The organism is Phyllobacterium lublinensis, from assembly GCF_020164435.1.
GTDB lineage: Bacteria > Pseudomonadota > Alphaproteobacteria > Rhizobiales > Rhizobiaceae > Phyllobacterium > Phyllobacterium lublinensis.
Window position 1 is genome coordinate 1 of the sequence record NZ_JAIUDQ010000022.1, and the last position, 57671, is coordinate 57671.

Below are 57671 nucleotides of genomic sequence, written 5' to 3' on the forward strand. Positions count from 1 at the left end.
TAGGGCGCATTCAGCAACCGCCAGCGGCGCCCCGCCCTCGTTGTGTCGGTATATAGACCCCACCAAACAAACCTGTCAACGACCAATTCCAACTTTTTCAAAACTTTTTCATTTCAACTCAAACCCCTGGGGATAAGTCTTTCGGATTAGCCCGTTTTGCTGACATTTGCGCTGCCGGCAAACAATCTGCAGGCAAAACAGCGGACCCCGATCTAGATCCGGGACCCGAAGCCGGTGAGAAATGAAGTGAGGTTGTCGCCGAGTTCATCGCAGAGATAGCCCCCCTCCTGCACGATCACCGACGGCAGGCGCAAGGCAGCGATCGCGCCGGCAATACGCGCAAAGCCGGCGGTCGAGACCGAAAGCCCGCCAAAGGGATCGCCTTCGAAAGCATCGAGGCCAAGTGCCACGACCAGCGCCTCGGGCGCGAACCCCTCGATTCGCCGGCATGCAGCGCCCAGCGCGTCAAGAAACACCGCATCGCCCGACTTGCGCCCGAGTGGCAAGTTGAAGTTGTAGCCATGCCCGGGCCCCTCGCCGCGCTCATCCGCATAACCCCAGAAAAACGGATAGAAGCGCACCGGATCGGCGTGGATGGAAACGGTCAGCACGTCGGGCCGCGCATAGAAAATGCCCTGCGTGCCATTGCCGTGATGCAGATCCACGTCGAGGATCGCGACGCGGGCCGCGCTCCTGCGCAACCGCTGCGCCGCAACGGCGGAATTGTTAATGAAGCAAAAGCCGCCGGCGACATCGGCAAAGGCATGATGGCCAGGCGGGCGGCACAGGGCATAGGCAGAAGCTTCGCCGGACAGGACCGCTTCGGCGGCTGCGACGGCGCTGAACGCACTCCAGCGGGCACTGTCGAAGGTTTCCGCCGATATCGGGCAAGCCGTATCGGCCATATGGTAACCCGCCTGCCCCACGGCAGACGCCGGATAGCTGCCGGTCCGGCTGAGCGGATGGATGTTCGGGACTACCTCTGGCGAAGCGCCCGGAATCAACTGCCAGCGCCGATAGATATTCTGCAGGAACTCCAGATATTCCGGCGTATGCACCGCAGCGATCGGGCCAAGCCCATAATCTTGCGGGCGATGGATCGAGCAGCCCGCCATGCGTGCACCGGCAAGCAGTCGCTCCACGCGTGCCGGCTGTTCCGGATTGGGTTGCGGTGCACCGCTGGACAGGAAGCCTTTCGGATCGTGACTTCTCTGTTCCTCAGCAAAGTATGTTTTCATCAGCGTTCCTGCTCATTTAACCGTGCGGCAAGCGCGGTAAAGGCGTCCCCGTAAATGCCGTGGATCCTTTCCGACTGCGACCATTCGATACCGAGATGTGTATAAAAGCCCTGCGCACTGGGATTGTCCGCCTCAACAGAGAGGCGAAGATAGGCGGCTCCCAGCCCAACGCCTCGCTGCGCCGTCGCCTGCAGGAGACGCTCGCCGATCCTCTCGCCGCGAAACCGTTCCTCGACAAAAATATCCTGCACATAAATGCCGGGTTTGCCGCGCCATGTGGAGAAGCTCGGAAAATATAGACACATGCCGGCGAAGAAACCATCAGCCTCGGCAATCAGCGCCTCGAATGCCGGCCTGTCTCCAAAGCCATGCCGGCGCAGATCGTCCGGCGTGCTCCTTATCCTCTCCATAGCACCCATGTGCCGTGCAAGCTTCACGATCGCCGCGTGCAACAACGCTGTGTCCTCGATCGTGGCTTGCCTGATCGCGATGGACATCAGAATGCAACCGCATCGCTGCCCTTGAGGGCAAGCATGGCGCGGGCATCGGCCGGCGTCGCAATCTCAAGCGACAGAGCCTCGAGCACCGTGCGGATGCGCCGGACCTGATCGGCATTGGATTTTGCCAGCTCGCCGCGGCCGAGCATCAGGCTGTCTTCCAGTCCGACACGGACATTCCCGCCCATGGCGGCCGCCATGGTGGTCATCTGCATTTGCTGCCGGCCGGCTGCCAGCACCGAAAACCTGTAGCTGTCGCCAAACAGCTTGTCGGCGATCCGCTTCATGTGGGTAAGGTTTTCCGGATCGGCGCCAATCCCACCGAGGACGCCGAAGACGAACTGGATGAACAGGGGGCCCGAAACAAGGCCGCGGTCACGAAAATGCGCCAGCGTGTAGAGATGGCCGACATCGTAACATTCAAACTCGAAACGGGTGCCACAGCCCTGACCGAGCTGCACCAGGATGGCTTCGATATCGGCAAAGGTATTCCTGAAGATGGAACTGCGGGTCGCTTCCAGGAGTTGCGGCTCCCATGCATGATTCCACTCCGAGTAACGGTCGAGCGCCGGATAGAGCCCGAAATTCATTGAGCCCATATTGAGCGAGCACATTTCCGGTTCGGCCCGAACCGCAGCGGCAAGCCGGTCGTCGAGCGCCATCAGCGAACTGCCGCCGGTCGAAATGTTGATGACGGCGTCGCTGGCCTGCTTGATTCGCGGCAGAAACTGCATGAACACATCCGGATCGGCCGAGGGCCGGCCGTTCTCGGGATCGCGCGCATGCAGATGGAGGATGGACGCCCCGGCCTCTGCGGCTGCGATCGCCTCTGCCGCAATCTGGTCCGGAGTGACCGGCAGATACGGGCTCATCGTGGGCGTGTGGACGGAACCGGTGACCGCGCACGTGATGATGACTTTCTGGCGCGCCATGACGACCCCTTACCCGTTCACCGGCAGATCGAGTTCATTGGCGAGATCCTGCAACGTGTCCGCGAGGATCGCAATGATTTCTCCGACCTGCTCCTGCGTGACGATCATTGGCGGGCAGACGAGGAAATGGTCGCCTTCGATGCCGCCGCGCGTGCGGCGCGAGTAAATGATCAGGCCCTTGTCATAGGCAATGTCAACGACCCGCTGGAAGGCGTTCTTCTCCTGTGGCAGCGGCGTCATCGTCGCGGCTTCCCCGACAAACTCCGCTGCCAGCAGCAGCCCCTTGCCGCGGACATCACCGATAAAGGGGAAGCGCTTCGACAGTGCGCCGAGCTCCTGCCGAAGAACGTCGCCCATCCTAGTTGCATTGCCCATCAAATCCAGCCGTTCGATCTCATCAAGCACGGCGCCGCCGGCAGCGCAGGCCAGCGGGTTGCCCGCATAGGTATAGCCGTGCTGGAAACCGCCCGCATCGAGAACCGGCTGGACCATGCGTGACGGCGCGACCATCGCGCCGAGCGGACTGTACCCGGCCCCGAAACCCTTCGACAAAGCAACCAGATCCGGCCGGCAATTCCAGTGATCTCCACCGAGAAATTTCCCCGTCCGGCCGACGCCACTCATGACCTCATCATGGATGAGAAGGACGCCATAGCGATTGCAGATCTCGCGGATACGGCCGTAATAGCTGTCCGGGGCGACCAGTGCGCCGGTCGAGGCGCCCCCGATCGGTTCCATGATGAATGCCAGGACCTGCTCCGCACCCTCGGCGAGAATGGCCTGCTCAAGCCTGTCGGCATGGCGCAGCCCACGCTCCTCCATCGAGAAGTTATCCCGGTCAAGATAGGCCGTCGGTGCCGGGATCTGCGGCATTGCCTGCATCATCGGCTTGAAGGGTTCGGTCAGTGCCGCATAACCCGTGACCGCAAGCGCGCCGAGCGTGCCGCCATGGTAGGACGGAAAACGCGAGATGACCTTCCAGCGCTGCTTCTGGCCAATCGCCACGGCATATTGCCGGGCAAGCTTGAGGCAGGATTCGACGGCCTCCGAGCCGCCGGACACGAAGAAGACTTTGTCCATGCCGTCGGGCATGTAACCCGCAATGCGGCGGGCAAGGTCCTCGGCCGACTCATTCTCGAAATGCAGCCGGTAGGCAAACGTCACCTTGTCCAGCTGCCTTTTCATCGTATCGATGACATGGGGGTTGCCGTGGCCGATATTGACCACCATCGCGCCGCTCGACCCATCGATGTACCGGTTGCCGTCCACGTCCCAGAGATGGATGCCTTCGGCGCGGTCAACCAGGGGACGGCGCAGGCGCGACTGATAAAACAGATGCGACGGTGGGCGCGTGCTTGCGGTCGGCTTGTACGGGAAAGACATAAATGGGCATCCTGCTTCGTGGTTGCGAGCATTCATGCATTACGCCGACGGAGAGTCAAAATGGATTTCGAGAAACAATTTGGCCCCGCCTTTGCAAGGCAGGGCAAAATCGACATCACCGGAAAAGGGCGATTATGCCTTGTTCTTGTTGTAAACGTCGAAGATGACGGCTGCGAGGAGCACGAGGCCCTTGATCACCTGCTGCCAGTCAATGTTCACGCCCATGATCGACATGCCGTTGTTCATCACACCCATGATGAAGGCACCGATGACCGCGCCCATCACCTGGCCAACACCGCCCATGGCCGATGCGCCGCCGATGAAAACCGCCGCAATCACGTCGAGTTCGAATCCGAGGCCAGCCTTGGGCGTCGCCGTATTCAGGCGGGCCGCGAAGATCAACCCGGCCAGCGCAGCAAGAACACCCATGTTGACGAAGGTCAGGAAGGTCAGGCGTTCCGTCTTGATGCCAGACAATTTGGCCGCCTTTTCATTGCCGCCCATGGCGTAGATGCGCCGGCCAACCGTCATGCGTTTGGTTACGAAGACAAACAGCGCAATCAGGAGCGACATGACGATCAGGACGTTCGGCAACCCCTTGTAGGATGAAAGCAGGTAGGTGAGGAACAGGACGATGCCGGCAATGATGACGTTCTTGGCCACAAACAGCGCAAAGGGTTCGCCTTCATAGCCATGCTTCTCGCGCTTGGCCCGGCCACGCACGCTGAAATAGATCATCAGCGCAACAAGGATGATGCCGATAAGCATCGATGTGACGTTAAATCCGGGGTAGCCAAAGAAGTCGGGGATGAAGCCGGAGCTGAGCAACTGGAACTGCGGCGGGAACGGCCCCACGGACTGGCCGCCGAGCAGCCACAACGCCAGTCCCCGGAACACCAGCATTCCGGCAAGAGTGACGATGAAGGAAGGTATCTTGTGGTAGGCAATCCAATAGCCCTGCGCTGCGCCGATCGCGCCGCCCATGGCAAGGCACAGGATGGTTGCCGGTATGTAGTGAATTTGCCAGCGGACCATCATCACCGCGGCAAGCCCGCCGATAAAGCCTGATACCGAACCCACCGAAAGGTCGATGTGACCCGCCACGATGACCAGCAGCATGCCGAGCGCCATGATGATGATGTAGCTGTTCTGCAGGACAAGGTTGGTCAGATTGACCGGCCTGAACAGGACGCCGCTCGTCGTGAACTGGAAGAAGACCATGATAAGGATCAGCGCCAGCACCAGACCATATTCGCGGTAGTTGCCTTTCAGCGCGGAGCCGTCCGCCTTGAAGTCTTTTTTACCTTGGGTTGCTGCGGTTTCGACTGTCATGATGCTTTCCCTTCAGCACGAATGATGGCGCGCATGATTTTTTCCTGGCTGGCTTCACTGGCCGGCATTTCACCGACGAGCCTGCCCTGGTTCATCACGTAGATCCGGTCGCAAACGCCGAGCAGCTCTGGCATTTCCGACGAGATCATCAGCACGCTTTTGCCTTCGCTTACCAATTGATTGATGATCGTATAGATTTCGTATTTCGCGCCGACATCGATCCCCCGCGTCGGCTCATCGAGAATCAGCAGGTCCGGATCGGCGAACAGCCACTTTGACAGCACCACCTTCTGCTGGTTCCCGCCGGAAAGATTGCCGGTCTTCTGATAGATGCTCGACGAGCGGATGTTGGTCTTGCGCCGGTACTCATTGGCAACCTTGAGCTCGGCCATGTCGTCGATCACGCCACTTTCCGACACGCCCTTGAGGTTGACGATCGTCGTATTGTGCTTGATGTGGTCGATGAGGTTGAGGCCATAGGTCTTGCGGTCCTCGGTGACATAGGCAATGCCGTTGTCGATGGCCTTGCCGATGGTGGAAACATCAACTTGTTTGCCCTTGATGAAAACGTCGCCGCTGATCTTGCGACCATAGGCCTTGCCGAAGACGCTCATGGCAAATTCCGTACGCCCGGCGCCCATAAGCCCGGCGATCCCGACCACCTCGCCCTTGCGAACGTTCAGGTTGATGCCGTTGATCACCGTCCGGTCGCTGTGGATGTGATGGTGGACCACCCAGTCCTTCACCTCGAACACCACCTCGCCAATATTGGGCTCGCGCTGCGGAAAGCGATCGGCCAGCTGGCGTCCGACCATGGAGGTGACGATCCGATCCTCGGAGATCTCGTTCTTGTCCAGCGTCTCGATCGTGGCGCCGTCGCGCAGTACTGTGATACGGTCGGCAACCTTGCCGACTTCGTTGAGCTTGTGAGAAATCAGGATCGAGGAAATCCCGTGCGCCTTGAACTCAAGCAGCAGGGCGAGGAGCGCATCGCTGTCCTTCTCGTTGAGGCTGGCGGTCGGCTCGTCGAGAATGAGGAGCTCGACCTCCTTCGACAGGGCTTTGGCGATCTCCACCAGCTGCTGCTTGCCGACACCCAGATTGGTGATCAATGTCAGCGGGTCTTCCTTCAGGCCGACTTTCGCCAGAAGTTCGCGGGTGCGGTTTTCCGCGGCGTGCCAATCGATGACACCGAATTTGGCCGGTTCATTGCCAAGGAAGATATTTTCGGCAATCGACAGCAGCGGGACCAGGGCAAGCTCCTGGTGAATGATGATGATGCCCTGCCTTTCACTGTCGCCAATATCGCGAAAGTGCTGCTCCTGGCCCTTGTAGATAATCTCGCCCTCGTAGCTGCCATGCGGATAAACGCCGCTCAGCACTTTCATCAGGGTCGATTTACCGGCGCCGTTCTCGCCCACCAGGGCATGAATTTCGCCTTTGCGTACATCGAGATTGACATTGTTCAGCGCCTTCACACCAGGAAAAGTCTTGGTGATGCTGCGCATTTCGAGGATGGTTTCCATCGAGATCCTCATCGATACCGCGGCGGCAATATGGCTTGCGCGGGTATCGTTTCCTTCTGCAATTTATATTGGGCTCCGGGCCCTTGCGCTACCGAAAACATTGTCCGGACAATGACAACGAACCCTGCGCGGGTGAGCGCAGGGTTCGGACTTGATCGAAAGACTACTTGATCTGATCTTCCGTGTAGTAGCCGCCACCAATCAGGATTTCTTTCCAGTTGGTCTTGTCCACTTCAACCGGCTTCAACAGGTAGGAAGGAACGACCTTCACACCATTGTTGTAGGTCTTGGTGTCGTTGATTTCCGGCTCTTCACCCTTGAGAACCTTGTCAATGAGGTTGGCCGTAACCTTGGCCAGTTCACGGGTGTCCTTGTAGATCGTCGAGTACTGCTCGCCGGCAATGATCGACTTGACCGACGGCACTTCGGCGTCCTGTCCGGAAACGAACGGGAATGGCTGGTCGGCAGTACCGTATCCTACACCGCGCAGTGACGAGAGAATGCCGATCGACAAACCGTCATAGGGCGAAAGAACGGCATTGACCTTCTTGTCGGTGTAATAGGCCGAAAGCAGGTTATCCATACGCGCCTGGGCAACAGCACCATCCCAACGGAGCGTGCCGACCTTGTCCATGCCGGTCTGGCCCGACTGAACGACGAGCTTGCCGCTGTCAATCAGAGGCTGCAGGACGGACATGGCGCCGTCATAGAAGAAGAAGGCGTTGTTGTCGTCGGGAGAACCGCCAAAGAGTTCGATATTGAACGGACCCTTTGCGTCCGGAAGACCGAGAGCCTTTACCAGCGATCCCGCCTGCAGAACGCCGACCTGGAAGTTGTCGAAGGTCGTGTAGTAGTCGACATTGCCCGAATCACGAATCAGGCGATCATAAGAAATGACCTTGATACCTGCATCATGCGCCTGCTGCAGTACGTTCGACAGCGTCGTGCCGTCGATGGCCGCAATCACGAGAACTTTGACGCCCTTGGTGACCATGTTCTCGATCTGGGCGAGTTGGTTTGGAATATCGTCTTCCGCATATTGCAGATCGGTCTCGTAGCCGCGTTCCTTCAGCGCCTTGACCATGTTGTCGCCGTCGGCAATCCAGCGAGCTGAGGACTTGGTCGGCATCGATATGCCGACAGTGCCCTTTTCCTGAGCAAAGGCCTGCGCACCCATCACACCAAGTGCGATCAGTCCCGCGGCAAATAGTTTGAGCATTTTCACGTCACTTCCTCCCAGTTTTCAATCCTGTTGACTGCAATTGTACCGGCATCCAACCGGCCATCTTGCCATCTAACCATTTCTCCCAGAGCGGGTCGCTCCAACATCTATCCGAAAAGTATGACTTTTGGAATAGGGCTTTCGCCCTCCGAAAAAATTGTCTCGCTCCCGCTTGGCACGGCCCTGCGAGCCTTCGCCGCCGGCGCCGTTTACATCGATATAATACTATTATAATATTTTTTGAAAAGAGTGGTTCGCGTGCTAATGCCGTAAACTCTTATATCAAACATCCGGGAGGAAAGCCGTGAATCTGGTTCAATTGATAAATGCCAATGGAAAGCGGCAGGTGGCAACACGCGTGGGCGATGAATTCCGTCAGGTGAAGCGCACGCGTTCCGTGCTGGAGCTGGCCCATGCCGCGATCGACGCGAATACCAGCATCGCGGGCATTGTCGAAAGCCGTGGTCTTGGCAAGAAGCTGGACGTGGCAGCTGCCTATGCAGAGGGCCGCCTGCTTCCACCGGTCGACGCGCACGACCCGGCGCACATCCATCTGACGGGCACGGGCCTCACGCATCTTGGCTCGGCGGCAGCGCGCGATGCGATGCACCGCAAGATCGGTGACGCCAAGGACGATACCCTGACTGATTCGATGAAGATGTTTCGCATGGGACTGGAAAACGGCAAGCCCAAGAAGGGAGAGACCGGCGTACAGCCCGAATGGTTCTACAAGGGCAATGGCTCGGTTCTGACTGCACCCGGACAGCCCCTGCTCTCCCCGGCCTTTGCCGATGACGCCGGCGAGGAGCCGGAAATCGCGGGCATCTATGTAATCGGCCCGGACGGTACGCCATTCCGGATCGGCTTCGCGCTGGCCAACGAATTTTCCGACCACGTGATGGAACGCGTCAACTATCTCTATCTCGCCCATTCCAAGCTGCGGCCATGCTCGGTCGGCCCGGAGTTGATCACCGGCGATCTGCCTGCCGATATCAGGGGAACGTCTCGCATCCTGCGCAAGAACAAGACCGTCTGGGAAAAGCCGTTCCTGTCAGGTGAGGACAACATGTCCCATACCATCGCGAATCTGGAACATCACCACTTCAAATATGGCGTGTTCCGCCAGCCAGGCGACATCCACGTGCACATGTTCGGCACTGCGACGCTTTCCTTTGCCGATGGCATCAAGGTGGAAAATGGCGATGTGTTCGAGATCGAAGCGCCTGCTTTTGGCTTGCCCCTGCGCAATCCCCTGAAGACTGAAAAACCGTCGAAAGTGAAGATGACCGTGCTTTAAGGCGGTCTGCGGAGCAGCGTGTCGCCACGTGATATCAACGCGACACGCCGACCACCCTTGGGTGTGCGGTGCTGTAATCAGACGTCGCCCGCATGGGCGGAAGTCACGACGCGTTCCGCGCCCTCGCGGATGACGACGCGCATAGCTTCCTTGGCTGCCTCGGCATCGCCTGCCCTGATGGCATCGGCGATCGCCGCGTGCCTTGCGACCGAACGAATGTGGCTTTCGGAATTCGGTATCGGCGAACTGATCGTGAAGGTGGTAACGAGCGCCACTTCGATCAGAGCGCTGATGGATCGCATGAACGGATTTCCCGACGCATCGGCGATCGCGATGTGAAACTGCAAGTCGCTATAGACGAATTCCTGCGCGGATTCCCGGGCGCTGCCCATTCGTCCAACCCAGTGGTACAGCTTCTCAAGCTGCGCCTCGGTCCGGCGAAGCGCCGCGAGACCCGCAGCTTCCGGCTCCAGGGCCAAACGCATTTCGACAATACTCGACAGAAAATGCGCGCTTGCTCCCGCCTCGAAATGCCAGACAAGAATATCCGGATCGAACAGATTCCAGTGCGAACGTTCGAGCACGCGTGTTCCGATTTTTGCCTTGGGCTGGATCAGCCCCTTGGCTGCAAGCGTTTTCAAGGCTTCGCGCAGAACAGTCCTCGACACGCCGAACCGTTCGAGCAACTCGGCATCGCCGGGCAGGATGGAGTTTTCCGGATAGGCGCCGCTGATGATCTTGAGCCCGAGATCGCGCATGACATGCCCATGATGCGTGCGCGATTGGCCCGCCGTGCGAAAATCATAATTGATGAGCTCGTTGCCTGACAAATCCTGGCCTGCTATCCGCTTGCATGTGGGGACTCGGCCAACAAATTGCCGTTGCTATGCGCGAACGGTTCTGCCTCCCTGCCGGTTCTCCCTTCCTCTCCAATCTATTTATAATATTATAATATCAATCACAATGCGCAAAGCGATCCGGGACTAAGATTAAGCCGATCACTTGCCCCGGTTTGGCGAAGCCAATGCCTGTAATTCGGAAGAAGCCGGCCGCGACGGATCCGGGCCAAATTCGCCCCGCTCTCGAGTTTCTGGCTGGCGGACATCCACTTTGTCAGCTAGCTTCGCACGATGAACCACATTCGGCTCGTCATCTTCCGCGTGGACTGTCTCGCCATCCGGAAAACCGGACCGCGCCAGTATTGTCGCCCGAAGCTCTAAGTCGCCCCATGGCATTCACACTCCGTCAGTTGCAATATTTCGTCGCCGTTGCCGAACAGGGTTCGATCACGCGGGCAGCCCAGGGTCTTTCGATTTCGCAATCCTCGATCACCGAAGCAGTGAAGGAACTGGAAAGCGATCTCGGCGTCGAACTGTTCGAACGACACCCGAGGGGCTTGGACATCACCTACAACGGTCATCAGTTTCTGCGCCATGCGACAAAGATCCTGGCCGACGTCTCGGACGCGCGAAGGTCTTTTTCAGCGGAGGCGCCGAAACAGGCGGGAAAGTTGCACCTTGGTGTCACCTCGCTCGTCGCCGGATATGTGCTTTCCGATCTCCTCGCCCGTTTTCGCAGAGCCAGCCCCGGTGTCGAGGTAAGCGCCATCGAGGATAATGGATCCTATCTCGAGCATCTGCTGGTTGGCGGAGAGCTCGACGTCGCCGTCATGGTGATCTCAAACCTGCGCGACCGGATGGCCTTGCAGGCGGAGATCATCGAGACATCCCCCTACAGGCTGTGGCTGCCGCTGGGCCATCCGCTGGTCAGTGCCGACATTATTTCCGTCAACGATATCACCCGTGAACCGCTGATCATGCTGACCGTCGATGAAATTGAAGAGAATACGGGCAAGCTGCTGACCGCTTTGGGCGCACGCCCGCATGTCGCGTTCCGCACGCGTTCGGTGGAGGCGGTCCGCAGCCTCGTAGCGACAGGCGCCGGCATTGCGCTCTTGCCGGACCTTGTATACCGGCCCTGGTCACTCGAAGGCGATCGAATCGAAAGCCGGGACGTCTCGGGTGCACTGCCTGTCGTACAGGTGGGCATGGTCTGGCGCAAAGGTTCCAGCCTGCCCCAGGCGGCACGCGATTTCGTAGGAATCGCGGAAGCGCTGCGCAGCGGTCGCGGGCGATGAGCAGTTGAGATATCGGAAATTCCGATATCGCCCTTCTCATAAATGAATTTGCGAATACGGTAAAATCTGGGCACTCTGCATCCTGGGAACACAGGCCGAAAATGCGGCCCAACGGGAGAATTGAGATGAAGCAGATTCTGAAATCCTGCACCGCGCTGACACTTTCCCTCGCCTTCACGACACAGGTACTCGCGCAGGAAGCGTTGAAGGAACTCGGCAAGGGCGAAGGCGAACTCTCCATCGTTGCCTGGCCCGGCTATATTGAACGCGGGGAGACCGACAAGAGCTATGACTGGGTGACGGCGTTCGAGAAAGAAAGCGGATGCAAGGTCAATGTGAAGACCGCTGCAACCTCAGACGAAATGGTCGCGCTGATGAATGAGGGTGACTTCGACCTTGTTACCGCATCGGGTGACGCTTCGCTGCGTCTCGTTGCAGGCAAGCGTGTTCAGCCGATCAATACGGACCTCATTCCAAGCTGGAAAACCATCGACGAGCATCTGCAGGATGCACCCTGGCACACGGTGAAGGGGGTCCACTACGGCACACCCTATGTCTGGGGTCCCAATGTCCTGATGTACAATACGGAGGCTTTCAAGGACAAGCCGCCGGCAAGCTGGAATGTTGTGTTCGAAGAAATGACGCTCCCCGATGGCAAGTCGAACAAGGGGCGCATCCAGGCCTATGATGGTCCGATCCACATTGCCGACGCAGCCAATTACCTGATGGCTCACAAGCCGGACCTCGGCATAAAGAGTCCCTATGAACTGAATGAAGACCAGTACAAGGCAGCGCTGGATCTTTTGCGCGTGCAGCGGACGCTTGCTGGGCGCTATTGGCACGATGCGATGATCCAGATCGATGATTTCAAGAATGAAGGCGTTGTCGCGTCCGGGTCTTGGCCGTTCCAGGTCAACCTGCTGAAGGCCGAGAATAAGCCGATTGCATCGGTTGTCCCTGAGGAAGGCGCGACAGGATGGTCGGACACGACCATGCTGCATGTCGACAGTGCGCATCCGAACTGCGCATACATGTGGATGGAACATTCGCTCTCGCCCAAGGTACAGGGTGATGTCTCGGCCTGGTTCGGCGCAAACCCGTCGGTCGGCGCTGCCTGCAAGGGCAACGAACTTCTGACGGACGAGGGTTGCGCTACCAACGGCTATAACGACTTCGACAAGATCAAGTTCTGGAGAACACCGGTCTCGAAGTGCGAAAGCCAGAGCGAGTGCGTGCCGTATCATCGCTGGGTTTCCGATTATATCGGCGTGATCGGCGGGCGCTGAGTTCTACGAATTGCAATGACGTAGTGCGTGGTTCGACGGGCTCACCATGAGGGGAGTTGTCTGATTGCAGGACTATGCCCACCCAGGTAGGTCGAATGTCGATAACGTTCTTGGCTCCTGCAAGGCACCACCTCCCTCATGGTGAGCCCCGTCGAACCACGCACCGCCAACCTGCAACAAGACGTCAACCCCGGAGCAAGCCAATGACAGCCGCTGTCCTATTCGAAAATGTGTCGCGTCATTTCGGTGCGGTGCGGGCCGTCGACGCGGTCAACCTGGCCATCGCCGAAGGCGAATTCTTTGCGATGCTCGGACCGTCCGGCTCTGGAAAGACGACGTGCCTGCGCCTGATGGCAGGCTTCGAGCAGCCGACGAGCGGGCATATCGAAATATTCGGGGAAACTGCCGAGGGCGTTCCACCCTATCGGCGCAGCGTCAATACGGTGTTTCAGGACTATGCTCTCTTCCCGCATCTCAGCATTCTGGAAAATGTCGCCTATGGGCTCATGGTCAAGGGTATCGGCAAGCAAGAGCGCCTCAAGGCAGCCGAAGACGCGCTCGCCATGGTCAAGTTGCCAGGATATGGCGCCCGTCGCCCGGGCCAGCTTTCCGGAGGCCAACGGCAACGCGTGGCACTCGCCCGCGCACTGGTCAACAAACCAAAGGTTTTGCTTCTGGATGAACCGCTCGGCGCCCTCGACCTCAAGCTTCGCGAGCAGATGCAGGAGGAACTCAAGTCCCTGCAGAAGACCTTGGGCATCACCTTCGTCTTCGTGACGCATGACCAGGGCGAGGCATTGTCCATGGCGGACCGCATCGCCGTCTTCAACGACGGCCGCATTCAGCAGCTCGGCACGCCGGAAGAGGTCTACAAGCAGCCAAAGACCCGTTTCGTCGCCGATTTCGTCGGCTCCTCCAATGTCCTGCCGCCCGAATTCGTAAAGCACTTGGGCGCAGCAAACCAATATGCAAGCCTGCGGCCCGAAGCGATCACGCTCGGCGGCAGTGGCGACGGCAGGCTTACCCTTGATGGAACTGTTTTATCACGCAGTTTCCTCGGCGCGGCCAATCGTGTGCTGGTCAGCGTCAATGGCACGAAGATCAATGTCATGAGTCCCGCAGCGGCATCGATCCCGGCCGAAGGTGAGCCGGTAAGACTGTGCTTCGACCGTGCAGATCTTCATCTTATGGACGCGGCGTCATGAGCGCCATCGCGCATCAGCAACCCATTGTTCCCGAGCGCAGCACACTGACGAGCCGCGTCTCGGACTTCCTGTGGAAGCATCCCCATGTGCTGCTTGCGATACTGCTGGCGCCGCCGCTGCTCTGGCTCGGCATCATCTATCTCGGCTCGCTTATCGCACTGCTGCTGCAAAGCTTCTTCTCCATCGACGACTATTCCGGCCTGATCAACTACGAGTTCACGCTCGCAACCTACCGCCAGCTCCTGAACGAGGCCAATTTCGACATCATCGTGCGGACGGTGCTGATGGCTGCGATCGTGACGCTGGTTTCGGCAGTCATCGCCTTTCCCATCGCCTATTATGCGGCGCGCTACGCCAGGGGAAAGTGGAAGGTGTTCTTCTATCTCGGCGTGATGCTGCCGCTCTGGTCAAGCTATCTCGTCAAGATCTATGCCTGGAAACTCATCCTTGCCAAGGAAGGCATCCTGACCTGGTTTCTGACAAAGCTGAACCTGCTCTGGGTCCTCGACACGTGGCTCTCGCTTCCGGTCATCGGCGGCAATTCGCTTTCGGTGAGTTACACGGGAACGTTCATAGTCTTCGTCTATGTCTGGATGCCGTTCATGATCCTTCCAATCCAGGCGGCACTGGAGCGCGTACCAGCCAACCTGATCGAAGCTTCGTCCGATCTCGGCGGCACGCCGCAACAGACATTCCGGCATGTGCTGTTTCCGCTGGCATTGCCCGGCATCGTCGCCGGGTCGATCTTCACGTTTTCGCTGACTCTTGGCGATTACATCATTCCCCAGATCATCGGTTCATCGCGCCTGTTCATCGGACAGGCGGTCTATGCCCAGCAAGGGACGGCTGGCAACATTCCGCTTGCCGCGGCATTCACGGTGGTTCCCATCGTTATCATGGGGTTCTATCTGTGGATGGCCCGGCGCATGGGAGCATTCGATGCGCTCTGACCGTTCTAAGAAAGCGCCACTCGGCCTGAAAATCGCCGCCGCCGCCGGTCTGCTCTTCCTGCACTTGCCGCTGCTCCTGATCTTCCTTTATGCTTTCACCACCGAGGACAAGAGCTATCAGTTTCCGCCGCCCGGCCTCACCCTGAAATGGTTTGCCGTGACTTGGGAGCGGCCTGACGTGTGGCAGGCTCTCTGGCTCTCCGTGCGGGTTGCAGCAATTTCGACCCTTATTGCGCTGGTCCTTGGAACCCTGTGTGCCGCGGCAGTCAGCCAGACGCGCTTCTTTGGCCGCGAGACGATCTCTCTTCTGGTGATCCTGCCGATCGCCCTTCCGGGGATCATCACCGGCATTGCGCTGCGCTCGGCCTTCAGCCTGGCGGACATCCCGTTCTCGTTCTGGACGATCGTGCTTGGTCACGCCACGTTTTGTATCGTCGTGGTCTACAACAATGCGGTGGCGCGCTTCCGCCGGGTGTCCGGCTCTTTGATGGAGGCCTCGATGGATCTTGGCGCCAACGGCTTCCAGACCTTCCGCTACATCATCCTGCCCAATATCGGCACGGCCCTGCTGGCGGGCGGCATGCTGGCCTTTGCCTTATCGTTCGACGAGGTCATCGTGACGACGTTCACCGGTGGCCAGCAGTCGACCCTGCCGATCTGGATGCTGCAGGAACTCATCCGGCCGCGCCAGAGACCCGTGACCAATGTCGTGGCCATGGTCGTTGTGATCGTAACGTTCCTGCCAATCCTCGCTGCCTATTACCTCACCCGCGACGGCGACCAGATCGCCGGTTCCGGCAAATAAGTTTGAATATGGGAGAACACATCATGGATACGAAACTGCTGATCGGGTCAAAGTTCGAAGCCGGAACAGAAGTGGAGGAACACATTCTCAACCCGAAGACCGGCGCAAAGATCATCGACCTTGCCGAAGCCTCCCACAGCCAGATTGATGCCGCCGTCGAGGCGGCAGAACGTGCATTCGGCAGCTGGTCGCGCACCACGCCCGCCGAACGCTCCGGCTACCTCCTGAAGATCGCCGATGCCATCGAGAACCAGGCGGACGATTTCGCCGCGCTCGAAGCACTCAATTGCGGCAAGCCGATCAATGCGGTGCGCAATGACGAATTGCCCGCGATCATCGATTGCTGGCGCTTCTTTGCCGGTGCCGTACGGACGCTCACCTCTCCAGTCTCCGGGGAATACCTTGCGGGCCATACATCCATGATACGCCGCGATGCCATCGGTATTGTCGGGTCGATAGCGCCCTGGAACTATCCGCTGATGATGATGGCGTGGAAGCTGGCGCCTGCTATCGCCGGCGGCAACACGGTGGTATTCAAGCCGTCAGAGCAGACACCGCTGACCGCACTGAAAATGGCGCGGCTGCTGGCCGGCATTCTTCCCGAAGGTGTCGTCAACATCATTCTCGGGCGCGGCGAAACCGTCGGCAATACGCTGATCAACCATCCGAAGATTGCGATGGTCTCGATCACCGGAGATATCGCCACAGGCAAGAAAGTACTGCAGGCTGCAGCAAAGACCGTTAAACGCACCCATCTCGAACTGGGCGGAAAAGCTCCCGTACTTGTCTATAATGACGCCGATCTCGGGGCCGTGGTCAGCGGCATCCGCACATTCGGTTATTACAATGCCGGCCAGGATTGCACTGCCGCCTGCCGGATCTACGCCCAGGACGCGATCTATGAGAAGCTGGTCGCGGATCTCACATCTGCTGTTGCCACCATCCGCTACAATGAGAAGGACGATACCGTCAACGAAATCGGGCCGCTGATTTCGGGACGGCAGCGGGACCGGGTCGCGAGCTTTGTCGAACGGGCGACCGAGCAGAAACATATCGAGATCACCACCGGCGGCAGTGCTGGCAGCAAGGACGGCTTCTTTTTCCAGCCAACCGTCGTCGCCGGAGCGACGCAGGAAGACGAGATCGTGCGGCGCGAAGTCTTCGGCCCGGTCGTCTCGGTGACACGCTTCAAGGACGATGACCAGGCGGTTACCTGGGCCAATGACAGCGACTACGGTCTCGCCTCGTCCGTGTGGACCCGGGACATTTCCAAGGCGATGAATGCTGCCTCGCGCCTGCAATATGGCTGCACATGGATCAACACGCACTTCATGTTGACCAACGAGATGCCGCACGGGGGCGTCAAGCAATCCGGCTATGGCAAGGACATGTCGGTGTATGCGCTCGAGGATTATACCGCGATACGCCACATCATGATCAACCACGGGTAGCGTGCAATCACCCTTGGCGAGAACACCCGCCTGTGGTTGTATAGGTCCAGGAGTGCTCTAGCCATGACGACACGCGGTTTTACCGGCCGGCGGCAGCCGCCGGAAGTGAATGATCGTATACCTCCCGGCCAGTCGCTGACGGACGACTTTCCGGTTCTGTCCGCTGGTCCGACGCCGCGCATTCGGCTCGAGGATTGGACCTTCACATTGAAGGTCGGCCCAAAGCCCATTGTCAAATGGAGTTGGGCCGAGTTCAACGCGCTGCCGCAAACGAAGATGACGCGCGATATCCATTGTGTGACAGCCTGGTCTAAGCTCAATACCCCGTGGCAGGGCGTGCTGGTCGATGATGTCCTAGCGGAAGCTGGCATGGAGCCGCCAACTGAGTTCACGCTGGCACATTCCTATGACGGCTATTCCACGAACGTGCCTGCAAAGGACCTTCTCGATGGCAAGGCGATGATCGCGACGCATTATGCAGGCAAGCCACTGACGCCGGATCACGGCGGACCGGCCCGGCTGTTCGTCCCGCATCTCTACTTCTGGAAGTCCGCAAAGTGGATCAACGGCCTGCAGTTCACGACGCGCGATGAACCCGGCTTCTGGGAACTTCGCGGCTATCACATCTATGGCGACCCGTGGCGCGAGCAGCGCTATACCGGCGATTGAGGATGCGGGAGCAGATAGTCGCCACGCAGGCGAAATGGCAAAAGGCTACCATTACCGGGAGCGTAAGGCGGACGCCGCGCGTTATCAGCTTCTTCTTCAAGCCTGCGTTTCCCTTCGCCTACCTGCCGGGCCAGCACGTCGACGTTCGCCTGACCGCGCCGGACGGCTATCAAGTGCAGCGCAGTTATTCGATTGCCTCGGCACCGGATTCCGGCGACATCATTGAGCTTGCCATCGAGCGCCTGGACGAAGGCGAGGTCTCCACATATTTTCACGATGTCGCAACGCCCGGTGATGAGATCGAGCTGCGGGGGCCTGTCGGCGGGCATTTCATCTGGACCATCGCTGACGGCGGACCGATCCTGTTGATCGGCGGCGGCTCGGGTGTTGCACCGCTCGTTTCGATGCTGCGCCACCGCACGGCACAGGGCGCTTCCACCCCGACGCTGCTGCTTTATTCCGCCCGAACCTGGGATGAGCTGATTTTCCGCGACGAATTGCTCGACCTCAAGCGGAAGAGCAACGGCTTCGATCTGGCGCTGACCCTCACCCGGGAGCACCAGAGCCATGACGCCGATTATAACCGGCGTATTGATCCCGCGATGGTCGCGGAACTTCTGCCCCGCATGCCTGCATCAGCCAAAACGGCCTATGTCTGCGGCTCAAACGCGTTTGTTTCGGCAGCGGCGGACGCATTGATCGCGGTGGGTATCGCCGCCGCCATCATCCGTACGGAACGCTATGGGGTATAACCACTGTCGGCTTCGTCCACCCCATCGCGCTGTGCGTGGTTCGACAAGCTCATGGTAAGTTGTCGAACCACGCATAGCACCAATTGCAGCCAATATCAGCGCTGTCCCGACAGTTAGGCCGCTCTCGCACCCGTCTGTGTATCGAAAAGGTGACTGACATGGGCATCAATGCCGACGCGGATAGTCTCACCTGGTCGGATCGAAAGCCGCTCACGGAAAAGGCAGGAAATCTCCTGACCACCGATCTTGCCAACCACCATGATCTCCGAACCGGTCGGCTCGACCACGTCGACCTTTACCGGAATTCCCTGATCGGCGATCCTGATATGCTCAGGGCGAATCCCGTAGGTGGCCTCGGCCGTTGATCCCAAGGCTGCCGACAACGGCAGCTTTATGCCATCCGGCGTCACGAACGCGCCATTGTCGACCTTTCCCTTGATGAAATTCATCGCAGGCGAGCCGATGAAGCCGGCAACGAACAAGTTGGCCGGATAGTCATAAAGGTCGAGCGGCGTCCCGATCTGTTCAACAAGGCCGTCCTTCATGACCACGATCTTGTCCGCCATGGTCATGGCTTCAATCTGGTCGTGGGTGACATAGACGATCGTCGTGCCCAGCCGCTGGTGCAGCCCCTTGATCTCGCTGCGCATCTGCACGCGCAGCTTAGCATCAAGATTGGACAGTGGTTCGTCGAACAGGAACACTTGCGGATCGCGCACAATGGCACGGCCCATGGCGACGCGCTGGCGCTGGCCGCCGGAAAGCTGGCGCGGAAACCGGTCGAGGAGTTTTTCCAGACCGAGGATCTCCGCAGCGCGTCCGACCCGGCTCGCCTTCTCCTGCTTGGATGCATTCTTCAGCATGAGTGCGAAACCCATGTTGTCTGCCACCGTCATATGCGGGTAGAGGGCGTAGTTCTGGAACACCATGGCGATGTCGCGTTCCTTCGCCGGTAGGTCGTTGACCACGCGGCTGCCGATGGCGATCTCACCGCCGGTGATTTCTTCCAGACCCGCGATCATGCGCAACAGAGTCGATTTTCCGCATCCGGAAGGTCCGACCAGAATGACGAACTCGCCGTCTTCGATATCGACCGAAACGCCATGCATGACGTTGACATTGCCGTAAGTCTTGGTGACGTCCCTGATTGAGACCGAGGCCATATGACCCTCCCTATAGCTGAATTAGCCGCCCTTGACGGCACCGGCCGTGAGCCCGGCAATGATTTGGCGTTGTGCGAAAACGGTGAGGAGCAGGACAGGCAGCGTTACCACGAAAGCGGCAGCGGCGAGAGGTCCCCAGCTGACCTGTTCGAATGACAGCATGTTATAGACCGCGACCGGCAATGTCCGCGTCTCCCGGCTGGCAAGTACAATGCCGAAAACGAAATTGTTCCAGGAGAAGATGACCGCCAGGATCAACGACACAACGATGCCGGGCTTGGCGATCGGCAGGGCGACCATGCGGAATACCTGCCAGGACGTCGCGCCATCGATCATCGCGGCTTCCTCAAGTTCCATCGGCGTGGTCTCGAAATAGCCGATCATGATCCAGATGACGATTGGCACCGTCACCACGAGATGAATGATGATCTGCGGCCAGAGCGTGCCCAGGAGGCCAAGTGTCTGGAACAGCAGGAACAGCGGAATGAGATAGGAAAGGCCCGGCGTCATGCGTGCGATCATGATGACGATCGCCGACTTGTCTGCACGCAAACGCGCAATTCCATAGCCCGCGGGAACGCCGACGAGCAAGGCAAGCAATGTTGCCGTTCCTGTCACCAGCAGACTGTTCCAGAAATAGTGCAGGAAGTCGTTGGTGGCAAAGATCTCGGTATAGTTCGACCAGGCGAAATTCTCAGGTATGAAGATCGGCGGATAGGCACCATTGTCGATCTCGTATTTCAGCGAGAGTGACAGCATCCACAGGAAGAAGAATATTGCCGGCGAGACGATGACGAATACGACCAGGGCCGTGCCAAGCGATTTCAATAATTTGCGACGGGTCATCTTTCTTCCCCTCAACTGTTCCACTTGGTCCGCTGGCGCAGGTAAAGCAGCGCGAGCGACATGGTGATGATGACGATGAAGAAAACGACGGCGAGTGCCGAGCCATAGCCGATGTCGTAATAGGCGAAGGCTACGTTGTAGAGATAAATGTTGATCGTCTCGGACGCGGTGCCTGGCCCGCCCTGGGTCATCGCGAAGATAATGTCGAAGCTCTTGAGGGCGTCGATGGAGCGTATGATGACGGCGACCATCATGAAGGGGAGGATCATCGGCAAGGTGATGTAGCGGAACTTCTGCCAGCCATTGGCGCCATCAATCTCAGCGCTCTCGAAAGGATCGCGCGGCATCGCCGCCAATCCTCCGAGCACGATCAGCATGACGAGTGGCGTCCATTGCCAGGTCTCGACCAGCACCAGCGAGGGAATTACAGTGTTCTGGTTGAATATCCATTCCTGCGGGCCAATTCCAATGAACGACAGCAGGTAGTTGAGCACCCCAAGCTGCGGGTGGAACATCATTGTCCAGACAAGCGCAATAGCCACGGGCGTTGCCATCATTGGCATGACGAAGATCCCTCGCAGCAAACCGCGCATCGGCAGTTTGCTGTCAAAGACAAGGGCCGCAATCGTGCCGAACAACAGGGGAGCGACAACGGAAAGGACCGTATAGAGGATCGTGTGGCTCATCGATTCCCAGAACCGCTGGTCGCCGGCCAGCCTGGTGAAATTCGCGAGGCCGACAAAGCTCTTCTCACCGCCGAGATGCCATTCGTTCACGCTCATCCACAGCGTGAACGCCCACGGGAAAATGATCACCGCCCCAACGATGACCAGAGCCGGAATGACGAATGGCCAATAGCTTGGCTTCAAGCGGCTCTTGCCCGCTTTCATTCCGGCATTCCGTTGTTCACTGGTCATGGTGGTCGGGGCGGTGATTGTCATCGGATTACACTCGATCCTCAGCTCTCGCTTTTGGCCAGGACGGGACGGAATTCTTCCGTCGCCCGCTTCATTTCCGTCGCCGGATCAGCTCCACCAAGGAGATTGGTCAATCCAACACCCATCACGTCACGGAATTCGGTGACGGGGACAATGACCGGCAGGCAAAGCTGACTGATCGGCGCCGATTCGGACAGCACCTTGGCCCATTCGACTGGCATCGTCACGCCCTTGAGCACTTCGGGATCGTTGAGGATCGAATTGCGGAACGGAACGCCGGAACCTGACTGCAGAAGCCGAGCGCCCATCTCCTTCGAGATCGCCCATTGGCAATAGAGATAAGCTGCCTCCTTCTTCGACGAGCCCTCGGTCACGCCGATGCCGTCGCCGAATGTCGGAGCTGCCTGTGCGGCCGGGCCTTTCGGCATGACTCCGTAGCCGACCTTGCCGACAACGCGGGACTTCTGCGGATTCTCCAGTGGCGGGGCGAACCCGATACCATCAAGCCACATCGCCACCTTGCCCTGCAGGAAGCTCGACTGGCATTCGGCCCAGTTGAAGCCGGTGACACCAGGAGGTGCCGATTTCGTCATCAGGCGCTGGTAGAGAGTTGCCGCCTCAATGGCTTCGGGCGTATCCGTCTGCAGCTTGCCATCCTCGACGGTGCTCTTGCCGTAGCCCAGCATCAGGCTCGCCCATACGGGCGTATTGGCATTCTTCATGCCGCGGGCGACGAAGCCATAGACGCCGTTGTCCTTGTCGGTCAGTTTTTCCGCTGCCGCGACCAGTTCTTCGAAGGTCTTCGGATATTCGACACCCTTGGCGGCAAAGAGTTCCTTGTTCCAGTAGACGATCCAGTAGTCCACCGAGAAGGGAAGCCCGCCGAAACGGCCGTTCTTGTCCTTCGCGAATGCAAGGCCAGCCTCGGCGAAATCGCTCTCAGTGAGCGAGGAATCAGTCAGGCTGGGGTCTTTGAGGAACGGCGTCAGGTCAGCCAGCCAGCCGCCTTTTTCAAACTGCCGCTTCTGCACATGGTAGCTGATGTGAATGACGTCGAAGCTCGGCTTGCCCGATGTCAACTCGATCACGGCCTTCTGCCGCTGCTGCTGTTCGGGGGTCTGTTCCGAATTGACCGTTATACCGGTGAGCTCCTCAAACTCCTTCTGGTATTTCTGCAGGATGTCGCCACGCGGGCTCTTGATCAGATTGACCTCGAGTGTCGTGCCCGCATATTTCTTCCAGTCGACATTTGCAAACGCCGGCTTCATTCCCGTGATGCTTGCGGCACCCAGTGCCGCCGACCCGGCCAGGAACTGGCGGCGTGTCGGTTTGATGAAGTTCATGCTCATTGTTTCCTCCTCGTGTGACTGATCCGGAATGGCAGCTCCCACTGCCGGTTGCGGGCCATTTAAAGCTTCAGTGCCAAATTCCTTGCATTGTTGATATGCACGGCGATGGCATCCATTGCCGACTGCGGGTCGCGGGTTTCGATGGCAGCAAGCACCGCGAGGTGCTCGCGCATGACCGGGACCACGCGGCCAGTGATGCGGAACCGCTCCTGGTTGATCAGGCGCATCTTGATCGCATTGATCCGGTAAGCCCTGGCAATGATCTCGTTCCCGAGGGAATCGATGATCGTTTCATGCAGGTTCCAATCAATGGTCTGCGCGCGCTGCTCGAGTTCGGGTGTTTCCTTGCCCTGCAGTGCTTCCTCAAGCGCTTCCTCATGCTCACTGCGCAATTTCGCCAGCATTTCATCGGAGGCGGATTGGCAGAAAAGAGCGATTGCCTCCTTTTCCATGAACAGGCGGAACTGAAACGCCTCACGGATCAGGTTCAGATCGATATGAGCGATCTGTATGCCGCGTTGCGGGATGGTCTTCACCAGCCCCTCCGCCTCGAGACGGGGAACCAGCTCACGAATGGCCCCGAGCGGCATGCCGGTCATTGCGACGAGCTGGCGCTGCGAAACGAACTGCCCCGGACTGATGTCACGGGCCAGAAGGTGTTCCGTGAAGCTTGCATAGGCCTTCTCTCGCAGTCTTACAGGCTCGTTGCCATCATCCATGCCAGATCTCCCTGACGCGTTGTTTCGCCTCTCCTTCACTAGGCGGCGGCCGCCACGAACAAACGGTCGAAGATACTCGTTACGCGGCTGAAATCGCTGTCCGGCAACGCCTGTAGCGGAGCGCGCGTGCGGCGCCAGCCTTCGTCGCCGGTATGGTGTGCAACCAGAGCCTTCACGGCGGGCACGACCGGAAACTTCAGAAGTTCCCTGACCGCCTCAACCATGGCCGGGTCATCACGACCCTCATTGATCATTGGCAACAGGCGGTTCGCATAGAGATTGGCCATGCCCGAAATCGCACCCTGGCCACCGCGCCTCACACCGGCAGCAAGGTCACGCTCGTCACCAATCAGAATCGCCAGATCCTTGTGTTCGGCCAACAGTCTTTCGGTATAGGCCCAATTGCCGGACGAGTCCTTGACCCCCGAAACCACCCACGGGAAGGCTTCACGCAGGCGGCTTACAAGCTCCACCGATATCTCGACGGCCGTTACTGACGGTATGTTATAGACGATGATATCCCTTGCTGATGCACCGATCTGCGCGAATACCGCAGAGAACCATGCGAACAGTCCACCGTCACTGACATTCTTGAAATAGGAAGGCGGTGCAAGCAGCACAGCGCGGCAGCCCACCTCCAGTGCTGCGCTGGCCTGCGCCGCCGCTTCCAGATAGGAGTTGGCCATCACGCCCACGACGATTTGCTGGGGCTCTATCCCCGCATCGAGAAATCCCTTGAGGACGGCCTCACGCTCATTATCCCCGATTGAGGATCCCTCACCCGTCGTTCCGAACAGAGTGACACTGCTGCACCCACTATTGAGGCAATGCCGGGCATGAGAGATAGCCTTTGGTACGTCGACACCCATCTCGGCATCGAAAGGCGTGGTTAGCGCAGCGGAAAGTCCAAACCGATCCCGAGACAATTGCTTCTCCCTCTCATTTACGACTAAATGCATACTAACATGTTAGTCGAAAGTCAATGCGTCATCACTGACTTTTCAGCGGAATGAGCATAATCGTGAATGCACTATCGGGTCAGGAATGCATCGACTTCGGCTTTTGTCGGCGCCCCGCGTCTTCCGCCGAAGCGGGAGCACTTGATGGCGGCCGCAGCGCTGGCAAAGCGCATGATCTGATAGATTGGATACCCGCGAGCGAGACCCCAGGCGAAGGTTCCATGGAAGACATCCCCAGCCGCGAGCGTATCTACAGCATCCACCACGAAAGCCGGCATGTGGCGCACGTCGCCTTCCAGTCCGTCATACCAGAAACATCCCCGCTCACCGCCCGTAACGGCGATGAAAGCACCATCGCGGCCGTAGAGCGCCGCAAGGGCGACGGTTGCCCGTTCCGGATCGCTCTCGCCGGTAACACGCTCGGCTGCCGGTTCGGACGCGACGATATGCGAAGCGAGAGGCAGAAGCATCTCGAGCGTTTCGAGCGATGCTGTGTCGGCATCAAGCACCCCGTCTACATTGGCGTCTCGCGCCGCCTTGAGGGCCACGGCGGCAGCAAGGGGCCAGCGCACATCGGTCATGACAACGTCGAACTGACCATCGGCAATGGGCGGCATAAGCTGTGGGGCCGACAGCAATGCGGGTTCATAAAACGGTACGATCATTCGCTCTCCCGCGGCATCAACAAGGATGGAGGAGAAAGCAGACCTCGCACCCTCGATGCGGCGGACATGCGTGCAATCCACCCCTTCGGCAGTCAATTCGGCGACGACCCTTCGTCCGATGTCGTCATCGCCAACCGACGCCCAGAGCGCAACATCACCGCCCAGACGCGCAATGGTGGCAGCCGCGCTGGAAGCCATGCCGGCGGCTATCTCGACAGCCTCGATGGGGATGAATTTCCCGGGACCGGCGGGCAAGCGGTCCAACCGGAAAATCGTATCCATCGTCAGCGCACCGACGCATAGGATTCGCTGTTTTTTTTCGCTGGGCATGATTCGAGCTTCCATTGGCTGCGGAGGATCACGGGCGGGCAGGCTCCAGTTAGCGTCGCCAACCGACCCTTTGCAAGTGCGGTCCGATGCAATTTTCGTAATGATTTCGCATCGATTGACATCACGGACGAAATCCGGAGAGAGTGACGCTCAGTTTCAGTCGGGGACGCACAAATGATAGAAGCCGCCATAAGGCCGGACGTTCATGCTTTTTTCGACAAGCGGACAAGCTCCGTGCAATATGTGGTTTCCGATCCGGGGACCAGACACTGTGCCGTCATTGATCCGGTCCTGGATTTCGACGAAAAATCCGGCGCCACGGCGACATGGAATGCAGACCAGATTCTGGAGCACATCGGCGCAAATGGCCTCACTCTGAAGTGGATTCTCGACACTCATCCGCACGCCGATCACTTTTCCGCCGCGCATTACCTCCAGTCGAAGACAGGCGCTCCCACCGCGATCGGCAGCCACATCGTCGAGGTCCAGGCGCTTTGGAAAAAACTCTACAACTGGCCGGATTTCAGAGCCGACGGTTCGCAATGGGACAGGCTTTTCAAACCCGGTGACCGCTTCAGCATCGGCGATCTCGATGCGACCGTGATGTTTTCACCCGGACACACCCTCGCGTCGATAACCTATATCATTGGAGATGCAGCTTTCGTCCACGACACGATGTTCATGCCGGACGGTGGCACGGCGCGCACTGATTTTCCGGGTGGAAGTGCGCAGCGGCTGTGGCAGTCAATGGAAGCCATCCTCGCCTTGCCGGACGAGACGCGAATATTTGTCGGCCATGACTATCAGCCCGGAGGTCGCGAGCCGAGGTGGGAAAGCACGGTCGGCGAACAGAAATCAAGCAATATTCATTTGTCGCAATGCACCACCGAAACGGAGTTCGTCGCCCTGAGGCAGGCCCGGGACAAGACGTTGCCGATGCCGATGCTGATACTGGCCGCACTGCAGGTCAACATCAATGGCGGGCGCTTGCCGGAGAAGGAAAGCAACGGACAGCGTTATCTGAAGATTCCGCTCAACGCCCTCGGCACTCCGAAATGGGATTGACCGTCCAGTCCATGGCAGAAGGGTTGCCGGCATTGGCAACCCCTCCGTCCGATTGAACGCTCAGGCCACTTCGTGGTTGGCAATGCGCTCGAGTGCGCGCACCAGGCCGGAGTGATCGAGACCACTGTCACCATTGGCCGCACAGCTGTTGAACAGTTCCTGTGTCGAGGCGGTGTTCGGCAGCGAAACGCCCAATGTTTTTGCGCTCTGGAGCGCGAGGTTCAGATCTTTCTGATGCAGCGATATGCGGAAGCCCGGCTCGAATGTCCGCTTGATCATGCGGTCACCGTGCAGCTCAAGGATGCGCGACGACGCGAATCCACCCATCAGGGCTTCCCGCACACGCGCGGGGTTTGCACCCGCCTTTGAAGCAAGGACGAGGGCCTCCGAGATCGCTTCGATCGTCAGGGCAACGATGATCTGGTTAGCAACCTTCGTCACCTGGCCATCGCCGCAATCACCGACCAGCGTAATGTTTTTGCCCATCAGTTTGAACAGGGGCAGCGCGCGGTCGAAAGCGCTCTGTGTGCCACCTGCCATGATGCTGAGGGACGCATTCTTGGCACCAACCTCACCACCCGAGACGGGTGCATCAATATATTCGCTACCGGTTTCGCGGACCTTCTTGGCAAATTCCTTGGTATCGATTGGCGAGATCGAGCTCATGTCGATGACGAGCTTCCCCGGCTTAAGCCCGAACACGACGCCGTTCTCGCCAAAAAGCACATCTTTCACTTCCGGCGTGTCTGGTAGCATCAGGATGATGATGTCGGTCTTTTCCGCCAGGGCTTTCGGGCTTTCGACGATCTTCAGACCGTTGTCGATAAGCTCCTGCTTGGGTGCGATGAAGAATTTCGACGTGTACACGTCGTGCCCCGCATCCTGCAGGTGACGCGCCATGGGCGTGCCCATGATCCCCAGCCCAATGAAACCAATATCCGCCATGTTCTATCTCCTGATCCTGATAATGTCCGCATGCTTTTGCGTTGTCGAAGCTTCATTCAGCCATCCAAGCCCGCTTTGCGTTTCTGCTTTTGGTTTGTATTCGCAGCCGATCCAGCCTTCGTAACCAGCACGGTCCAGCGCGGCGAAGACAAACGGATAGTTGATCTCGCCCGTACCGGGCTCGTGCCGCCCCGGATTGTCGGCTAGCTGGATATGGGCGATGCGTTGCCGGTGCCGCTCGAACGTGGCGATGAGCTCGCCGCCTGTACGCTGCTGATGGTAAAGATCGTACTGGATGTACAGGTTGTCGCTGCCGACCTCGTCTATGATCGAGGCTGCCTGTTCGACCGAGTTCAGATAGAACCCTGGAATGTCGTGATTGTTGATGGGTTCGATCAGCAGGCGGATGCCGTACTTGGCCAGTTCCTGCGCCGCAAGCTTCAGATTGTGGACGAAGGTCGTGCGCAGAATGTCCGCCGACAGTCCCTTCGGAGCGATGCCTGCAAGGCAATTGATCTGCGTGCATCCGAGTGCGGTCGCATAGTCGATTGCCTTGGCAACACCGCGCCGGAACTCGTCGATGCGATCCGGCAAAATGGCAATGCCGCGCTCGCCCGCGCCCCAATTGCCGGCGGGGAGATTGTGGAGCACCTGAACAAGGTTGTTCTCGCTGAGCTCCCGCTTCAATTCGTCGGGGTTGTAATCATATGGAAAGAGATATTCGACCGCTTCAAACCCTGCTTCGCTTGCAAGAGCAAAACGCTCAAGGAACTGAACTTCGTTGAAAAGCATCGTCAAATTGGCGGCAAATCTGGGCATGCGTGACTCCCGGAATGGGTTGAGTATTTGTTCTGAGGCGCTCCAGGAAAACATTTCACGGTTTTCCTGGAGTTGCTCTGGATTTCAGTCGAGGAAAGCAGCGACGGCGGTCGGCGCATCTTCGTTGCGTTCGGCCAGGTCCTCGAATTCCACCACCGCATTGATGTCTGCACCCATGGCGACATTCGTGACGCGCTCCAGGATGAACTCGACAACGACCGGTACCTTGTGTTCCTCCATCAGAACCTTTGCCTGCGCAAATGCGTCGGCGAACTGGTTTGGGCTACGTACGCGGATCGCCTTGCAGCCAAGTCCTTCGGCAACCGCAACGTGGTCGACGCCATAACCCTTCTCCGCATCTCCCGATGCATTGATGTTGTCGAAGGCCAGACTTACTTCGAAATCCATCTCGAAACCGCGCTGCGCCTGCCTGATCAAACCGAGATAGGAATTGTTCACCACGACGTGCAGGTAGGGCAACTTGTGCTGGGCACCAACGGCGAGTTCTTCAATCATGAACTGGAAGTCGTAGTCCCCTGAAAGGGCAACGATTGGCCGGTCCGGATCGGCGGCGCGAACACCCAGTGCCGCCGGCAAGGTCCAGCCAAGTGGCCCGGCCTGGCCGCAATTGATCCAGTTGCGGGGCTTGTAGACATGCAGGAACTGTGCACCGGCAATCTGGCTCAGGCCAATCGTCGTCACGTAGCAGGTTTCACGACCGAAAACCTTGTTCATCTCTTCGTAGACGCGCTGGGGCTTCAACGGTGTCTGGTCAAAGTGTGTCTTGCGCAACATTGTCCGTTTGCGTTCGCGGCATTCCTCCGCCCAGTTGGACCAGTCGCGCAGTTTGCCAGCTGTCTTCCACTCGGTCGCGACATCGAGGAAAAGCTTCAAGGCCTTCCCGGCGTCCGACACGATGCCGAAATCCGGCGCAAAGACACGGCCTATCTGGGTTGGTTCGATATCGACGTGAACGAACTTCCGGCCTTCGGTATAGGTTGCGACATTGCCGGTGTGGCGGTTGGCCCAGCGATTACCAATGCCAAGAACAAAGTCGGAGGCCAGGAGGGTCGCATTGCCATAGCGATGCGATGTCTGCAGGCCGCACATCCCGGCCATCAGACGATGGTCGTCGGGGATCGTCCCCCAGCCCATCAATGTGGGGATAACCGGCACGCCGGTGATCTCGGCAAATTCAACCAGAAGGTCGGAGGCGTCGGCATTGATGATGCCGCCGCCGGCAACGATCAGCGGCCGCTCCGCCTGGTTGAGCATTGTCAACGCCTTTTCAACCTGAGCCCGCGTGGCAGCCGGCTTGTAGGCTTCGAGCGGTTCATAGGTGTCCGGATCGAACTCGATCTCCGCCAGCTGCACGTCAAGCGGCAGGTCGATCAGCACTGGACCCGGGCGGCCCGAACGCATGATGTGAAAGGCCTTCTGGAAAACAAAGGGTACGAGACCGGGCTCCATGACGGTAAGCGCCCATTTGGTTACCGGCTTGGCAATCGATGCAATGTCGACCGCCTGAAAGTCTTCCTTGTCGAGACGTGCCCGCGGTGCCTGGCCGGTGATGCACAGGATCGGGATGGAATCGGCGGACGCGGAATAGAGCCCGGTGATCATATCCGTGCCGGCCGGCCCAGACGTTCCGATGCAGACACCGATGTTGCCGTGATTGGCGCGGGTATAGCCTTCGGCCATGTGCGAGGCCCCCTCGACGTGACGCGCGAGGATATGACGGACTGAGCCTCGGGCCTTCAGGGCCGAGTAAAACGGATTGATGGCAGCACCGGGTACGCCAAAAGCACAATCAATCCCTTCCTTCTCCAGGATACGGACTGCAGCATCAACGGCACGCATTTTGGTCATGAACATTCCTCCAGATTTAATGAGAGCATAATCCATCGGCCCAACTTCACAACAATAAAATGGAAATCATTCCCATTATATGGAAATAAAGATTTTCAACAAAACTGGTAAAATCAACGCGACGCCGCTATGCCATTGAGAGGCAGATCAACAGGATAAACTAATCATGGTTTCCGAATCGGCATCACTGAAAGGGAAACGGGGACGCAAGGCCAGCGAGAACGCTGCGCCGTCCTCGGTGCAGGTTCTCGATCGCAGCCTCAATCTGCTCAGCATCATTGCGGACAATGACGGGTCGACCCTGACGGACCTCGCCGACCATACCGGCATGGCGCCGTCGACGGTCCACCGGCTCCTGAACTCGCTCGCCAACCATGGAATGCTGATGCACGATACGGAGTCCGGAGAATGGACAATCGGCGTGCGCGCCTTCGAAATCGGCAATGCCTTCTTGCGCTATCGCAAGCTCGGAACGATCAGCCGTCCCTTCCTCAAACGGCTGATGGACGAATGTGGCGAGACGGCGAATGTGGCCATTGAGGATGAAGGCGATGTGGTCTTCATCTCGCAGATCGAAAGCCATGCACCGATGCGGGCGTTCTTCCGTCCGGGGCGGCGTGGCCCGATCCACGCATCGGGCATTGGCAAGGCCATCCTCTCGACCTGGTCCGATACGGCGATCGGCCAGACGCTCGGCGGCCGCACATTGACCCATTTCACCGATCATACCCTCGACACGCTGCCGGCATTGCTGAACGACATCCAGAAGATCCGCACACGCGGCTGGTCGATCGATGATGAGGAGCATACGCTGGGCATGCGCTGCATCGCTGCCCCGCTCTTCAACGAGCATGGCGAAGCGATTGCCGGAATATCGGTCTCCGGTCCTGCTGTCCGCCTGCCAAAGGAAAAGCTGGGGGTTTTGGGACCCGTCATCCGTCGCACTGCTGACGAGCTGACCGCGGCGATGGGAGGCCGGCGGCCTGACGAACTCTAATGAAAAAGGGGAGCGAATGCTCCCCTTTCCACTCCTAGGCGGTCTGCAATTCCGCGATTGACCGTGACCGCGGGGATTCTGCCTGTGGGCGGTCGAGCCCGCGCTTCATCGGCTTGCCGGCGACGTAGACTTCCGCCACGGACCGGTCGTCACCCATGGTCTGGAGAATAAACAATTCTTCGGCCAGCGTCGTTGCCGTGCGCATGCGCAGCTCCATCGCCGGCTTGGCGCGGCTATCGAGGATGGTTATGTCGGCATCTGCGCCCGCATGCAACGAGCCGATACGGTCCTCCAGACCGAGGGCGCGGGCATTGCCGAGCGTCATCATGTAGTAGGATGCGAATGGCGACAGCCGCTGCCCCTGCACATGCAGCACCTTATAGGCCTCGCTCATTGTCTCTAGCATGGAGAAGCTTGTCCCGCCGCCCACATCGGTCGCGACGGCCGTGCGTGCACCCAACCTGTTGAAGCGGTCACGATCGAAGAGCCCGCTGCCGAGAAACAGGTTTGAGGTCGGACAGAAGACGGCGACTGAACCTGTCTCCGCCAAAGCAGAGATTTCCCGGTCTGAAAGAAAGATGCAGTGGCCAAGGAGCGTCCTGGAACCGAGCAGCCCATAGCCGGCATAAATGTCGGTATAGTCCTTCGCCGAGGGATAGAGTGAAGTCGCAAAGGCGATTTCATCCTTGTTCTCCGACAGATGCGTCTGCACGTAGCATTCCGGATGTTCACTCACGAGCGCCCGGCTCAGTTCCATCTGTTCCGGCGTGGATGTGATGGCAAAGCGTGGGCTGATCGCGTAATGAGCGCGGCCACGGCCGTGCCATTTGGCGATCAACGCCTTGGTATCGTCATAGCCGGACTGCGGCGTGTCGCGCAGCGCATCCGGAGCATTGCGATCCATCATGACCTTGCCGCCGATCATCAGCATGTTGCGTTTTTCAGCGGCGGCAAAATAGGCGTCGACGCTGGTCCGATGAACGGCACAATACGCAACAGCCGACGTCGTGCCGTTGCGCAGCAGTTCATCCATAAAGCGGCCGGCGATGAAATCGGCATGGGCCGAGGACGAGAATTTCTGCTCTTCCACGAAAATATAAGTGTTCAGCCACTCCATGAGCTGAGCGCCGTAGGAGGCGATCGCCTGCGTCTGAGGGAAATGCAGGTGCGTGTCGATGAAGCCCGGCAGGATCAGGTGCGGACGATGGTCCACCACCTCGGCCTGTGGAATGCCGGAAAGCGCCGCATATTCCCCGGCTTCGACGACCTTGCCGTTCTCAACCAGTACTGCACCGTCCTCGAAATAGCTGTAGGCCGACTGATCGTCGATGCTTTTCGGCTCATCCACGAAAGTCAGCACGCGTCCGCGCAGAAGCAATTTGCTCATTGGACTGTTCCTCCCTGAACTGTAGTTTCATACCAGCTGGCAAGCAGGCGCCGCTCCTCGTCGGTGATGCCGCTGACATTGGCCGGCGGCATTGCATGTGAGCGTCCGGCCTGCAGGTAGATCTCGCGGGCATGCGCGGCGATCTCCCGGTCGGTCTCGAGCACGACACCCTTGGGCGGCGCGATGATGCCCTCCCATCCAGGCTCCTTGGCGTGGCACATCGAACAGCGTCCGAGGATGGTGTCCTTCACCTTGGGAAAGGCCTCTGCGGAAACGAATGGCTGCTGGACCGCGGAGACCTTCTCCTCCGCCCCGTCACCCGAAAGGATCTTCGGTACTGTCGAGAGCCACATGATGATGATGAAGAGGATTGCCGTCACCAGCCATGTCCAGGTCGGATCGCCCTTGCGGGCATGACGGGTATTGAACCAATGGCGAATCGTGACACCCATCAGGAACACCAGCGAGGCGATGATCCAGTTGTACTTCGTGCCGAATGCCAGCGGATAATGGTTCGACAGCATAAGGAACAGAACAGGCAGGGTCAGGTAGTTGTTGTGCGTGGAGCGCTGCTTGGCCTGCTTGCCGAGTGCGGGATCCGGCACCTTGCCCGCAATCAGGGCGGCAACGACCTTCTTCTGGTTGGGGATGATGATCATGAACACGTTGGCAGACATGATCGTCGCGGTGAACGCGCCAAGATGAAGGAATGCTGCCCGCCCGGTGAAGAGCTGCGTATAGCCCCAGGCCATGCCTACCAGGACGAAATAAAGCAGCACCATCAGCTGGGTGTCATTTCTTCCGAGGGGTGATTTGCAGATGGTGTCGTAGATGATCCAGCCGCCGAATATCGAGGCGAGCGAGATCACTATAGCCACTGGCCGCGACACGTCGAGCACATGCGGATCGATCAAATAGAGATCTGCGCCCGCATAATAGACGATGCAGAGCATGGCAAAGCCCGAGAGCCAGGTGGCATAGGATTCCCACTTGAACCAGGTCAGGTGTTCCGGCATCTGCTCGGGAGCCACGAGATACTTCTGGATATGATAGAAACCGCCGCCGTGGACCTGCCACTCCTCGCCATAGGCTCCCACGGGGAGGCCCGGGCGCTGGCGCAGACCCAGATCGAGCGCGACGAAGTAGAAGGACGACCCGATCCAGGCAATACCGGTGATGACATGCAACCAGCGGACGGCAAAACTCATCCAGTCCCAGGCTATGGCAAATTCGTACATGCGGCTCTCCCTTTTATTACAGAGAGTATGTGCCAAAGCCTATGCAAAGGGGAAACAGGCTAATCCTCCCATCTCTTTCAAAAAAAACTTTAAAATGCTAGATCATTAGACAGTGTAAGCGGTTAAGCGAAACCATGTCATACCTTGATAATCTTCGTGTTTTCGTTCGTGTCGTCGAACTTGGAAACCTTTCCGCAGCCGGACGCGATCAGCGCGCCTCTCCGGCCGTTGCGAGCAATCGCATCAAGGAACTGGAACGCCATCTGGGCGTACGGCTTTTCAACAGGACAACGCGCAAGCTGACACCGACGGAACATGGACGCGTCTTCTATGAGGGCGCCGTCAAGATCATCGAGGCAATCAACGAGGCCGAGGCCGCGATTGCCGATCTAGCCAAGAAGCCAAAGGGGGCGATCCGCATCACCGCGCCGCTCGGCATCGGCCGGCGGCTGATCGCATCCGGTATCCCGGAATTCCACGACAAGTACCCGGATATCGAGGTCCGCCTGCGATTGTCCGATCACAATATCGACATCATGAGCGAGGGCGTCGATGTCGCCTTCAAACTGGGTATTCTCGAGGATTCAAATCTGCGCATGCGCGGAATCATGAATTGCCAGCGGGTTATATGCGCCTCCCCGGACTATCTGGAACGACGCGGAACGCCCGCCACGCCGGACGAACTGATCTCCGAACACCATGACTGCCTGCTTCTGCGTTACCCGGGTTCCAAGGAGTATTTCTGGACATTGCAGATGCCGGACGGTCCGCGGAAACTGGAAGTCAGCGGACCTTACGATTCAGACGACGGGGATGTGCTGACACAGTGGGCACTGGAGGGCCGCGGCATCATCAACAAGCCGTTGTTCGAAGTCAAAAGCTATCTGAACGAGGGAACGCTGCGCGCAATCCTTGAGGACACGCCGCCGGCGAGCATCCAGCTTGCGGCAATCTACCCGCACAAGCGGTTCCAGGACCCGAAGGTGCGTTTGATGATCGACTTCATGACCGAGCGCTGCCAACGCCTTGTCAGCGCGATGTTGGCGTAGGAAACCCCAGGAACTGCAACAATCTAATCCAGTTGCTCAAGCCGGAACGCCCTTGCGCTGCTTACAGGCAGCAACCGGCCTGTGCCGATAATTTAGCGACGCGGTCATGATTTCAGCGGCGGCGAGTGCCGCGATCACGCAAGGGCGCTTGTCCTTGACGGCAGTTCCGCCGACCGGGCACACCAGCCTGTCAAAGATTTCCGGCCGCCCGACTTCGCGCGTCAACCAATTGCGGAAAGTTGCCCGCTTCGTCTTGGAACCGATCATGCCGACATAGGACGCATCATCCCTCGCGAGCGCTTCCGCGGTTATCAGGAAATCAAGGGCGTGGTCATGGGTCAGGACCACAAAGGCGCTACCCGACGGCGCGTCGCGGACAACCGCTTCCGGCATGGCGGTAAGGCAGGTCTCGATGCCCGGCACCTGGGTCGCGGAAAGCTCCTGTTCGCGGGTATCGACGAGGATGATGCGCAGCGGTACCAGCGACAGCGACATGGCGAGGGCATCACCAACATGCCCCGCTCCGAAGATGTAGACGTGCGGGCGCCGGGCGATTTCAAGGTCCACCTTCTCGATCAATGTCATGGCAACACCCCGATCAACGCGTTTGAACACCAGCGCAACCCGCCCCCCGCAACACTGTCCGATTTCCGGACCGAGCGGGATGGTCATCTCCCCTGCATCGGTCCTGTTCTGCAGGGACCTGCGCGCATGATCGATCGCCATGTACTCGAGTTGGCCGCCACCGATAGTGCCGAAGATGCAGTCCTCGGCCACAAGCATCCATGCGCCGGCATCGCGCGGCGTGGAGCCGTCGGCCGCCTTGACGTCGACCACCACGACCTGCTTGCGCCGGTTCAGAAAATCCCTGATGTCGTCGCGGTTGGTTGGCATGTCAGGTTCACTCCCCCGACGCGGTCGATCTCAGCCGCTCGATTGCCATCAACACGCGTTCAGGTGTCGCTGGCGCGTCGACACGGGGCGAAATGCGGTATTCGGCGACGCTGGCAACCGCCATCGAGATCGCTTCAAGCACGGAAATCGCCAGCATGAATGGCGGTTCGCCCACTGCCTTGGAGCGGCGGATCGTTTCCTCACGGTTGACCGACCAGCTGGCGAGATTGACGTTGAACGTGCGCGGACGATCCGACGCCAGCGGAATCTTGTAGGTGGACGGCGCATGCGTGCGCAACCGGCCCTTGGCGTCCCACCACAATTCTTCCGTCGTCAGCCAGCCCATGCCCTGCACGAAGGCACCTTCGACCTGACCAAGGTCCAGGGCTGGATTGAGCGACCGGCCAACGTCGTGGAGTACATCCGTCCGGTCGACCTGATACTCGCCGGTCAGCGTATCGATGCTGACCTCCGATACGGAAGCACCATAGGCGAAGTAGTAGAATGGGCGACCCCGGCCCTCGGCACGACTCCAGTGGATCTTGGGTGTCTTGTAGAAACCCGCCGCCGAGAGCTGTATGCGCGCGCCGTAGGCGATTTTGATGAACTCGGGAAACGGGATGAGCCGGTCACCGACCCGCACCATGTTGGGTTCAAAGACAACCTGTTCCCTGGCCACGCCGTAGTGCTCGACGGCGAATTCAACAAGCCGCGCCTTGATCTGCTGAGCCGCATTGGCAGCGGCCATGCCGTTCAGATCGGAACCCGACGAAGCCGCGGTCGCGGATGTATTCGGAACCTTCGCCGTCGTTGTTGCAGTAACCTTGATCCGTTCGAGATCGACCTGGAACTCATCGGCAACCACTTGGGCCACTTTCGTGTAGAGACCTTGGCCCATCTCGGTTCCGCCATGGTTCAGATGGATCGAACCGTCCGTATAGACGTGAACCAGAGCACCAGCCTGATTATATTCGGTTTTCGTGAAGGAAATGCCGAACTTGACCGGCGTCAGCGCTATGCCGCGCTTGATGATCCGGCTGTGGCGATTGAAATTGAGGATTGCCCCGCGCCGCGCCGCATAATCGGACGTTTCCTCTAGCTCCGCAATGATCTGCGGGATGATATTGTCTTCGACAGTCTGGTGATATGGCGTCAGATTGCGGCCTTCACCCCCGTAGAAATTGGCTTTGCGGATTTCCAGTGGATCCTTGCCGAGCGCATAGGCGATCTCTTCGATCATACGCTCGCCGCCCACCATGCCTTGGGGTCCGCCGAAGCCGCGGAAGGCGGTGTTGGAAACCGTATTGGTTTTCAACGGCCGCGACCGAAGCCGGACATTGGGATAGAAGTAGCAATTGTCGGCGTGGAAGAGCGCACGGTCCGTCACTGGGCCGGAGAGGTCAGCCGAGAATCCGCAGCGCGCCGAGAACGTCGCATCGACGGCCTCTATGCGCCCCTGTTCGTCGAACCCGAGCTCGTAGGCAACGTGGAAATCGTGACGCTTGCCCGTTGCGACCATGTCGTCGTCGCGATCCGGCCTGATCTTTACTGCCCTGCGATACTTCTTGGCTGCGACGGCCGCTACCGCCGCAAAGAGATTGGCCTGCGTTTCCTTGCCGCCGAAAGCGCCACCCATCCGCCGGACATTGACGGTCACGGCATTGGACGGAATGCCCAGAACATGGCCGACCATGTGCTGCGTTTCGCTGGGATGCTGTGTGGAAGAAAAGACTGTCACCTCGTCATCCTCACCGGGGATGGCAAAGGCGATATGGCCTTCGAGGTAGAAGTGGTCCTGTCCGCCGATACGCATCTCACCGCTCAGGCGGTTCTTCGCCTTGGCAAGACCTTGAGCAATATCGCCGCGCTCAAGCTTCAAGGGATCGATGACCAGCGGGTAGTTGGCCTCTTGGGCTTCCAGTACATCGGTGACATGATCAAGTTCGCGGTATTCGATCTTGACCTTGGCGGCGGCCTGGCGCGCTTCCTGGCGCGATTCCGCGATCACGGCGAAGATCGGCTGCCCGTGGAATTCGACCTTGCCTGTTGCGAAGACCGGATCGTCATGTTTACCTGCGGGGCTCACGTCATTGTGGCCCGGAATGTCGTCGACAGTCAGGACCCCGATAACACCGGTACTCGCCTTCACAGCCTCAAAATCAATGGACAGGATTTCAGCGTGTGCGCGCTGCGACAAGCCGAGATAGGCATGCAGCGTATCGTCAGGCTCTGGCATGTCGTCAATATATTCGGCGGTTCCGGAAACATGTTTGTGACCCGAGTCGTGCGGCTGTTTTTCATGAACGCCGCCGCGAATGCGGGTAATCGGTTGAATGGAATTCATCGCACGCTCCTCACCCAAATACCGTTTCATAGCGGTTCAGCCGCACAGGCTTCTCTCCGCCCGTCTCAAGGTAGAAGCGCCGCAACAGGTTCTTCGCGACCAGCATGCGATAGTCCGCCGAGGCCCGCCAATCGGTCAGTGGCGTATAATCATTGGAAAACGCCGCCACAGCCTTTTCAATCGCCCCCTCGTCCCAAACCGCGCCCGTCAGTGCCTGTTCGACCGCGCTGGCGCGCTTGGGCGTTCCGGCCATCCCGCCAAAGGCGACAACGGCGTGCTTGACCCTGCCTCGCTCATCGAGAACGACGCGGAATGCGCCGCAGACAGATGAAATGTCTTCATCAAGCCGCTTGGATATCTTGTAGACTCCGTAAAGGTCATCGACATTGAGATAAGGGATATGGATCGCCTCGACGAATTCACCCGGTGCGCGATCCTGCCTTCCGTACGCGATGAAGTAGTTCTCGAGGCGCACCGATCGCCGGCTTTTGCCTTTGCGCAATATGACAACCGCACCAAGGCCGATCAAAGCGGGGGGTGTGTCGCCGATCGGCGAACCATTGGCGATATTGCCGCCGACGGTACCCATGTTGCGAACCTGCTCACCGCCAATGCGATTCCACAGTTCGGTCAACTGCGGAAAATGGCGAATGATGACCGGGTAAGCCTCCGTGTAGCTTACGCCTGCACCGAGTGTCAGGCCATCATCGCCTTCGGATATCAGCCGCAATTCATCCAGGTGCGACAGGAACACAACCGGCCCGATTTCGCGCATGAACTTCGTCACCCAAAGCCCGACATCGGTCGAGCCTGCGACGATCGTCGCACCCGGATCGCTTTCCAGGACCTCGGCGAAATCATCCACATCGGCGGGAAGCACGAGGCGCTGCCTGCCCTCGCCGATGACGACGCGCTTTCCATCCTTCAGCGCCTGCAATTGCGCGATAACCCGGGCTCGCTCCGATACAAGCGGATCCTTCTTCAGGTCGCCGATAGAAGACACGCTTTCCGCCGCCCTGATGATGGCAGCATAGCCTGTGCAACGGCAAAGGTTGCCCTGGAGAGCTTTTTCGATTTGTTGGGTATCCGGCTGCGGATTCTGCATCCACAGACCATAGAGCGACATGACGAAGCCCGGCGTGCAAAACCCGCACTGCGAGGCATGGGTATCGACCATCGCCTGCTGAACGGGGTGCAGCGTTCCATCAGTTCCGGCCAGCGCTTCGACGGTAACGACGTGACACCCGTCGAGCGAGCCGACAAAGCGGATGCAGGCATTGACCGATTCATACTTGAGACTACCGTCGAGCAAGCGTCCGACGAGCACGGTGCAGGCACCACAATCGCCCTCGGCACATCCCTCCTTGGTGCCGCGCAGTTTGCGGCTCAGCCGCAGAAAATCGAGAAGCGTTTCCGTCGGGGAAACATCCGTACGCTCGACAACCTTGTCGTTGAGCAGAAAACGGATGCTGTTGCGTATTAGGGGTTCCATATCGGTTCAGCTCCCGCGATAGGTAGAATAGCCAAAGGGAGCGACGAGCAGCGGCACATGATAGTGCGTGTTTCCGTCGTCGATGCCAAAGCGGATCGGCACCACGTCGAGAAACGGTGCCTGGCCCTTGGACGGCTGATTGCCAAAGTAGTCACCCACGTGAAAGCGCAGCTCATAGGCGCCGGGGCGCATGTCGGCTCCCGTCAACAGCGGATCGTTGCAACGCCCGTCATCATTGGTGCGCGTGCTGTGCAAGGGCATGAGGCGATCGCCTTCGACGCGAAACAAGTCGACCCGCAACCGGGCGGCGGGTCTGCCGCTGGCCGTGTCGAGCACGTGGGTCGTCAGGCGGCCGGCTGTTTCATCGTGAGAACTCATGAGTGTTCCTCCCTCCCGCGGAGTACTTTTCCATTTTTCAGCGTTCAATTTGCCTGTTGGACCGCTCCGGGGGTAGGCCGCGACTGATTGCAGGACTTTCAAAATTTTCTGGGGGAATGCATCGCCCATTTATTGATTATTCAAGGGGATGACTGAGCACCCCGTCTAAGGAGGGACGGCATTCATGAAATATCCCCGCGACATGCATGGTTATGGACCAACCCCGCCGCAAGCCAACTGGCCGGACGCTGCACGCATCGCCGTCCAGTTCGTCGTCAACTATGAGGAGGGCGGCGAGAACTCGATCCTGCACGGCGACGCAGCCTCCGAAGCGTTCCTCTCGGAAATCGTCGGGGCCCAGGCCTGGCCGGGTCAACGGCATTGGAACATGGAGTCTATCTACGAGTATGGCGCGCGTGCCGGTTTCTGGCGGCTGCATCGCCTTCTCACGGCGAAGTCGGTGCCCGTCACGGTGTACGGCGTTGCAACGGCGCTGCAGCGTTCACCGGCGCAGGTGCGTGCCATGCTCGACGCCGACTGGGAGATTGCCTCTCACGGTCTGAAATGGATCGACTACAAGGACTACACTGCCGAAGCCGAACGCGAGCACATGCTCGAAGCCATCCGCATCCACACCGCCGTTACCGGTGAACGTCCGCGCGGCTGGTATACCGGCCGTTGCTCGGTACATACGGTGGATCTCGTCACGCAGGAAGGCGGCTTCGATTACGTCTCCGATTCCTATGCCGACGATCTCCCCTACTGGCATGAGTGCGGCGGCAGGCAGCAGCTCGTTGTGCCCTATACGCTCGATGCCAACGATATGCGTTTCGCCACACCGCAAGGATTCAATGCTGGCGAACAGTTCTTTTCCTACCTGAAGGACAGTTTCGACACGCTCTATGCGGAGGGCAAGGCTGGCCTGCCAAGAATGATGAGCATCGGTCTGCATTGCCGCCTCGTCGGACGGCCTGGCCGCGTTGCGGCCCTCGCCCGCTTCATCGATTACGTGCAAAGCCACGAAAAGGTTTGGCTTGCCCGTCGCATCGATATCGCCCGCCACTGGGCAGCAAACCATCCTCATGTCGCGCCTGCGCTCCGACCGTCGGCTCTCGACGAAGCGGCCTTCATCGAGCATTTTGGCGGTGTCTTCGAACATTCCGACTGGATCCCCCGGCGTGCTCTCCGCTCGGAGCTTTCTGTTGCGAATGACACCGCGACCGGACTTCATGCTGCGTTGGCAAATGTGTTTCGCAGCGCGTCGGAAGAGGAACGCCTGGGTGTCTTGACTGCCCACCCGGATCTCGCCGGCAAGCTCGCCCGGGCGAAGCGCCTGACGGAAAGCTCGACCCTGGAACAGGCGTCGGCCGGCCTCGATGCGTTGACCGACAGCGAACGCGCAGAATTCACGGCGCTCAATGCGCAATACGTCGAAACGTTCGGATTTCCGTTCATCATCGCAGTCAAGGGCCGCAGCAAGGAGGAAATCCTTGCGGCCTTCAAGACCCGTATCGCCAATGACCGACCGACCGAATTCAACACAGCGTGCCAGCAGGTGGAGCGGATTGCGCTGCTCCGGCTTCAGGCGATGCTGCCAAACTGAGGAGACAAAATGTCGATACCCGTAGAAGAGCTGCCTGCATTCGCAAGGAACTCGATCAATCTCGCCTCGGCCGGACTGGGCGCCAGGCCGCTGTTTGCGACCGATGAATTCTTTGCGCCGCTGGAGCGGATGCTGAATGATGAGCCCGCCATTTTCTACCCCGAGAAATTCGATGATCACGGCAAGTGGATGGACGGCTGGGAAACGCGCCGCCGCCGCAGCAATGGTCATGACTTTGCGATCATCCAACTCGCTGCACCCGGGACCATTGCCGGTTTCGATGTCGACACGGCTCATTTCACCGGCAACTATCCGCCGGCCTGCCGCATCGAAGCATGCAATTCCACGCGGAAACCGGACGAAGCGACCGAATGGACTGAAGTCCTCGGCCTGAGCCAGCTGGGACCAAGCGCTCATCATTACTTCGCCTGTGCGTCGGGCGCCGTCTGGACACATGTCCGTTTGCACATTCACCCGGATGGCGGTGTTGCGCGCCTGCGCGTTTTCGGCCAGCCTTCGCTCGACACCGGCAGCATCAACGGTTCCGCCATCGATCTCGCCTCATCGCTGCTTGGTGGCCGCATCGTCGCAATGTCTAACGCTCACTATGGCCATCAGCGCCTGTTGGCACCAGGCCGCGGCGTGAACATGGGCGACGGATGGGAAACCCGCCGCCGCCGCGAACCCGGCAATGACTGGATCATCATCAAGCTTGCCGCACGGGGCACGATCGAAAGCGCGATCGTCGATACAGCGCATTTCAAGGGCAATTACCCGTACGCTTGCTCGATCCAGGTTGCCGATCTCGGCAATGCGGGTGAAAGCCTGGATGAACTGGTGGTGGCTTCGTCAATGTTCTGGGAAGAGATCCTCCCGCAGCAGAAGCTTGCCGCCGATACCATCCATGAATACGGCCCCAACCAGATCAGGCAGAATGGTGCCATCACGCACGCCCGCTTCAACATCTACCCCGATGGCGGTGTCAGCCGGCTGCGTCTGCTCGGCAAGCTTGCGCGCGGTTAAGGCATGCGAGAGATCATCATTCAACCCTTGACCCGGGAGGCCTTCCGGCCTTTCGGGGACGTCATCGAGACGGACGGCGCACAGAGCTTCCCGATCAACCAGGGCATGTGCATGCGCTATCACGACCTGGCAAAGGTCGAGACAACCGGCGACAACGCCCGTACTCTCATCAGCCTGCTGCGCGGCAAGCCCTACGAATTGCCGCTTAGACTTGAAATGGTCGAACGTCATCCCTTTGGCAGTCAGGCCTTCGTGCCCCTGTCACAAAATCCGTTTCTCGTGGTTGCCGCGCTCGACCAGCCGGACGGTCCTGGCGACCCTGTCGCTTTCTTGACCAAACCCGGCCAGGGTGTCAACATTCATCGCAATGTCTGGCACGGGATTCTGACGCCGCTCAACGGTGTATCCGACTTCGTGGTCATTGATCGCAGTGGCGATGGTGTCAACTTGCAAGAGCATTTCTATCGCGAGGCGTTTCTCATACGCTGACGTGCAAAAGCAAAGGCCGCCCTCTTCCGGAGGGCGGCCTCCTTCATGGCGTTACTCATTCAATTGAGGGGAATTGAATTCCTGTCCTTGCCGGCCTGATATTGTTCCGACAGTTCAGCATATTTCGCACTGATCGCATCAACGCGCTTTTCCAGCCGTTCCCGATCCTGTTGCGGGAGATCCCCAATCAGCTTGCGGATGGAATAGCTCTTCCAGAACGCGTTCTCGCGATTGTAGCCGCCCGGTTCGAGCGTAAAGACTTCCTTGAGTATTTTCAGATCGTGCGGGATGGCAAATGCGTCGCGCGAATCCTCATGGCTGAAAAAGTAGTAGAAGTTGTCGAAGCCTGCCCAGGTAATCGCGGACAGGCACATCGAGCAGGGCTCGTGCGTCGACAGGAAGATCAGTTCGCGCGGATCCGGACGCTTGCCTTCGTCAACCTCGTAGAACCGCTTCAATGTATGCACTTCGCCGTGCCAGAGCGGGTTTTCAGTCTCATTGTTGGTTTCTGCGAGTACCACCGACAGATCGGATTTGCGCAGTACGGCCGCGCCAAAGATCTTGTTGCCGTGCGCAACGCCTTTTTCCGTCATCGGAATAATCTGATGTTCCATGGCATCGAGCAGCGCATTAAGAACGACAGCAGGAGAGGATTGGTTAGTCATGTCATTGGCCTACTTTCTACGGACAAGTCCCTTGGGAAGATTGACGGATGCGGCTCACATGCCGCATCCGTCCTGATGGTTTCCCTTAATGCGGAAACAAGGCAAACCGGAGGACGAAGAGGATCGCAACCAGCCACGTCGCGGGATGGATGCCACTAATCCGGCCCGTGAATGTCTTGAGCACCACATAGCTGATGAAGCCGAACGCCAGACCATTGGCGATCGAATAGGTGAACGGAATCATCAGGGCCGTCAGGGCTGCGGGCGTGGATTCGGTGATGTCGCTCCATTCGATGTCGACGAGTTCATGCATCATCAGGCCGGCGACATAGAGCAATGCCGGGGCGGTTGCATAGCCGGGCACTGAGGCTGCCAGCGGAGCAATGAACAGTGCGGCCAGAAACAGGACCGCAATGGTCAGCGCGGTCAACCCTGTACGCCCGCCCGCCTGGACCCCGGATGCGCTTTCCACATAGGCCGTGGTGCTGCTGGTGCCGAGCAGTGAGCCCGCGACAATCGCCGTGCTGTCGGCGAACAAGGCGCGGCCGAGATTGTTCGGCTTACCCTCCTGGATGAGGCCAGCCCGCTTGCTCACGCCGATCAACGTTCCGGTCGCGTCGAACACTTCAACCAGCACGAATACCAGGATGACCTGCAGGATTCCGGTATGCAGGGCGCCCATCAGGTCAAGCTGCATGAAAGTTGGTGCCAGGCTGGGCGGCGCTGAGAATATACCCTTGAATTCACTGACCCCGAAGATCACAGAAAGGACCGTGACGACCAAAATGCCGATCAGGATCGATCCGCGTACCTTGAGGGCATCGAGCGCAGCAATGACGAAGAAGCCGAGAATTGCCAGCAAGGTGCCGGTGCCGCCGAGATTGCCCAATCCGACAAATGTCGCAGGATTGGCCACGACTATGCCCGATGTCTTCAAGGCAATGAATGCAAGGAAGAGGCCGATACCAGCCGCGATCGCGCTGCGCAGTGACCTGGGGATTCCCGCGACAAGCCAGCTGCGGACGCCTGTTACGGTAAGCAGCAGGAAGATACATCCGGAAACGAACACTGCGCCGAGTGCCTGCTGCCAGGTGAAGCCCATGGCCCCCACAACGGTGAAGGCAAAGAAGGCGTTGAGACCCATGCCAGGGGCCATGCCGATGGGCCAGTTGGCAACCATCGCCATGACGGCCGACCCGAGTGCTGCCGCGATACAGGTCGCGACGAAGACGGCATTCCGATCCATGCCCGTGGAGGACAAAATCTCCGGATTGACAAAAATGATGTACGACATCGTCAGGAATGTCGTTATACCCGCCAACACCTCGGTACGCACAGATGTGTTGTGGTCGCTAAGCTTGAACAGCTTTTCGAACATGGTTCCTCCCTTGGCAAAGCCCAAGTCTTTCGTTGCCGCGCGCGCTTCAAACACGATCCCGCAGGCATCCGGTTTTGCGTTTTCGATAATTCTCTTATCAAGAGGTGACGGGCACACACTCCTCCGCATGCCGGTCAGCTCTTCAGTGTCGCCACTGCATATTTGATTGTGCTTCTTTAACTTCGGTGATGCTAGGCACCCATTGCGCATTCATTTGCGAAACAGCTTCAATATTTTATTGACTTTGAACGGCAGCGAATATCGCCGCAAAGATGGAAATGGCTCATATTACCTGGTTGCTACAATGAAAAGGCGAGGAAATGGCAACAATACAATGCCATCATGCAAAGGTTGGTAGGATCGGGCAAGGATATCCTTGTACTTCTCAAGAAACAGCGAACGCTCTTCTGCGTCAAGCACTGAAAGATAGGGACGCAGACCCGAACCCTTGAACCACTCTACAATACCATCAAGGCCCTGCAACGGGTGGTGGTAGGTGGTCCGCCAGATGTCGACACGCCGCCCATGTGATCGCAGCAGTTCGAAATAGAAAGAAGCGCTCCCGACCTGCGAGCGGGACGAATCCGCCTTCGCCATCCGCGCCGCCCAGATTTCATCCCTTGCCACGTCGCGCATGGCCGCGTGAGTGGGCTCGTCCAGATTGTCCGGCATCTGGATTGCCAATGATCCGCCGGTGTTGAGGAAGCCCATCAACCTGGGAAACAGTTTTCCATGATCCGGCAGCCATTGCATGACGGCATTGGCGTAAAGGAGGTCAGCGTTCCGATCCGGTCGCCAGCTGTCGATACCGGCCGTCATGAAATCGCATGCCGGCAGCCGTGCTTTGGCGTCCTTTATCATTTCCGCTGATGAATCGATCCCCTGGACGACGGCCTGTGGAAAGCGCCGTACAATCAGCTCCGTCGAATTGGCGGGTCCGCAGCCGAGATCAACTGCGAATTTCACATCCTCGCTGGGCACTGCAGCCAGAAGATCGCTTGCAGGTCGTGTGCGTTCATCCTCGAATTTCAGATATTGTTCTGGAGACCACGCAGGTTTTGTCATCGTCAATCTCTCACGCCCTCAAACGGGCAAATCTCAAGGCGAACCATCATTCGATTCGCCTCAGAATATCCGATGTGATCATTCTGACAATGTTTTCCGGCGTGAGCATGCCCGCGCTGGCGCGCTGGGCATCCGTGCCGGGTGGTAGAGCTTTAAAATCAGTTACCTTCGTTTCAACCGGGAAGAACGCCGGTCCGACGATCCTGACGTTGCGTGCTTCTGCCAGGTCCCCGGCATCCCGTTGTGCTGGTTCTCGTGCCGGAACCGCCGCGACCACGCCCGGGTCCGTGCCCTCCCCGGCAAGGACTGGTTTGTCCGATAACTGCGGATCGGAAACCAGTAGCTCCGGCTGGGATGCCGGTCTGGCGTGACAGCTGCACCCCGGCACTGCCCTGAGGCCAGCGATACGATAGTCGAACGCGTTCGGCAGCTCTCTGTAGGGCTTTTTGTCGGCAACAGAGATCATGTCGTCGGATTCCTGTTCAGGCACCGCATGAAAATACAGCTGCGCGTTTCCGTTTGGACACATGGCGGTGCAAGCGTTCTGATCGCGGGCGAAATGCCGTGGCTGGCTCGAGAAGGAGATAGGGAAATAATAGCCGTCGCATGTGCGCACGCAAAGCGTGCGGTAACTGCCCTTCTTCACGATTACATTGCCGTCGGGATCGGTTCCTTCATAGCTGGTTGCCAGCGTGTCGGGAGCAGACAGTCGGCTATTGCGCTGCACCAGGCGTTCGTCAGCCGAGTGTCTCGCTCGCGATAAGGGCGACGCATTTTCACCACCAAAGAGAACTTCGAAGAGAGACTTGCGGCGGATGTTCGAAGGCGGATCGTTGCGTGCGGACACGCTATCGCTGCAGCCGTTTGCGGACATCGATGCGAGGACCTGCTGGCGCGAAGGACCGCCTGTTCGATCACTGGCTGCCTTCAGCCTCGCCAGCCTGGCGGACATTGTTGCAATGGACTGGGCATAGCGTCTGCACAGGGACGGGTCACCGCGCGAAAGGAGGAAGCCGCCACAGCCTTCCTTGCTGGCTTTTGCCCGCATCTGTTGCAACTGCAAAGACTGTTGCTGAACGTTCCGGCTGGACTTGACGCCTCTCCCGCTCGACACAGCTACAAGTTGCTTCTTCAACGAGTCGCAAATGTTTGAAGCGGCATGAACCTCGATGGGACCAACAGGTGAAACTGCCAGCAACAACCCAACCGCGACTGATACTCGAGGAACAAGAACAACGCGCATGACACAGCATCCTTCAAGAGGTTGCCTTAGGATGGAATAGGGGAAAATGTTACCTGTCAAAATCCTGCCAGCGTCTGGCGAAGAGCCCCTCCGATCCTAAGATTAATCCATTTCTTGAAAGATGTAATCCTAATTCATTATTTATCACATTAATGTCAACATCTGATCGCTCACGCAATATTTGCGAGAATATGATTTCTAGATGGAATTGTAGCCGACTACATCCACTTAAACTTTATCAACAATTACTATATCGTATTCGACAAGAAAAGAATTTTTCAACATTGCATGGCATAACGTTATAACAAAAAATAATTAGTACTGCAATTTATTCGAATATAACTCAGAACTGCCAAGTATTCATGCCAGAAACTGATACCATGATCATTTATAAGTTTCGGTTTTTGCTTCGACAGGCTCCGAAACGGTACCGTGTCAGCACTTCCTAGAACCGTACAACCCACGGCCGCAACGTTACTCCACGCTCCTCTGGCGATCGGATCATGACCCCAACATTTTTCTCGACCCCGTGTCGGGATTGGCGATACTGGATCGTCATCATGTGAAGAGGATCGATCCGGATGCTTTACGCCATACTTTGTTATAATCCCGAAGACGTCGTTGGCTCCTGGAGCAAGGAGGAGGATGACGCCGTGATGGCGCGCCTTGGTGTTGTCCAGGACAAGCTGCGGGAACAGGGGAGGCTCGGTCCCGTCGCTCGGCTGCTTCCGACGACTGCAGCAACGACACTGCGCAAAGGCCGCGACGAACCTATCATCATTGACGGTCCCTTCGCCGAAACCAAGGAACAACTCCTCGGATTCTACGTGGTCGAATGCGCATCGCTCGACGAAGCCATAGAAACCGCGCGTGACCTCGCGCGAGCCAACCCCGGCACAGGTTCCTATGAAATCAGGCCTGTAGGGATATTCAGGCCTGGATCGGACCTTTCATGAGCGAAGCCGCCTGGATCGAAGCAGCCCTTACAGCCGCCCGCCCCCAGGCAGTTGGCGCACTGCTTCGTTACTTCCGCAATCTTGATATTGCCGAGGAAGCGTTTCAGGAGGCATGCCTGCGCGCGCTGAAGAACTGGCCAAAGAACGGTCCGCCCCGGGATCCGACTGCCTGGCTGATCTTCGTCGGTCGCAACAGTGCGATCGATGGGGTCCGACGCCAGGCCAAGCAGCAACCGCTGCCTCCGGAAGAGATATTGTCTGATCTGGAGGACACCGAAACCGCCATCGCCGAGAAAATCGACGGCTCCGATTATCGAGACGACATCCTGCGGCTGCTGTTCATTTGCTGTCATCCCGACCTTCCGGCCACGCAACAGATCCCTCTGGCACTGCGTATCGTATCGGGTCTTTCCGTAAGGCAGATCGCGCGCGCCTTTCTCGTCGGCGAGAGCGCCATGGAACAGCGCATAACGCGGGCAAAAAGCCGAATCGGGGCTGGGGGTATCCCGTTCGAGACACCCGATGCCATCGAACGGGCGGAGCGTCTCGCCACTGTGGCAGCCATGATTTATCTGATCTTCAACGAAGGATACTCCGCCGGCCCCGCCGAGCAGCAAGCCCGTTTTCCCCTGTGCGAAGAGGCCATAAGACTGGCAAGGCTGCTGCTGCGCATCTTTCCGACAGAGCCCGAAATAATGGGGTTGGCCGCGCTTTTGCTGCTGCAGAATGCGCGCGCCGGCGCGCGCTTTAATGCTGAAGGCTCGGTCATATTGCTTGAGGACCAGGACCGGAGCCTGTGGAACCGGAAGATGATCAATGAGGGGCTTGCCCTGGTCGACAAGGCCGTCCGTCACAGGAGACCCGGACCCTACCAGATCCAGGCGGCCATCGCAGCGCTCCATGCACGGGCGGTGCGCGCGGAAGATACGGACTGGTTGGAAATCGATCTGCTCTACGCGGCACTGGAACGGTTGACGCCATCGCCGGTGATCACGCTCAACCGCGCCGTCGCGGTGGCGAAGGTGCGAGGGCCCGCGGAAGCTCTGGCCCTGATCGAGCCACTGGAAGACCGGCTCTCCGGCTATTTCCATTATTTCGGCGTCAAAGGCGGCCTGCTGATGAAAATCGGCCGTACGTGCGAAGCGCGCGAAGCATTCAACCGGGCCATTTCCCTTGCCAATACAGCTGCCGAAGCGGCCCATATTCGCATGCATCTCGACAGCCTGGGCCGGGGCTGAACTTCGGCCAACCCGTTCTCTTCGAAAAAAATCAGTTGCTGTGTCGGATCGCGGGCCACCCGTTCGTCCTTGGATCGGAAACCATCAAACCCGGAGCTGATCATGAGCCATGACATAACCCCGAATTCCGACCGCGATCTGGTCCTTACCCGCATCATCGATGCGCCACGCGAACACGTGTTCAAGGCATGGACCAATGCCGAACTGTTAAAGCAATGGTTTGCACCGCTGCCCTATACGACGCCGCATGCGGAACTCGACGTGCGCGTCGGGGGCGCTAATCTCATCGTCATGCGGGGACCGGACGGCACAGAATTCCCCAACCGCGGAGTCTACCTCGAGGTGGTAGAGAACGAGCGGCTCGTGGTTACGGATGCTTTCACGGCCGCTTGGGAGCCTTCCGAGAAACCGTTCATGACGGTAATCCTGACGTTCGAGGAACATGAGGGAAAAACCAGGTATAAGGCGCTGGTGCGTCATTGGACCGCCGCTGATCGCGAAGCTCACGAGAACATGGGTTTCCACGAAGGTTGGGGCAAATGCACCGATCAACTCGAAGCCCTCGCTTCGAAGCTCTGACAGGGAGATTGCCATGTCTGACACGAATCTCAATGAGCAAGCCGCCGTTACGGCGGTTATTGCAGACTGGTCGAACGCAATCGGCGCAAAGGAGGCCGCGAGGGTCAAGTCACATCTGACAGACGATGTGGTGCAGTTCACCCTCGCGCCACCATTGCAGCACAAGGGCAAGGAGGCCGAAGACCTGCAGGCGTGGTTTGCCACGTGGAAGGGCCCGATCGGCGCTGAGGCGCGAGACGTCGAGGTAAGCGTTGGCGGTGATGTCGCCTTTGCACGGAGCCTCGTGCGCATGACTGGCACCAAGACAGACGGGTACGAAGTGGATCTCTGGTTCCGGCAGACCCTCGGACTGGTCCGGCAAGCTGGCACATGGCGCATTGCGCACGCACACACCTCCGTGCCGTTCTACATGGACGGCAGCTTCAAGGGTGCGTTCGATCTCACTCCATGATTGCGCGGCAGATCTGAGGATCAGGACATGTCGATCGGCGTCTTGTGAGCAGCGATGTCGTGCGGCAGGATTGTCTGCCGCTCGATCATGCGATGCACCCTCGGATCGGCAGCGCCGCGATGGAGCTCGCGGATGCGGTCCCCGATCGCCGCATCGGCCTGCGTCCTGCGTTGATTGTGGCGCACATATTCGACCCAGGTGGGCGTGTGATAGCTCTCGGTCCACATCTCGGGATTTTCGAGGTCGCGCATCAGCGCCCAGTGCCCTGCCCCGTCTCGGATGCGCACACGCCGCCTGGCAGCCATGGCCGCTAGGAATTCCGGCACGTCCTCCTCGGCGATGATGTAATCGATCATGATGACGATCGGTCCGCTTCGCGGCTTGAGGTCCAGCGCGAGAAGCGGCTCGCTGAACCGGTTGAGCGGATCGAGGTTGAGCGACTTGAATTCGGGAAGCGCGTAACGGAGCCCGATCACGGCACCAAGAAGCATGACTGCGCTTGAGGCGAATAATGCCTTATCCGCACCATATTCGGCAGCCGCCAGACCCCACATCCAGCTGCCTCCCGCAATGCCGCCAAAGGTCGTTGTTTGATACAGCGACAAGGCACGCCCAACCACCCAGCGGGGCGTGGAAAGTTGTACCGTCATGTTGAACAGGGACAGGGCAAGCACCCAGCAGGCACCGGCAGAAAGCAAAGCGGCATTCGTTGGCCAGACGTTCCGGCTCAACCCCGCGATCGTGGCGCTGACGGCAAAGCCGGCAAAGGCGATCCGCACAATAGCTTCGCTGGACAGGAAATCCCGCAGCCGCGCACTCAGAAGGGCACCGCCTATGGCGCCGATACCGAATGAACCAAGCATGGTGCCATAGACAAACGGTCCGCCCCTGACAAGGTCGCGTGCCACCAGGGGCAGGAGCGCCAGCACCGCGCTGGCGGAAAGTCCGAACACGAAACCGCGAAAGATGACTTTGCCAATATTTGGCGACATCGCCACGTAACGCAGCCCGGCCGATACAGCACGTCCAAGCGTTTCGCGCGGCAAGGGGTTGGGGTCGTATTTGGGCTGCCAGCGAAGCAGGGCGAAGATCAGAGCCAAATAACTGACTGCATTGACTGCGAAGGCTGCCGCCGCTCCCGCCACGGCGACAATCAGGCCGCCGATGGCCGGTCCAACGCTGCGGGTAATATTGAAACCCATGCTGTTGAGCGCCACGGCCCCCGGCAGATCGTCGCGTGGAACCATGTCACCGACAGAGGCCTGCCATGAGGGGTTGTTCAATGCCGTTCCACAACCGAGGAGAAAGGTGAAGCCAAGGAGAAGCCAGGGCGTGACGAGGCCCAAATAGGCGAAGAGCGACAGCAACACCGAGACGGACAGCATGAAGAACTGCGCGACCAGCATGACCCTGCGCCGGTTGAAATTGTCCGCCAGCGCGCCCGAGAGGAGGGAAAATAGCATGATGGGCAGGGCGGTGGAGGCCTGCACCAGGGCGACCATGTCGACCGAGTTGGAAATGGTCGTCATCATCCAGGCCGCCCCAACCGCCTGGATCAGAGAACCGAAATTCGAAGAAAGGCTTGCAATCCAGATGGTGCGGAAGGTCTCGTGCCTGAATGGAGCGAGTGGCGATTTTCGGTCTGTCACCTCATCAACTTTCCTGTTGGGGCAAGGGCGAGCAAGGATAGAATCCCGTTATAAGCGAGCCGATCCGGAATGCCAGAACCAGTTGCATTCAACTTACGTTTTCAATCTTAAGGAACCGTGGGAAAGCGTTCTTCCCAGTCACACGGCTCTACGGGAATAGTTTTTGAACAATTGAACCGTCGAAAGACCCCGGACCACTAACGGCGCGGCCAACAAGAGGGCGATGAATTGAACTAGCGACCGCGCCTGAACAGAACCTCGCCCTTGCCCGATACGGCATTGTCGCCGCCGTATCGGCCCGGCCTTTGACCGAGCAATGGCCGCGTCATGATATTCTCGTCGATGAGAAACCGGTCGAACAGACCCGAGAATGCGATGTCCGGTTGGCCGCACGGCATGAAGGTCGGCACGAGATGTTCCGGATGGCGGTCAAACAGCAGCGATCCGCGTTTCATGAGATAGCCTGGCATGGCGCCAACACCTCCGGTCACCACGATCGTCCCCGCAATCATGCGATAACCGGCATAGTCGCCACACCCCTTGAGGATGGCGATGGTTCCGCGGCGAAGCCGGTCCCCCGCATAATTGCCGGCCTTGCCACGAATGATCAGGATGCCGCCCTGCATGCCGATGATCTCACCGGCGAGTGGCGCACCTGCATTGTCCGCAGCATTTCCCCTGATCTCGATGCGGCCGCCGATCATGCCGGAACCCGCATGGTCGCCGGCATTGCCTTCAATGTGCAATGATCCGCCGGACATACTCCTGCCGGCCTGGTGGCCCACGTTGCCCGTTACCCGGATCGAACCGCCGCCAAGCCCGGAGCCGACCCTGTCAAGGCGCGAACTGCTGCCCTCGATGATCACGCTGTCGGCATCCTTTCCGGTAATCTTGAAGACGTCGCCAGCGAGCACTGGATCGCGGCCGGTCCCGACCCGCAGCCTGGCGATCTGCAGCGCTGTCAACCCCGCCAAGGAAGCTGGGGCAAGCCCCGACAGGTCCAGGCGCTCCTCGGGTTCGGCAAGCAGCGAGAAGGTCAGCGCTTTCATGGCAGCAAATCCTTCAGGTGATAGTGAAACTTGCCGAGCTTGCCGCCATAATTGCCGGCGCTGATGCGCAGGGCTCCACGCTTCGGGCCGAGATCTATGACGGCTTTCAACCCTGCGCGCATGGCGGCGGCAACGGCATCGCTGGTTTCCCCGTCAATAACGACTTCCAGCACCGCATTGATGTCAGGCGTCAGTGCACTGTCGACCACACCACGCAATGTCGGCGCAAAGGCGTCATTCGTCGATGCCATCATGCCCTTGTACTTGCCTCCGACCTTCGAACCCGAGCGGACCACGCCGCCTGGAAATGGCATGATGGCTCCCGGCACCCTCTCGATAGCGGCGACGGCACGCTCGGCGGCAAGCAGGGCCTTGGCATTATCGGCGGCAAGGAACAGAAGGTTACCGCCGCCGACGGCGTTCTTGGTCAGGCCTGTCGTGGCTTCGCACAGGAACTCCCCATCCATGACAGGGACTCGCCAGTAATGCCTGCCGCCAAATTTCTTCGATATCTGCCAGCCATCGCCGAAATAGCGGAGCGAATTACCGAGATCGAGTGGCGCAGAACCCTCCAGTCCCGCAAAACAGGCGCTGCCAGGCGACGTCAGGACACATTGCCCGAGCCGGATCTTCAACTGTTTCTGCAATTCATCCGTTCCCATGGCAAAGATCATGACACGGCAACCGGGGCGGCCGTCCGGGGTCCTGGTTTCCGGCAGTTCAACGTCGATGGCGGCCTCGCAACCGCAACCGATCACGGATGTCGCGAAGCCGGTCATGGTCACGGCCGCCTGCCGCGCCCATTTCAGTGTCGGGGCGGTAATGATAATCGCGGTCGCCCGCATGCCGAATGCTTCGGCAAAAGTATCATCGATCAGGACGCCATTGCAGGTCAGCTGTTGCATGAAACCTCCGCGAACGGTTCCGGCCGCTGGATGGCTGACTCGGGGAAGGTGAACCAGTCGAGAGACAGGCCATACCGCTCTTCGTGGTAATCCTTCATGCGCTTGATCATCGCTTTGTCCGGCGGCGGGTTGAGCCGCAAGGCCTTGCCCCAACGATAGTGCGTTACCTTGCCGTTCTTCACCACGAGGTCGCCATTCTTGAAGACCAGCGCCGCCTCCCGGAACATCTTGGCGATGTCCCGGCCCTTGCGATAGACGGCCACATCGGCAATTGCCCCGGCGCCAAGATGACCGCGGTCCTTGAGACCGAGCAACCGGGCCGGCGCGGCACGGGTCATGATCGCTATTTCCTCGAGCGTATATTCGCGGCGCACAGAGCCGAGCGTCGTCAGCCCCAGCGCCGTGGCGTTCAATTCGGTCGATTTTGCATCGCGGGCATCGCTGCTCATCAGCAATTCGAACAGTTCCGGATAGGCGGTGAAAGGGGCGCCGTTCGGATGATCGGTGGTGAAATACACGCGCCATGGATCGTTGATCAGCAGGAACAGTTCGAGTCCCACCGCCCACTGCAGCGAGCCGTAATAATCCTGCTTGTAGCGGTACGGAACGATACCGCCGCCGCCATTGCCGTCGCCGTCCATGATGACAGTCTTCTTCGGACTGGCATTGCCGATCGCCGAAAACTGCCGCATGACATCGGACGAGATCGTCACGGTCTGGCCGAACATCACCTGGCCGATGTCGATAGAGACATCCGGATTGGCGTTGACGAGTTCAGCGAGACGCGCCGCCTCGGAAGAAAATTTGCGCTTTCCCTCGGTTCCATAGCCATAGAACTGCAGGTGGGCGAGATGCAGCGGAACACCTTCGGTCGCCGCGATGGTCTCGGCCGCCGTGTCGGCACTGCCGGCAATGCCGAGATTGTTGGCGTGGACGTGCAAGGGATGCGGTATGCCGAGTCGGGTGACCGATGCCTGCAGCGACTTGACGATCTTGCGCGAACTGACACCATATTCCGGCACAGTATCATCCAGCGAAAAGGACCGCACATTTTCCTTGAACGCCGCGGCGGCGCCGGCATTGATGACCTTAACGCCGAGGGCCCTGGTCGAGCCCACGACCCAGGCGACATAGTCATCCAGCATTGCCGATGACTTGCCGTTGCGCAGCAGCGACAGGGTGAAATCGTCATTGCCGAGAATGGCGAGCGCGGCCTTGTCGATGATCGGGATATCGGCAAGTTCGAGGTGGGTATGGAGTGCCGTATAGGGCGCCATGGCTGGCTCGACGACCGTGGTAAAGCCCATCTGCGCATAGAGACAACCCGTCTGGAAGGTTGACCAGCCGGCGTTGGAAAGCGGTGTATTGGCCGGACGCGGCAGATGCGCCGCGTGCTGTTCAGGTAGCAAGAGCCGGGCCGTATTTACATTACCGCCGCCGATGTGGGAATGGATGTCGATGGCACCGGCCATGACAATGCAACCTGAGACATCGTGCGTTTCGTTAGCGCCCTCCCCCGATGGCGGGTCGACCAGTAGCCCGTCCTTGATCCAGACATCGCGCTGGCTGGTATCGCCATTGATGGGGTCGATCACGTCTCCTCCAACAAGCCGGATCAGCATGGCAAAGCCTTCCTGCCTGGCAAGGCGCCGGCCAGTTGCTGCACGATGCTGCAAACACTTGGCAGCAGCGATGGCGCGGTGGCAGCGATCGCATGGAATGTTCCCACCCGGCTCGAATAGGCAACACCGTCATGGTCGACGCCGGCCTTGCCAACCGCAATGGTAACTGCCGCTCCGGCGGCTGGGGCTTCAGTGCAGCTCAGGCAGATCACGGTGACCTTCCCCCCCTTGGGGGGAGTTTCACAGCCCCTCGCAGACACCCAGACGTGAAGATCCGCTTCCTTGTCTCGGATCATCCGCTGGACGTCCCATCGCACCGGGTCATAGCTTGGGAGGCTATTCGAGAAACCTGTTCTGGGTGGAAATCCGGTCATCCAAAGCGAGGTAAGGGCCGCGCCCCAGGCATCGTCATCGGCCGGCAGGAACACGCTGCTGGCGCGACCGGTCTTGTTCAAATCGGCAACCAGGCCCTGCAGCATGGCGAGGCTTGGCGCATCGCCGGAATCTCCGGAAAAGACAAAGACCGGAAACCGGCTTCTGGCGAGAGCCTTTCTCAACTGCGCGGTATTGGCGAGCGACACCCCCGCCTGCCGGCCCTGCAATTCGGCACGCAGCACGGCAAGTGCACCGCTGAGCGACAAGTCTTCTGCGCCGAGCGCCACGGCCTTCAATTGCCGCGCAAGCTTGGTAACGCCCGCTTCGCCATGAATGTGGAACCATGTACGCTTGCCGCGATCGCCGAGGTCGGGTTGCGATGCGGCCCAGGCCTGCAACAGGTCGTGATGTGCCGCAGGAATTTCACCGACGAGCACGATGAGGCCAGACCGCCGCCTTGCCTCGCCCGGCGTCGTAAACATCCCGCCACTGTTGCTGTATAGCGCTATCTCCCTGGCAAGTACCTCACCCATCCTGTGGTCGTATGCACCCCTCAGCCTTTCGGCCAAGGCAATGGCACTGCGTGTACCATGCACATCCGTATCGAGGGTGAAGACTGGACAGCGGCTTGATGCCAGAAGCTTCGCAGCATTCCGGATCGCATCCATCAAAGAAACCGGCTGGCTGCCTATCCATGCAACCGACATATTCCGCAACTTTCTGGTGCCTAGGTTAGCTTAGCCACTTCTTTTTCGATTGTGAACCCTGTCACCAGGCAAAAATCATGCGCTCAATCGTCGTACTTGACATACGCAAAGCGCTGGTCGGATTGCGGCGTTCCCTCCAACGATCCCGCCTCCTTGCCCGGCTGCCACTGAACGACACTTTCGATCTTGCTGGCGAGCTCGAAATCCCTGTCGGTGATTCCCTTGGCATCATGGCTCATCAGGATGACCTCGACCCAGGCATAGGATGCCTTGATATCCGGGTGGTGCCAAGCGGCCTCGGCCAAATGCCCGATCGTGTTGATGACCATCAGTGTCGACTTCCAGCCATGCGTCTTGTACTTGCGGCGAATCCAGCCGTTTTCATAGCGCCAGTGCGGCAGGTCCTCTTGCAGTTTTGCGACGATTTCACTTTCGGAATAAACCTTCCGCTTGGGTGCAGCGTTTTTCGTTTCGTCGGTCATCTCGCATTACTCTCCGTTTCTTCGCGCATCGCGCTTGCACCTCGTTTGAAAGACGATATCATAG

The 57671-nt window shown here is 58.8% G+C and carries 53 protein-coding genes; 19 read left to right on the forward strand and 34 right to left on the reverse strand.

Annotated features, from left to right (window positions below):
• Positions 1–212 precede the first annotated feature (212 nt).
• The 7 genes from K9U38_RS20540 to chvE form a co-directional block, all read right to left on the reverse strand.
• Entirely contained in the window at positions 213–1238 is a 1026-nt protein-coding gene (locus tag K9U38_RS20540) for a histone deacetylase family protein (protein WP_224496221.1), read from the reverse strand.
• Entirely contained in the window at positions 1238–1735 is a 498-nt protein-coding gene (locus K9U38_RS20545) for a GNAT family N-acetyltransferase (RefSeq protein ID WP_224496222.1), read from the reverse strand. The genes K9U38_RS20540 and K9U38_RS20545 overlap by 1 nt, the downstream gene beginning before the upstream one ends.
• A complete protein-coding gene (kce, locus tag K9U38_RS20550; RefSeq protein ID WP_224496223.1) occupies positions 1735–2667 on the reverse strand; it encodes a 3,5-dioxohexanoate:acetyl-CoA acetone transferase in 933 nt (310 codons plus the stop codon). The genes K9U38_RS20545 and kce overlap by 1 nt, the downstream gene beginning before the upstream one ends.
• A 9-nt stretch (positions 2668–2676) precedes the next feature.
• Entirely contained in the window at positions 2677–4050 is a 1374-nt protein-coding gene (locus K9U38_RS20555; RefSeq protein WP_224496224.1) for an aminotransferase family protein, read from the reverse strand.
• Positions 4051–4182: 132 nt separating this feature from the next.
• Positions 4183–5382 (reverse strand): multiple monosaccharide ABC transporter permease, encoded by a 1200-nt coding sequence (mmsB, locus tag K9U38_RS20560; protein WP_224496225.1) that lies wholly within the window; start codon positions 5380–5382, stop codon positions 4183–4185.
• A complete protein-coding gene (gene mmsA / locus K9U38_RS20565) occupies positions 5379–6908 on the reverse strand; it encodes a multiple monosaccharide ABC transporter ATP-binding protein (RefSeq protein WP_224496226.1) in 1530 nt (509 codons plus the stop codon). Before mmsA ends, mmsB begins: the two co-directional genes overlap by 4 nt.
• A 163-nt stretch (positions 6909–7071) precedes the next feature.
• Positions 7072–8127 carry a multiple monosaccharide ABC transporter substrate-binding protein gene (gene chvE / locus K9U38_RS20570; protein WP_224496290.1) on the reverse strand — a complete coding sequence of 352 codons (1056 nt, stop codon included), beginning with the start codon at positions 8125–8127 and terminating at the stop codon, positions 7072–7074.
• A gap of 307 nt (positions 8128–8434) precedes the next feature.
• On the opposite strand from chvE, the gene araD1 reads away from it, so the two are divergent.
• Positions 8435–9427, forward strand: coding sequence for an AraD1 family protein (gene araD1, locus K9U38_RS20575; RefSeq protein WP_224496227.1), 993 nt, complete (start codon positions 8435–8437; stop codon positions 9425–9427).
• A 77-nt stretch (positions 9428–9504) separates the two neighbouring features.
• Here araD1 and K9U38_RS20580 read toward each other — a convergent pair whose 3' ends face one another.
• Complete coding sequence (locus K9U38_RS20580) at positions 9505–10257, reverse strand: FadR/GntR family transcriptional regulator (RefSeq protein WP_224496228.1); 753 nt, start codon at positions 10255–10257, stop codon at positions 9505–9507.
• Between the two features lie 398 nt (positions 10258–10655).
• Between K9U38_RS20580 and K9U38_RS20585 the strand changes: the two genes are divergently transcribed.
• The 8 genes from K9U38_RS20585 to K9U38_RS20620 all read left to right on the forward strand — a co-directional run bounded on the left by K9U38_RS20585 (position 10656) and on the right by K9U38_RS20620 (position 18682).
• Positions 10656–11564 carry a LysR family transcriptional regulator gene (locus K9U38_RS20585; RefSeq protein ID WP_224496229.1) on the forward strand — a complete coding sequence of 303 codons (909 nt, stop codon included), beginning with the start codon at positions 10656–10658 and terminating at the stop codon, positions 11562–11564.
• 125 nt (positions 11565–11689) lie between these two features.
• Entirely contained in the window at positions 11690–12850 is a 1161-nt protein-coding gene (locus K9U38_RS20590; protein ID WP_224496230.1) for an ABC transporter substrate-binding protein, read from the forward strand.
• 203 nt (positions 12851–13053) lie between these two features.
• Positions 13054–14055 carry an ABC transporter ATP-binding protein gene (locus K9U38_RS20595; protein ID WP_224496231.1) on the forward strand — a complete coding sequence of 334 codons (1002 nt, stop codon included), beginning with the start codon at positions 13054–13056 and terminating at the stop codon, positions 14053–14055.
• Positions 14052–15005 carry an ABC transporter permease gene (locus K9U38_RS20600; RefSeq protein ID WP_224496232.1) on the forward strand — a complete coding sequence of 318 codons (954 nt, stop codon included), beginning with the start codon at positions 14052–14054 and terminating at the stop codon, positions 15003–15005. Before K9U38_RS20595 ends, K9U38_RS20600 begins: the two co-directional genes overlap by 4 nt.
• Entirely contained in the window at positions 14995–15810 is an 816-nt protein-coding gene (locus tag K9U38_RS20605; RefSeq protein ID WP_224496233.1) for an ABC transporter permease, read from the forward strand. Before K9U38_RS20600 ends, K9U38_RS20605 begins: the two co-directional genes overlap by 11 nt.
• Before the next feature lie 23 nt (positions 15811–15833).
• Entirely contained in the window at positions 15834–17261 is a 1428-nt protein-coding gene (locus K9U38_RS20610; protein WP_224496234.1) for a gamma-aminobutyraldehyde dehydrogenase, read from the forward strand.
• 63 nt (positions 17262–17324) lie between these two features.
• Positions 17325–17930, forward strand: coding sequence for a sulfite oxidase-like oxidoreductase (locus K9U38_RS20615; RefSeq protein WP_224496235.1), 606 nt, complete (start codon positions 17325–17327; stop codon positions 17928–17930).
• Between the two features lie 2 nt (positions 17931–17932).
• Complete coding sequence (locus K9U38_RS20620; RefSeq protein WP_224496236.1) at positions 17933–18682, forward strand: FAD-binding oxidoreductase; 750 nt, start codon at positions 17933–17935, stop codon at positions 18680–18682.
• Positions 18683–18795: 113 nt separating this feature from the next.
• Here the strand turns inward: K9U38_RS20620 and K9U38_RS20625 are convergent, their stop codons facing one another.
• The 7 genes from K9U38_RS20625 to K9U38_RS20655 all read right to left on the reverse strand — a co-directional run bounded on the left by K9U38_RS20625 (position 18796) and on the right by K9U38_RS20655 (position 25651).
• A complete protein-coding gene (locus tag K9U38_RS20625) occupies positions 18796–19845 on the reverse strand; it encodes an ABC transporter ATP-binding protein (RefSeq protein ID WP_224496237.1) in 1050 nt (349 codons plus the stop codon).
• Between the two features lie 21 nt (positions 19846–19866).
• A complete protein-coding gene (locus K9U38_RS20630; protein ID WP_224496238.1) occupies positions 19867–20691 on the reverse strand; it encodes a carbohydrate ABC transporter permease in 825 nt (274 codons plus the stop codon).
• 11 nt (positions 20692–20702) lie between these two features.
• A complete protein-coding gene (locus tag K9U38_RS20635; RefSeq protein WP_224496291.1) occupies positions 20703–21608 on the reverse strand; it encodes a carbohydrate ABC transporter permease in 906 nt (301 codons plus the stop codon).
• Positions 21609–21649: 41 nt separating this feature from the next.
• On the reverse strand, positions 21650–22978 hold the full coding sequence (locus tag K9U38_RS20640; protein ID WP_224496239.1) for an ABC transporter substrate-binding protein: 1329 nt from the start codon (positions 22976–22978) through the stop codon (positions 21650–21652).
• 59 nt (positions 22979–23037) lie between these two features.
• The gene (locus K9U38_RS20645) at positions 23038–23697 is read right to left on the reverse strand and encodes a GntR family transcriptional regulator (RefSeq protein WP_224496240.1); all 660 of its coding nucleotides are present in this window, start codon (positions 23695–23697) and stop codon (positions 23038–23040) included.
• A gap of 38 nt (positions 23698–23735) precedes the next feature.
• Positions 23736–24623 (reverse strand): dihydrodipicolinate synthase family protein, encoded by an 888-nt coding sequence (locus tag K9U38_RS20650; protein ID WP_224496241.1) that lies wholly within the window; start codon positions 24621–24623, stop codon positions 23736–23738.
• A 104-nt stretch (positions 24624–24727) separates the two neighbouring features.
• Entirely contained in the window at positions 24728–25651 is a 924-nt protein-coding gene (locus tag K9U38_RS20655) for a sugar kinase (protein ID WP_224496242.1), read from the reverse strand.
• Positions 25652–25825: 174 nt separating this feature from the next.
• Between K9U38_RS20655 and K9U38_RS20660 the strand changes: the two genes are divergently transcribed.
• Positions 25826–26716: an MBL fold metallo-hydrolase gene (locus K9U38_RS20660; protein WP_224496243.1), complete on the forward strand. Its 891-nt coding sequence runs from the start codon at positions 25826–25828 to the stop codon at positions 26714–26716.
• A 60-nt stretch (positions 26717–26776) separates the two neighbouring features.
• Here the strand turns inward: K9U38_RS20660 and K9U38_RS20665 are convergent, their stop codons facing one another.
• The 3 genes from K9U38_RS20665 to gcl form a co-directional block, all read right to left on the reverse strand.
• Positions 26777–27661: a 2-hydroxy-3-oxopropionate reductase gene (locus K9U38_RS20665; protein WP_224496244.1), complete on the reverse strand. Its 885-nt coding sequence runs from the start codon at positions 27659–27661 to the stop codon at positions 26777–26779.
• A 3-nt stretch (positions 27662–27664) separates the two neighbouring features.
• A complete protein-coding gene (gene hyi, locus K9U38_RS20670; RefSeq protein ID WP_224496245.1) occupies positions 27665–28480 on the reverse strand; it encodes a hydroxypyruvate isomerase in 816 nt (271 codons plus the stop codon).
• 84 nt (positions 28481–28564) lie between these two features.
• Positions 28565–30349: a glyoxylate carboligase gene (gcl, locus tag K9U38_RS20675; RefSeq protein WP_224496246.1), complete on the reverse strand. Its 1785-nt coding sequence runs from the start codon at positions 30347–30349 to the stop codon at positions 28565–28567.
• Between the two features lie 166 nt (positions 30350–30515).
• Between gcl and K9U38_RS20680 the strand changes: the two genes are divergently transcribed.
• Positions 30516–31346 (forward strand): IclR family transcriptional regulator, encoded by an 831-nt coding sequence (locus K9U38_RS20680; protein WP_224496247.1) that lies wholly within the window; start codon positions 30516–30518, stop codon positions 31344–31346.
• Between the two features lie 34 nt (positions 31347–31380).
• On the opposite strand, the gene guaD is transcribed toward K9U38_RS20680, so the two are convergent.
• Together guaD and K9U38_RS20690 are read right to left on the reverse strand one after the other, a co-directional pair.
• Complete coding sequence (guaD, locus tag K9U38_RS20685) at positions 31381–32733, reverse strand: guanine deaminase (RefSeq protein ID WP_224496248.1); 1353 nt, start codon at positions 32731–32733, stop codon at positions 31381–31383.
• Positions 32730–33971 carry a urate hydroxylase PuuD gene (locus K9U38_RS20690; protein WP_224496249.1) on the reverse strand — a complete coding sequence of 414 codons (1242 nt, stop codon included), beginning with the start codon at positions 33969–33971 and terminating at the stop codon, positions 32730–32732. Before K9U38_RS20690 ends, guaD begins: the two co-directional genes overlap by 4 nt.
• Positions 33972–34105: 134 nt before the next feature.
• Here K9U38_RS20690 and K9U38_RS20695 point away from each other — a divergent pair, with 134 nt between their 5' ends.
• Positions 34106–35020, forward strand: coding sequence for a LysR family transcriptional regulator (locus K9U38_RS20695; RefSeq protein WP_224496250.1), 915 nt, complete (start codon positions 34106–34108; stop codon positions 35018–35020).
• Positions 35021–35056: 36 nt separating this feature from the next.
• On the opposite strand, the gene xdhC is transcribed toward K9U38_RS20695, so the two are convergent.
• The 4 genes from xdhC to uraH are packed head-to-tail and all read right to left on the reverse strand — an operon-like array spanning position 35057 to position 40128.
• Positions 35057–35914 (reverse strand): xanthine dehydrogenase accessory protein XdhC, encoded by an 858-nt coding sequence (gene xdhC, locus K9U38_RS20700; RefSeq protein ID WP_224496251.1) that lies wholly within the window; start codon positions 35912–35914, stop codon positions 35057–35059.
• Positions 35915–35921: 7 nt separating this feature from the next.
• Entirely contained in the window at positions 35922–38258 is a 2337-nt protein-coding gene (xdhB, locus tag K9U38_RS20705; RefSeq protein ID WP_224496252.1) for a xanthine dehydrogenase molybdopterin binding subunit, read from the reverse strand.
• Positions 38259–38268: 10 nt separating this feature from the next.
• Positions 38269–39750 (reverse strand): xanthine dehydrogenase small subunit, encoded by a 1482-nt coding sequence (gene xdhA, locus K9U38_RS20710; RefSeq protein ID WP_224496253.1) that lies wholly within the window; start codon positions 39748–39750, stop codon positions 38269–38271.
• Between the two features lie 6 nt (positions 39751–39756).
• Positions 39757–40128 (reverse strand): hydroxyisourate hydrolase, encoded by a 372-nt coding sequence (gene uraH, locus K9U38_RS20715; protein ID WP_224496254.1) that lies wholly within the window; start codon positions 40126–40128, stop codon positions 39757–39759.
• 184 nt (positions 40129–40312) lie between these two features.
• On the opposite strand from uraH, the gene puuE reads away from it, so the two are divergent.
• The 3 genes from puuE to K9U38_RS20730 are packed head-to-tail and all read left to right on the forward strand — an operon-like array spanning position 40313 to position 43243.
• A complete protein-coding gene (gene puuE / locus K9U38_RS20720) occupies positions 40313–41731 on the forward strand; it encodes an allantoinase PuuE (protein WP_224496255.1) in 1419 nt (472 codons plus the stop codon).
• Between the two features lie 9 nt (positions 41732–41740).
• A complete protein-coding gene (alc, locus tag K9U38_RS20725) occupies positions 41741–42754 on the forward strand; it encodes an allantoicase (RefSeq protein WP_224496256.1) in 1014 nt (337 codons plus the stop codon).
• Between the two features lie 3 nt (positions 42755–42757).
• Positions 42758–43243 carry an ureidoglycolate lyase gene (locus K9U38_RS20730; RefSeq protein ID WP_224496257.1) on the forward strand — a complete coding sequence of 162 codons (486 nt, stop codon included), beginning with the start codon at positions 42758–42760 and terminating at the stop codon, positions 43241–43243.
• 59 nt (positions 43244–43302) lie between these two features.
• Here K9U38_RS20730 and K9U38_RS20735 read toward each other — a convergent pair whose 3' ends face one another.
• The 4 genes from K9U38_RS20735 to K9U38_RS20750 form a co-directional block, all read right to left on the reverse strand.
• Positions 43303–43908, reverse strand: a complete 606-nt coding sequence (locus tag K9U38_RS20735) for a deaminase (protein ID WP_224496258.1) — start codon at positions 43906–43908, stop codon at positions 43303–43305.
• Between the two features lie 85 nt (positions 43909–43993).
• Complete coding sequence (locus tag K9U38_RS20740) at positions 43994–45286, reverse strand: NCS2 family permease (RefSeq protein WP_224496259.1); 1293 nt, start codon at positions 45284–45286, stop codon at positions 43994–43996.
• 288 nt (positions 45287–45574) lie between these two features.
• Positions 45575–46351: a trans-aconitate 2-methyltransferase gene (gene tam, locus K9U38_RS20745; protein ID WP_224496260.1), complete on the reverse strand. Its 777-nt coding sequence runs from the start codon at positions 46349–46351 to the stop codon at positions 45575–45577.
• Positions 46352–46397: 46 nt separating this feature from the next.
• Complete coding sequence (locus K9U38_RS20750) at positions 46398–47594, reverse strand: DUF2865 domain-containing protein (protein ID WP_224496261.1); 1197 nt, start codon at positions 47592–47594, stop codon at positions 46398–46400.
• 581 nt (positions 47595–48175) lie between these two features.
• Between K9U38_RS20750 and K9U38_RS20755 the strand changes: the two genes are divergently transcribed.
• The 4 genes from K9U38_RS20755 to K9U38_RS20770 all read left to right on the forward strand — a co-directional run bounded on the left by K9U38_RS20755 (position 48176) and on the right by K9U38_RS20770 (position 50818).
• Positions 48176–48550: a YciI family protein gene (locus K9U38_RS20755; RefSeq protein ID WP_224496262.1), complete on the forward strand. Its 375-nt coding sequence runs from the start codon at positions 48176–48178 to the stop codon at positions 48548–48550.
• Positions 48547–49788, forward strand: a complete 1242-nt coding sequence (locus K9U38_RS20760) for an RNA polymerase sigma factor (protein WP_224496263.1) — start codon at positions 48547–48549, stop codon at positions 49786–49788. Before K9U38_RS20755 ends, K9U38_RS20760 begins: the two co-directional genes overlap by 4 nt.
• 102 nt (positions 49789–49890) lie before the next feature.
• Positions 49891–50367, forward strand: a complete 477-nt coding sequence (locus tag K9U38_RS20765; RefSeq protein ID WP_224496264.1) for an SRPBCC family protein — start codon at positions 49891–49893, stop codon at positions 50365–50367.
• A 13-nt stretch (positions 50368–50380) separates the two neighbouring features.
• Positions 50381–50818, forward strand: coding sequence for a YybH family protein (locus tag K9U38_RS20770; RefSeq protein ID WP_224496265.1), 438 nt, complete (start codon positions 50381–50383; stop codon positions 50816–50818).
• Positions 50819–50838: 20 nt separating this feature from the next.
• Here the strand turns inward: K9U38_RS20770 and K9U38_RS20775 are convergent, their stop codons facing one another.
• The 6 genes from K9U38_RS20775 to K9U38_RS20800 form a co-directional block, all read right to left on the reverse strand.
• The gene (locus K9U38_RS20775) at positions 50839–52467 is read right to left on the reverse strand and encodes an MFS transporter (protein WP_224496266.1); all 1629 of its coding nucleotides are present in this window, start codon (positions 52465–52467) and stop codon (positions 50839–50841) included.
• A 233-nt stretch (positions 52468–52700) separates the two neighbouring features.
• Positions 52701–53516: a formylmethanofuran dehydrogenase subunit C gene (locus tag K9U38_RS20780; protein WP_224496267.1), complete on the reverse strand. Its 816-nt coding sequence runs from the start codon at positions 53514–53516 to the stop codon at positions 52701–52703.
• Complete coding sequence (gene fhcD / locus K9U38_RS20785) at positions 53513–54421, reverse strand: formylmethanofuran--tetrahydromethanopterin N-formyltransferase (RefSeq protein WP_224496268.1); 909 nt, start codon at positions 54419–54421, stop codon at positions 53513–53515. The genes K9U38_RS20780 and fhcD overlap by 4 nt, the downstream gene beginning before the upstream one ends.
• The gene (locus K9U38_RS20790; protein WP_224496269.1) at positions 54409–56043 is read right to left on the reverse strand and encodes a formylmethanofuran dehydrogenase subunit A; all 1635 of its coding nucleotides are present in this window, start codon (positions 56041–56043) and stop codon (positions 54409–54411) included. The genes fhcD and K9U38_RS20790 overlap by 13 nt, the downstream gene beginning before the upstream one ends.
• A complete protein-coding gene (locus K9U38_RS20795) occupies positions 56037–57125 on the reverse strand; it encodes a molybdopterin-binding domain-containing protein (RefSeq protein ID WP_224496270.1) in 1089 nt (362 codons plus the stop codon). Before K9U38_RS20795 ends, K9U38_RS20790 begins: the two co-directional genes overlap by 7 nt.
• A gap of 83 nt (positions 57126–57208) precedes the next feature.
• Positions 57209–57607 carry a 4a-hydroxytetrahydrobiopterin dehydratase gene (locus K9U38_RS20800; RefSeq protein WP_224496271.1) on the reverse strand — a complete coding sequence of 133 codons (399 nt, stop codon included), beginning with the start codon at positions 57605–57607 and terminating at the stop codon, positions 57209–57211.
• Between the last annotated feature and the right edge of the window lie 64 nt (positions 57608–57671).

What these genes read in the sequence shown, in the direction of transcription:
- K9U38_RS20540 (WP_224496221.1), bottom strand. Translation starts at nt 1,238, where the DNA reads ATGAAAACATACTTTGCTGAGGAACAGAGAAGTCACGATCCGAAAGGC.
- K9U38_RS20665 (WP_224496244.1), bottom strand. Translation starts at nt 27,661, where the DNA reads ATGGCGGATATTGGTTTCATTGGGCTGGGGATCATGGGCACGCCCATG.
- K9U38_RS20640 (WP_224496239.1), bottom strand. Translation starts at nt 22,978, where the DNA reads ATGAGCATGAACTTCATCAAACCGACACGCCGCCAGTTCCTGGCCGGG.
- K9U38_RS20730 (WP_224496257.1), top strand. Translation starts at nt 42,758, where the DNA reads ATGCGAGAGATCATCATTCAACCCTTGACCCGGGAGGCCTTCCGGCCT.
- mmsA (WP_224496226.1), bottom strand. Translation starts at nt 6,908, where the DNA reads ATGGAAACCATCCTCGAAATGCGCAGCATCACCAAGACTTTTCCTGGT.
- K9U38_RS20645 (WP_224496240.1), bottom strand. Translation starts at nt 23,697, where the DNA reads ATGGATGATGGCAACGAGCCTGTAAGACTGCGAGAGAAGGCCTATGCA.
- K9U38_RS20600 (WP_224496232.1), top strand. Translation starts at nt 14,052, where the DNA reads ATGAGCGCCATCGCGCATCAGCAACCCATTGTTCCCGAGCGCAGCACA.
- fhcD (WP_224496268.1), bottom strand. Translation starts at nt 54,421, where the DNA reads ATGCAACAGCTGACCTGCAATGGCGTCCTGATCGATGATACTTTTGCC.
- K9U38_RS20595 (WP_224496231.1), top strand. Translation starts at nt 13,054, where the DNA reads ATGACAGCCGCTGTCCTATTCGAAAATGTGTCGCGTCATTTCGGTGCG.
- K9U38_RS20790 (WP_224496269.1), bottom strand. Translation starts at nt 56,043, where the DNA reads ATGCTGATCCGGCTTGTTGGAGGAGACGTGATCGACCCCATCAATGGC.
- K9U38_RS20740 (WP_224496259.1), bottom strand. Translation starts at nt 45,286, where the DNA reads ATGTTCGAAAAGCTGTTCAAGCTTAGCGACCACAACACATCTGTGCGT.
- hyi (WP_224496245.1), bottom strand. Translation starts at nt 28,480, where the DNA reads ATGCCCAGATTTGCCGCCAATTTGACGATGCTTTTCAACGAAGTTCAG.
- xdhC (WP_224496251.1), bottom strand. Translation starts at nt 35,914, where the DNA reads ATGCCAACCAACCGCGACGACATCAGGGATTTTCTGAACCGGCGCAAG.
- K9U38_RS20605 (WP_224496233.1), top strand. Translation starts at nt 14,995, where the DNA reads ATGCGCTCTGACCGTTCTAAGAAAGCGCCACTCGGCCTGAAAATCGCC.
- K9U38_RS20545 (WP_224496222.1), bottom strand. Translation starts at nt 1,735, where the DNA reads ATGTCCATCGCGATCAGGCAAGCCACGATCGAGGACACAGCGTTGTTG.
- K9U38_RS20690 (WP_224496249.1), bottom strand. Translation starts at nt 33,971, where the DNA reads ATGTACGAATTTGCCATAGCCTGGGACTGGATGAGTTTTGCCGTCCGC.
- K9U38_RS20630 (WP_224496238.1), bottom strand. Translation starts at nt 20,691, where the DNA reads ATGACCCGTCGCAAATTATTGAAATCGCTTGGCACGGCCCTGGTCGTA.
- K9U38_RS20555 (WP_224496224.1), bottom strand. Translation starts at nt 4,050, where the DNA reads ATGTCTTTCCCGTACAAGCCGACCGCAAGCACGCGCCCACCGTCGCAT.
- K9U38_RS20760 (WP_224496263.1), top strand. Translation starts at nt 48,547, where the DNA reads ATGAGCGAAGCCGCCTGGATCGAAGCAGCCCTTACAGCCGCCCGCCCC.
- xdhB (WP_224496252.1), bottom strand. Translation starts at nt 38,258, where the DNA reads ATGAATTCCATTCAACCGATTACCCGCATTCGCGGCGGCGTTCATGAA.
- puuE (WP_224496255.1), top strand. Translation starts at nt 40,313, where the DNA reads ATGAAATATCCCCGCGACATGCATGGTTATGGACCAACCCCGCCGCAA.
- kce (WP_224496223.1), bottom strand. Translation starts at nt 2,667, where the DNA reads ATGGCGCGCCAGAAAGTCATCATCACGTGCGCGGTCACCGGTTCCGTC.
- chvE (WP_224496290.1), bottom strand. Translation starts at nt 8,127, where the DNA reads ATGCTCAAACTATTTGCCGCGGGACTGATCGCACTTGGTGTGATGGGT.
- K9U38_RS20625 (WP_224496237.1), bottom strand. Translation starts at nt 19,845, where the DNA reads ATGGCCTCGGTCTCAATCAGGGACGTCACCAAGACTTACGGCAATGTC.
- K9U38_RS20735 (WP_224496258.1), bottom strand. Translation starts at nt 43,908, where the DNA reads ATGACTAACCAATCCTCTCCTGCTGTCGTTCTTAATGCGCTGCTCGAT.
- K9U38_RS20750 (WP_224496261.1), bottom strand. Translation starts at nt 47,594, where the DNA reads ATGCGCGTTGTTCTTGTTCCTCGAGTATCAGTCGCGGTTGGGTTGTTG.
- mmsB (WP_224496225.1), bottom strand. Translation starts at nt 5,382, where the DNA reads ATGACAGTCGAAACCGCAGCAACCCAAGGTAAAAAAGACTTCAAGGCG.
- K9U38_RS20610 (WP_224496234.1), top strand. Translation starts at nt 15,834, where the DNA reads ATGGATACGAAACTGCTGATCGGGTCAAAGTTCGAAGCCGGAACAGAA.
- K9U38_RS20695 (WP_224496250.1), top strand. Translation starts at nt 34,106, where the DNA reads ATGTCATACCTTGATAATCTTCGTGTTTTCGTTCGTGTCGTCGAACTT.
- K9U38_RS20765 (WP_224496264.1), top strand. Translation starts at nt 49,891, where the DNA reads ATGAGCCATGACATAACCCCGAATTCCGACCGCGATCTGGTCCTTACC.
- K9U38_RS20795 (WP_224496270.1), bottom strand. Translation starts at nt 57,125, where the DNA reads ATGTCGGTTGCATGGATAGGCAGCCAGCCGGTTTCTTTGATGGATGCG.
- K9U38_RS20655 (WP_224496242.1), bottom strand. Translation starts at nt 25,651, where the DNA reads ATGCCCAGCGAAAAAAAACAGCGAATCCTATGCGTCGGTGCGCTGACG.
- K9U38_RS20620 (WP_224496236.1), top strand. Translation starts at nt 17,933, where the DNA reads ATGCGGGAGCAGATAGTCGCCACGCAGGCGAAATGGCAAAAGGCTACC.
- K9U38_RS20770 (WP_224496265.1), top strand. Translation starts at nt 50,381, where the DNA reads ATGTCTGACACGAATCTCAATGAGCAAGCCGCCGTTACGGCGGTTATT.
- uraH (WP_224496254.1), bottom strand. Translation starts at nt 40,128, where the DNA reads ATGAGTTCTCACGATGAAACAGCCGGCCGCCTGACGACCCACGTGCTC.
- gcl (WP_224496246.1), bottom strand. Translation starts at nt 30,349, where the DNA reads ATGACCAAAATGCGTGCCGTTGATGCTGCAGTCCGTATCCTGGAGAAG.
- K9U38_RS20780 (WP_224496267.1), bottom strand. Translation starts at nt 53,516, where the DNA reads ATGAAAGCGCTGACCTTCTCGCTGCTTGCCGAACCCGAGGAGCGCCTG.
- K9U38_RS20660 (WP_224496243.1), top strand. Translation starts at nt 25,826, where the DNA reads ATGATAGAAGCCGCCATAAGGCCGGACGTTCATGCTTTTTTCGACAAG.
- K9U38_RS20590 (WP_224496230.1), top strand. Translation starts at nt 11,690, where the DNA reads ATGAAGCAGATTCTGAAATCCTGCACCGCGCTGACACTTTCCCTCGCC.
- K9U38_RS20635 (WP_224496291.1), bottom strand. Translation starts at nt 21,608, where the DNA reads ATGACCAGTGAACAACGGAATGCCGGAATGAAAGCGGGCAAGAGCCGC.
- K9U38_RS20800 (WP_224496271.1), bottom strand. Translation starts at nt 57,607, where the DNA reads ATGACCGACGAAACGAAAAACGCTGCACCCAAGCGGAAGGTTTATTCC.
- K9U38_RS20755 (WP_224496262.1), top strand. Translation starts at nt 48,176, where the DNA reads ATGCTTTACGCCATACTTTGTTATAATCCCGAAGACGTCGTTGGCTCC.
- K9U38_RS20680 (WP_224496247.1), top strand. Translation starts at nt 30,516, where the DNA reads ATGGTTTCCGAATCGGCATCACTGAAAGGGAAACGGGGACGCAAGGCC.
- xdhA (WP_224496253.1), bottom strand. Translation starts at nt 39,750, where the DNA reads ATGGAACCCCTAATACGCAACAGCATCCGTTTTCTGCTCAACGACAAG.
- K9U38_RS20615 (WP_224496235.1), top strand. Translation starts at nt 17,325, where the DNA reads ATGACGACACGCGGTTTTACCGGCCGGCGGCAGCCGCCGGAAGTGAAT.
- guaD (WP_224496248.1), bottom strand. Translation starts at nt 32,733, where the DNA reads ATGAGCAAATTGCTTCTGCGCGGACGCGTGCTGACTTTCGTGGATGAG.
- alc (WP_224496256.1), top strand. Translation starts at nt 41,741, where the DNA reads ATGTCGATACCCGTAGAAGAGCTGCCTGCATTCGCAAGGAACTCGATC.
- K9U38_RS20585 (WP_224496229.1), top strand. Translation starts at nt 10,656, where the DNA reads ATGGCATTCACACTCCGTCAGTTGCAATATTTCGTCGCCGTTGCCGAA.
- tam (WP_224496260.1), bottom strand. Translation starts at nt 46,351, where the DNA reads ATGACAAAACCTGCGTGGTCTCCAGAACAATATCTGAAATTCGAGGAT.